The 55546-nt window shown below is 59.3% G+C and carries 59 protein-coding genes and 2 pseudogenes (2 of these 61 running past the window's edge); 25 read left to right on the forward strand and 36 right to left on the reverse strand.

From position 1 onward, the window contains the following. Positions 1 to 3131 carry the 5' portion of a YhdP family protein gene (locus tag ACR0NZ_RS05595; protein WP_480517430.1) on the reverse strand. Its footprint begins 253 nt before the window's first position, so 3131 of the gene's 3384 nt are visible here — the first part of the coding sequence; the start codon lies at positions 3129 to 3131; the stop codon falls past the left edge of the window. A gap of 68 nt (positions 3132 to 3199) precedes the next feature. Here ACR0NZ_RS05595 and ACR0NZ_RS05600 point away from each other — a divergent pair, with 68 nt between their 5' ends. The 7 genes from ACR0NZ_RS05600 (at position 3200) to ACR0NZ_RS05630 (ending at position 9237) form a co-directional block, all read left to right on the forward strand. After that, on the forward strand, positions 3200 to 3661 hold the full coding sequence (locus ACR0NZ_RS05600) for a peroxiredoxin (protein ID WP_480492993.1): 462 nt from the start codon (positions 3200 to 3202) through the stop codon (positions 3659 to 3661). A gap of 89 nt (positions 3662 to 3750) precedes the next feature. After that, positions 3751 to 4569 carry a ferritin-like domain-containing protein gene (locus ACR0NZ_RS05605; protein ID WP_480517766.1) on the forward strand — a complete coding sequence of 273 codons (819 nt, stop codon included), beginning with the start codon at positions 3751 to 3753 and terminating at the stop codon, positions 4567 to 4569. Between the two features lie 173 nt (positions 4570 to 4742). Next, positions 4743 to 6074 carry a DUF5930 domain-containing protein gene (locus ACR0NZ_RS05610; RefSeq protein WP_480517432.1) on the forward strand — a complete coding sequence of 444 codons (1332 nt, stop codon included), beginning with the start codon at positions 4743 to 4745 and terminating at the stop codon, positions 6072 to 6074. Next, the gene (locus ACR0NZ_RS05615; protein ID WP_209596778.1) at positions 6064 to 6564 is read left to right on the forward strand and encodes a bactofilin family protein; all 501 of its coding nucleotides are present in this window, start codon (positions 6064 to 6066) and stop codon (positions 6562 to 6564) included. Before ACR0NZ_RS05610 ends, ACR0NZ_RS05615 begins: the two co-directional genes overlap by 11 nt. A 118-nt stretch (positions 6565 to 6682) precedes the next feature. Beyond that, the gene (locus ACR0NZ_RS05620) at positions 6683 to 7504 is read left to right on the forward strand and encodes a M90 family metallopeptidase (protein ID WP_480492991.1); all 822 of its coding nucleotides are present in this window, start codon (positions 6683 to 6685) and stop codon (positions 7502 to 7504) included. A gap of 102 nt (positions 7505 to 7606) precedes the next feature. Continuing rightward, the gene (gene aqpZ, locus ACR0NZ_RS05625; protein WP_480473355.1) at positions 7607 to 8296 is read left to right on the forward strand and encodes an aquaporin Z; all 690 of its coding nucleotides are present in this window, start codon (positions 7607 to 7609) and stop codon (positions 8294 to 8296) included. A 98-nt stretch (positions 8297 to 8394) separates the two neighbouring features. Then, positions 8395 to 9237, forward strand: coding sequence for an alpha/beta fold hydrolase (locus tag ACR0NZ_RS05630; protein WP_480517434.1), 843 nt, complete (start codon positions 8395 to 8397; stop codon positions 9235 to 9237). A gap of 41 nt (positions 9238 to 9278) precedes the next feature. On the opposite strand, the gene ACR0NZ_RS05635 is transcribed toward ACR0NZ_RS05630, so the two are convergent. Beyond that, the gene (locus tag ACR0NZ_RS05635; RefSeq protein WP_480473357.1) at positions 9279 to 9836 is read right to left on the reverse strand and encodes a peptidylprolyl isomerase; all 558 of its coding nucleotides are present in this window, start codon (positions 9834 to 9836) and stop codon (positions 9279 to 9281) included. After that, entirely contained in the window at positions 9829 to 10335 is a 507-nt protein-coding gene (locus ACR0NZ_RS05640; RefSeq protein WP_209503601.1) for a peptidylprolyl isomerase, read from the reverse strand. The genes ACR0NZ_RS05635 and ACR0NZ_RS05640 overlap by 8 nt, the downstream gene beginning before the upstream one ends. Positions 10336 to 10468: 133 nt before the next feature. Here ACR0NZ_RS05640 and ACR0NZ_RS05645 point away from each other — a divergent pair, with 133 nt between their 5' ends. The 6 genes from ACR0NZ_RS05645 (at position 10469) to ACR0NZ_RS05670 (ending at position 16383) form a co-directional block, all read left to right on the forward strand. After that, entirely contained in the window at positions 10469 to 11659 is a 1191-nt protein-coding gene (locus ACR0NZ_RS05645) for a phosphoglycerate kinase (protein ID WP_480517436.1), read from the forward strand. 72 nt (positions 11660 to 11731) lie between these two features. Further along, entirely contained in the window at positions 11732 to 12076 is a 345-nt protein-coding gene (locus tag ACR0NZ_RS05650) for a lysozyme inhibitor LprI family protein (protein ID WP_480517438.1), read from the forward strand. 141 nt (positions 12077 to 12217) lie between these two features. After that, positions 12218 to 12517: an FtsB family cell division protein gene (locus ACR0NZ_RS05655; protein ID WP_209503595.1), complete on the forward strand. Its 300-nt coding sequence runs from the start codon at positions 12218 to 12220 to the stop codon at positions 12515 to 12517. A 159-nt stretch (positions 12518 to 12676) separates the two neighbouring features. Continuing rightward, the gene (pdhA, locus tag ACR0NZ_RS05660) at positions 12677 to 13666 is read left to right on the forward strand and encodes a pyruvate dehydrogenase (acetyl-transferring) E1 component subunit alpha (protein ID WP_209503593.1); all 990 of its coding nucleotides are present in this window, start codon (positions 12677 to 12679) and stop codon (positions 13664 to 13666) included. Between the two features lie 15 nt (positions 13667 to 13681). Then, positions 13682 to 15055, forward strand: coding sequence for a pyruvate dehydrogenase complex E1 component subunit beta (locus ACR0NZ_RS05665; RefSeq protein ID WP_480517440.1), 1374 nt, complete (start codon positions 13682 to 13684; stop codon positions 15053 to 15055). 14 nt (positions 15056 to 15069) lie between these two features. Continuing rightward, entirely contained in the window at positions 15070 to 16383 is a 1314-nt protein-coding gene (locus ACR0NZ_RS05670) for a pyruvate dehydrogenase complex dihydrolipoamide acetyltransferase (RefSeq protein WP_480517442.1), read from the forward strand. 71 nt (positions 16384 to 16454) lie between these two features. Here the strand turns inward: ACR0NZ_RS05670 and cysE are convergent, their stop codons facing one another. Then, a complete protein-coding gene (gene cysE / locus ACR0NZ_RS05675) occupies positions 16455 to 17264 on the reverse strand; it encodes a serine O-acetyltransferase (protein WP_480473363.1) in 810 nt (269 codons plus the stop codon). Positions 17265 to 17348: 84 nt separating this feature from the next. Here cysE and ACR0NZ_RS05680 point away from each other — a divergent pair, with 84 nt between their 5' ends. Further along, positions 17349 to 17687, forward strand: a complete 339-nt coding sequence (locus ACR0NZ_RS05680; RefSeq protein WP_480517444.1) for a TraR/DksA family transcriptional regulator — start codon at positions 17349 to 17351, stop codon at positions 17685 to 17687. Here ACR0NZ_RS05680 and ACR0NZ_RS05685 read toward each other — a convergent pair. The 20 genes and pseudogenes from ACR0NZ_RS05685 to ACR0NZ_RS05780 all read right to left on the reverse strand — a co-directional run bounded on the left by ACR0NZ_RS05685 (position 17668) and on the right by ACR0NZ_RS05780 (position 33054). Continuing rightward, on the reverse strand, positions 17668 to 17964 hold the full coding sequence (locus ACR0NZ_RS05685; RefSeq protein ID WP_480517446.1) for a DUF7742 family protein: 297 nt from the start codon (positions 17962 to 17964) through the stop codon (positions 17668 to 17670). The two genes, ACR0NZ_RS05680 and ACR0NZ_RS05685, sit on opposite strands and share 20 nt — an antisense overlap. 8 nt (positions 17965 to 17972) lie before the next feature. Then, positions 17973 to 20588: pseudogene (locus ACR0NZ_RS05690) on the reverse strand (baseplate multidomain protein megatron); the annotation flags it as partial. A gap of 162 nt (positions 20589 to 20750) precedes the next feature. Further along, positions 20751 to 22082 (reverse strand): annotated as a pseudogene (locus ACR0NZ_RS05695) (baseplate multidomain protein megatron); the annotation flags it as partial. Then, the gene (locus tag ACR0NZ_RS05700; RefSeq protein WP_480517448.1) at positions 22082 to 22528 is read right to left on the reverse strand and encodes a C40 family peptidase; all 447 of its coding nucleotides are present in this window, start codon (positions 22526 to 22528) and stop codon (positions 22082 to 22084) included. The gene ACR0NZ_RS05700 and the pseudogene ACR0NZ_RS05695, both read right to left, overlap by 1 nt. Next, positions 22525 to 23412, reverse strand: a complete 888-nt coding sequence (locus ACR0NZ_RS05705; protein WP_480517450.1) for a DUF2163 domain-containing protein — start codon at positions 23410 to 23412, stop codon at positions 22525 to 22527. Before ACR0NZ_RS05705 ends, ACR0NZ_RS05700 begins: the two co-directional genes overlap by 4 nt. Continuing rightward, positions 23412 to 24044, reverse strand: a complete 633-nt coding sequence (locus ACR0NZ_RS05710; RefSeq protein ID WP_267364987.1) for a DUF2460 domain-containing protein — start codon at positions 24042 to 24044, stop codon at positions 23412 to 23414. Before ACR0NZ_RS05710 ends, ACR0NZ_RS05705 begins: the two co-directional genes overlap by 1 nt. Before the next feature lie 15 nt (positions 24045 to 24059). Then, the gene (locus ACR0NZ_RS05715) at positions 24060 to 24722 is read right to left on the reverse strand and encodes a phage tail tape measure protein (RefSeq protein WP_480480413.1); all 663 of its coding nucleotides are present in this window, start codon (positions 24720 to 24722) and stop codon (positions 24060 to 24062) included. Beyond that, complete coding sequence (locus ACR0NZ_RS05720) at positions 24709 to 24918, reverse strand: rcc01693 family protein (RefSeq protein ID WP_480492981.1); 210 nt, start codon at positions 24916 to 24918, stop codon at positions 24709 to 24711. The genes ACR0NZ_RS05715 and ACR0NZ_RS05720 overlap by 14 nt, the downstream gene beginning before the upstream one ends. Beyond that, positions 24915 to 25235 (reverse strand): gene transfer agent family protein, encoded by a 321-nt coding sequence (locus ACR0NZ_RS05725; protein WP_480517452.1) that lies wholly within the window; start codon positions 25233 to 25235, stop codon positions 24915 to 24917. Before ACR0NZ_RS05725 ends, ACR0NZ_RS05720 begins: the two co-directional genes overlap by 4 nt. A 4-nt stretch (positions 25236 to 25239) precedes the next feature. Further along, positions 25240 to 25653, reverse strand: coding sequence for a phage major tail protein, TP901-1 family (locus ACR0NZ_RS05730; RefSeq protein WP_480517454.1), 414 nt, complete (start codon positions 25651 to 25653; stop codon positions 25240 to 25242). A 20-nt stretch (positions 25654 to 25673) separates the two neighbouring features. Then, on the reverse strand, positions 25674 to 26087 hold the full coding sequence (locus tag ACR0NZ_RS05735) for a DUF3168 domain-containing protein (RefSeq protein ID WP_480517456.1): 414 nt from the start codon (positions 26085 to 26087) through the stop codon (positions 25674 to 25676). Further along, positions 26084 to 26422, reverse strand: a complete 339-nt coding sequence (locus ACR0NZ_RS05740) for a phage head closure protein (protein WP_480485293.1) — start codon at positions 26420 to 26422, stop codon at positions 26084 to 26086. Before ACR0NZ_RS05740 ends, ACR0NZ_RS05735 begins: the two co-directional genes overlap by 4 nt. Continuing rightward, the gene (locus ACR0NZ_RS05745; RefSeq protein WP_480517458.1) at positions 26419 to 27018 is read right to left on the reverse strand and encodes a head-tail connector protein; all 600 of its coding nucleotides are present in this window, start codon (positions 27016 to 27018) and stop codon (positions 26419 to 26421) included. Before ACR0NZ_RS05745 ends, ACR0NZ_RS05740 begins: the two co-directional genes overlap by 4 nt. Positions 27019 to 27189: 171 nt before the next feature. After that, positions 27190 to 28368 (reverse strand): phage major capsid protein, encoded by a 1179-nt coding sequence (locus ACR0NZ_RS05750; protein WP_480517460.1) that lies wholly within the window; start codon positions 28366 to 28368, stop codon positions 27190 to 27192. A gap of 35 nt (positions 28369 to 28403) precedes the next feature. Next, positions 28404 to 28961 (reverse strand): HK97 family phage prohead protease, encoded by a 558-nt coding sequence (locus ACR0NZ_RS05755; RefSeq protein ID WP_480517462.1) that lies wholly within the window; start codon positions 28959 to 28961, stop codon positions 28404 to 28406. Positions 28962 to 28975: 14 nt separating this feature from the next. Beyond that, positions 28976 to 29194, reverse strand: a complete 219-nt coding sequence (locus ACR0NZ_RS05760) for a GTA head formation protein, RCAP_rcc01685 family (protein ID WP_267365006.1) — start codon at positions 29192 to 29194, stop codon at positions 28976 to 28978. Beyond that, positions 29187 to 30350 (reverse strand): phage portal protein, encoded by a 1164-nt coding sequence (locus tag ACR0NZ_RS05765; RefSeq protein WP_480517464.1) that lies wholly within the window; start codon positions 30348 to 30350, stop codon positions 29187 to 29189. The genes ACR0NZ_RS05760 and ACR0NZ_RS05765 overlap by 8 nt, the downstream gene beginning before the upstream one ends. 349 nt (positions 30351 to 30699) lie before the next feature. Continuing rightward, entirely contained in the window at positions 30700 to 31326 is a 627-nt protein-coding gene (locus ACR0NZ_RS05770; protein WP_480517466.1) for a hypothetical protein, read from the reverse strand. Between the two features lie 104 nt (positions 31327 to 31430). Continuing rightward, a complete protein-coding gene (locus ACR0NZ_RS05775) occupies positions 31431 to 32801 on the reverse strand; it encodes a DNA-packaging protein (protein WP_480517768.1) in 1371 nt (456 codons plus the stop codon). Beyond that, on the reverse strand, positions 32710 to 33054 hold the full coding sequence (locus ACR0NZ_RS05780; protein WP_480517468.1) for a hypothetical protein: 345 nt from the start codon (positions 33052 to 33054) through the stop codon (positions 32710 to 32712). The genes ACR0NZ_RS05775 and ACR0NZ_RS05780 overlap by 92 nt, the downstream gene beginning before the upstream one ends. Before the next feature lie 701 nt (positions 33055 to 33755). Here ACR0NZ_RS05780 and ACR0NZ_RS05785 point away from each other — a divergent pair. Continuing rightward, on the forward strand, positions 33756 to 35021 hold the full coding sequence (locus tag ACR0NZ_RS05785) for a DEAD/DEAH box helicase (protein WP_480517770.1): 1266 nt from the start codon (positions 33756 to 33758) through the stop codon (positions 35019 to 35021). Between the two features lie 90 nt (positions 35022 to 35111). On the opposite strand, the gene mltG is transcribed toward ACR0NZ_RS05785, so the two are convergent. The 7 genes from mltG to fabD all read right to left on the reverse strand — a co-directional run bounded on the left by mltG (position 35112) and on the right by fabD (position 41419). Continuing rightward, positions 35112 to 36269, reverse strand: a complete 1158-nt coding sequence (gene mltG, locus ACR0NZ_RS05790; RefSeq protein ID WP_480517470.1) for an endolytic transglycosylase MltG — start codon at positions 36267 to 36269, stop codon at positions 35112 to 35114. Continuing rightward, the gene (fabF, locus tag ACR0NZ_RS05795) at positions 36270 to 37535 is read right to left on the reverse strand and encodes a beta-ketoacyl-ACP synthase II (protein ID WP_480473383.1); all 1266 of its coding nucleotides are present in this window, start codon (positions 37533 to 37535) and stop codon (positions 36270 to 36272) included. 179 nt (positions 37536 to 37714) lie between these two features. Beyond that, positions 37715 to 38458 (reverse strand): 1-(5-phosphoribosyl)-5-[(5-phosphoribosylamino)methylideneamino]imidazole-4-carboxamide isomerase, encoded by a 744-nt coding sequence (locus ACR0NZ_RS05800; protein WP_480473384.1) that lies wholly within the window; start codon positions 38456 to 38458, stop codon positions 37715 to 37717. 123 nt (positions 38459 to 38581) lie between these two features. Beyond that, positions 38582 to 39121 (reverse strand): GNAT family N-acetyltransferase, encoded by a 540-nt coding sequence (locus ACR0NZ_RS05805; protein ID WP_480473385.1) that lies wholly within the window; start codon positions 39119 to 39121, stop codon positions 38582 to 38584. Between the two features lie 138 nt (positions 39122 to 39259). After that, entirely contained in the window at positions 39260 to 39493 is a 234-nt protein-coding gene (locus ACR0NZ_RS05810; protein ID WP_050602116.1) for an acyl carrier protein, read from the reverse strand. 207 nt (positions 39494 to 39700) lie between these two features. Continuing rightward, positions 39701 to 40438, reverse strand: a complete 738-nt coding sequence (gene fabG / locus ACR0NZ_RS05815) for a 3-oxoacyl-[acyl-carrier-protein] reductase (RefSeq protein WP_480473386.1) — start codon at positions 40436 to 40438, stop codon at positions 39701 to 39703. Positions 40439 to 40480: 42 nt separating this feature from the next. Continuing rightward, the gene (fabD, locus tag ACR0NZ_RS05820) at positions 40481 to 41419 is read right to left on the reverse strand and encodes an ACP S-malonyltransferase (protein ID WP_480517472.1); all 939 of its coding nucleotides are present in this window, start codon (positions 41417 to 41419) and stop codon (positions 40481 to 40483) included. A 174-nt stretch (positions 41420 to 41593) separates the two neighbouring features. Between fabD and ACR0NZ_RS05825 the strand changes: the two genes are divergently transcribed. After that, on the forward strand, positions 41594 to 42817 hold the full coding sequence (locus tag ACR0NZ_RS05825) for a cytochrome b/b6 domain-containing protein (RefSeq protein ID WP_480517474.1): 1224 nt from the start codon (positions 41594 to 41596) through the stop codon (positions 42815 to 42817). A gap of 57 nt (positions 42818 to 42874) precedes the next feature. Here ACR0NZ_RS05825 and ACR0NZ_RS05830 read toward each other — a convergent pair whose 3' ends face one another. Both ACR0NZ_RS05830 and ACR0NZ_RS05835 read right to left on the reverse strand, forming a co-directional pair. Further along, positions 42875 to 43447 carry a YceI family protein gene (locus tag ACR0NZ_RS05830; protein WP_480517476.1) on the reverse strand — a complete coding sequence of 191 codons (573 nt, stop codon included), beginning with the start codon at positions 43445 to 43447 and terminating at the stop codon, positions 42875 to 42877. A gap of 126 nt (positions 43448 to 43573) precedes the next feature. Continuing rightward, entirely contained in the window at positions 43574 to 44020 is a 447-nt protein-coding gene (locus ACR0NZ_RS05835; protein ID WP_480473389.1) for a hypothetical protein, read from the reverse strand. 353 nt (positions 44021 to 44373) lie between these two features. On the opposite strand from ACR0NZ_RS05835, the gene rpsF reads away from it, so the two are divergent. From rpsF to ACR0NZ_RS05865, 6 genes are all read left to right on the forward strand, one after another. Beyond that, a complete protein-coding gene (gene rpsF / locus ACR0NZ_RS05840; RefSeq protein WP_209503558.1) occupies positions 44374 to 44727 on the forward strand; it encodes a 30S ribosomal protein S6 in 354 nt (117 codons plus the stop codon). 28 nt (positions 44728 to 44755) lie between these two features. Beyond that, positions 44756 to 44983 carry a 30S ribosomal protein S18 gene (gene rpsR / locus ACR0NZ_RS05845; protein WP_005608650.1) on the forward strand — a complete coding sequence of 76 codons (228 nt, stop codon included), beginning with the start codon at positions 44756 to 44758 and terminating at the stop codon, positions 44981 to 44983. A 12-nt stretch (positions 44984 to 44995) separates the two neighbouring features. After that, positions 44996 to 45613, forward strand: a complete 618-nt coding sequence (rplI, locus tag ACR0NZ_RS05850; RefSeq protein WP_480517478.1) for a 50S ribosomal protein L9 — start codon at positions 44996 to 44998, stop codon at positions 45611 to 45613. A 166-nt stretch (positions 45614 to 45779) separates the two neighbouring features. After that, the gene (locus ACR0NZ_RS05855; RefSeq protein ID WP_480517480.1) at positions 45780 to 46265 is read left to right on the forward strand and encodes a transglycosylase SLT domain-containing protein; all 486 of its coding nucleotides are present in this window, start codon (positions 45780 to 45782) and stop codon (positions 46263 to 46265) included. Between the two features lie 235 nt (positions 46266 to 46500). Further along, entirely contained in the window at positions 46501 to 47202 is a 702-nt protein-coding gene (locus tag ACR0NZ_RS05860) for an autoinducer binding domain-containing protein (RefSeq protein WP_480473391.1), read from the forward strand. Between the two features lie 107 nt (positions 47203 to 47309). Further along, positions 47310 to 48164, forward strand: coding sequence for an acyl-homoserine-lactone synthase (locus ACR0NZ_RS05865; RefSeq protein WP_480517482.1), 855 nt, complete (start codon positions 47310 to 47312; stop codon positions 48162 to 48164). A gap of 100 nt (positions 48165 to 48264) precedes the next feature. Here the strand turns inward: ACR0NZ_RS05865 and tig are convergent, their stop codons facing one another. From tig to ACR0NZ_RS05880, 3 genes are all read right to left on the reverse strand, one after another. Further along, positions 48265 to 49596 (reverse strand): trigger factor, encoded by a 1332-nt coding sequence (gene tig / locus ACR0NZ_RS05870; protein ID WP_480476781.1) that lies wholly within the window; start codon positions 49594 to 49596, stop codon positions 48265 to 48267. 173 nt (positions 49597 to 49769) lie between these two features. Further along, complete coding sequence (locus ACR0NZ_RS05875; RefSeq protein WP_480517484.1) at positions 49770 to 50894, reverse strand: porin; 1125 nt, start codon at positions 50892 to 50894, stop codon at positions 49770 to 49772. A gap of 309 nt (positions 50895 to 51203) precedes the next feature. After that, entirely contained in the window at positions 51204 to 52907 is a 1704-nt protein-coding gene (locus tag ACR0NZ_RS05880; RefSeq protein WP_480517486.1) for an NAD(P)H-hydrate dehydratase, read from the reverse strand. A 169-nt stretch (positions 52908 to 53076) separates the two neighbouring features. Here ACR0NZ_RS05880 and ACR0NZ_RS05885 point away from each other — a divergent pair, with 169 nt between their 5' ends. The 3 genes from ACR0NZ_RS05885 to ACR0NZ_RS05895 form a co-directional block, all read left to right on the forward strand. After that, positions 53077 to 53415, forward strand: a complete 339-nt coding sequence (locus ACR0NZ_RS05885) for a P-II family nitrogen regulator (protein WP_209503542.1) — start codon at positions 53077 to 53079, stop codon at positions 53413 to 53415. A gap of 33 nt (positions 53416 to 53448) precedes the next feature. Further along, a complete protein-coding gene (glnA, locus tag ACR0NZ_RS05890; RefSeq protein WP_480473395.1) occupies positions 53449 to 54855 on the forward strand; it encodes a type I glutamate--ammonia ligase in 1407 nt (468 codons plus the stop codon). Positions 54856 to 55142: 287 nt separating this feature from the next. Next, positions 55143 to 55546, forward strand: the 5' portion of a protein-coding gene (locus ACR0NZ_RS05895; RefSeq protein ID WP_480473396.1) for a lytic murein transglycosylase. 385 nt of this gene lie beyond the right edge of the window; 404 of the gene's 789 nt are visible here — the first part of the coding sequence; it begins with the start codon at positions 55143 to 55145; its stop codon lies off the right edge, out of view.

Below are 55546 nucleotides of genomic sequence, written 5' to 3' on the forward strand. Positions count from 1 at the left end.
GGTGAAATCGCCCCCCGCAGGTTCAGCAGGCTGTTCACGGTGTCGATTGTTCCATCAAACGAAAGCCCCATTGACGGGCCAACAGCGCTGCCACTCAGCACTTTGATGTCGGTGGGCGATATCCTCATGCGGCTGTCAATCGCCGAAAAGAAGATCCCCTGCCCGGCCATCTCGTCCAGCAGGCCAACAAGGCTGATCGCGTTCAGGATCGCGGCCATGGCCGGGGCATCGGTGATCCGGGTATTGACGATTTTCAGGATGACGTCGTAACTGCCGGGCTCAGCCACCGGTTCAAGCTTGAGGTCCAGATCACCGCCACGCGCCTGTGTCAGAACCCCGGCCGATCGCAAAACGGCCCCCGCGTCTTTCGACGTCAGGTCAACGGCACTTCGATTTCCCCGTGGGGTCACTTGACCGGCAACAGCCGCACCGCCGTTCACCCGCGCTGTGAAGGTGCCATTTACGCCGCCGGTTGTCTGGAACGCCCCCCGGAAACCTGTCAGTGCAACAGTTTCGGTAACCTGAAGACGGTCCAGTGCCACGTCCAGTTTCGGCCCCGGGGCACCGCCGCCGCCCGATCCGCCGTTTTCGCCGAAGTTTGCAGACCCCATGTTCAGCACACCGCCAAGGACGCGGATATCCGGGACAGCAGACCCCCGCCCGATCAGTTCCGCCGGAACCGCAAGCCAGTCCCCCAGATCGAACGAGCTGAACTGGACACGGTCATATTCACCGTTTTCGTGAAAGGAAATGGATGCGGTTGTGCGCAGTCCCGCTGCATTGATCCGCAGGTCGTCCACTTTCAGCTGCGCGCCCAACGTCGCGTCCGCAGTCAGTGATCCTGTGGTGTTTGCCTCTTTGCGCCAGCCGAGTTCAGGGATGGAAAGCGCCACGCCCTGAAGGTCCGAAACAACAGACAGTTTCGGAGGCGCCCCAGCGCCCAGACCCAGCGTAATATCAGCAACCCCTTTGCCCGTCAGCATCCCCGGCGGCAGGCCAGCCTTGATCTCATCCATCAGACGCGGGGACAGTTCGATCTGGCCGGTGAAGGTGCTGCGCTGTTCGGTTTCACCGTCAATGGGCTGCTGCCAAAGCGCCTCAAGCGGAACATCGCCGAACTGACCCAGTCCCTGAATCTGAACACCCGACTGATTGCCGGAAATATCCAGCATCGGGGCACTTATGGAAAATCCCGGCACCAGACGGTCACTGGAAAGATTGGCCAGCGTTCCGTTGAAGTGAAATTCGGTATCCTGAAACTTCAGCTCTTTTATCAACGGCAAGGACAGCGTTCCGGTCAATGCAACCGTGCCTTTGGCAACGTCAACGGGCAACCCCGCCTTGCTCAGCAATTCCAGCGGCGGCCGGTCCAGCAGCGACAACGCAGAAGTCACGCTGCCCTTTGCCTGAATACGGGCGATGCCGGGTGCGGATTTCTTGATATCCGTGTCAGGTATGATGAAGGACGTCCCCGCGGCATCCACACTCCCCCCGTCATCGGCGAACACCAGCCCCTGCTGCGCGGTGACCGTAAACCGGCTGTCGATCAGACTGGCCTGACCCTGTGCATCTTCGATCGGCGGCAGCGTCTTGGCAAAGCGGACCTTGGCCTGTTCGAACCCAAAATCAAGATACAGGTCCGGTTTGGAACCGGGCTCCAGACGCAGGGCAAAATCCATGTCCGACAGAACCCCCTGATAGAGGTTTTCCGTCACCCATTCCCGTGGCTTGGGTGCCAGACGCTCCGGCCAGTAGCTCAGAACATTGTCCGAGCTCATCTGATCCAGATGGGCATCCAGCACCACAGCCCAGCCATCTGGACGTCCGTGCAAAACACCGAAGGCGCGCACGGTGTGGCCCGGATCCTCGATGGTCATCTGGCCAAGGCGCAACTGGAACGGGTTGAAGGCCATCTTGAAATCCAGGCTGGCGCGCGACAGCTGAATCGGCTCCGGGAACAGGTTCGCCGGGTTCACATTGATCCCGGACAAGCGCAACTGTGTCTCCAGACTGTCCAGCACACCATCCTCAGCCCCTTGCAGAAACGCCTTTCCATCGGCCTGAACTGTGCCCCAGGCCGACACCACCGACACCTCATTGAAGTCCAGCATCTGGGCTTTCGGGTCATAGGTGAAATATGTGCGGGCAGATTCAAACGGGACAGGGCGTGTTTCCGGGTTGGGCTGCACCGCCCCGACCCCTAGATTAAGGGTTGCGAACACGGTTCCTGTTGCCCCGTTTTCATCGACACTGCCCCGCAAAGCCCCTGAAATCGGTGCGCGCAGAACCTGCAACCAGGCAAGGGCCGGGCTTTGGCCTGCTATATCCTCGGCCGGAAGATCGGTGACCGAGATGCCAAAGCTGGCGGCAGGCGTGCCCAGTACGCTGGTATAGTTGGCCTCGATACTGCTGACATAGTCACGCCCCGACAGAACCGAAAACCCGGTTGCAAGCCGCACTTCGTTATCACTGCGGTTCGCCTGAATATGCCCACCGTCCAGAACCCACGACCGCCCCTGCCGCAGGTCGCGGTAATCCAGCGTAATCGCATCAAGTTCGACCGAGGTCAGCGCCGACAGGATCGGAGATTGAAATACCTCGTCCGAGGTCTCGATCAGCTGTGCAAGGTCCGGCGCTTCCTGAACCGGCGCGCTGCCCGATCCCACGGTCAGGGTCAGCGCCCCGTCCTGATCGCGGGTCATGGTGATCTGCGCGCCACTCAGAATGATGCGCTTGGGCCGGACCCGACCGCGCAGCAAGGGGCGCATGGCTAGGCTGGCGCGCATGTCGGAAACCTGCGCAATCTGCTGGCCTGCCGCGTCACTGATGGCAACATCGGTCAGCCGCAAACGGGGGCGCCAGCCTTCGTGGATGATGAAACTGACGTCTCCAAACCGGATTTGCAGCCCGCCCAGCGCCCGTTCCAGCCGGGCTTCGACCCGATCGCGCAGCCAGACCGGCGCGTGCATTCTCTGTCCCACGACCATGAAACCGGTAAACATCGCCAGAAGCACCAGCACGATGGCCCCACGCATGGCCCACAGACCAGCGGTGCGGCGGCGCGACCGACGGCGCACAGGCTTGCCCGGCTTTGCTTCGTCGTCTTCGTGCTGCTTCAATTTGCTATCCACGCCTTCCAACCCGCACGCGTTGCCCTATGATGACGGGCAGCCTTTAAAAACCTTTAGCGGAGTTTCCAATGCCCGACGTTTCAGACATCGCCCCCGACTTCACTTTGCCGCGCGACGGCGGTGGCGAGGTGACGCTTTCGGCGTTGCGCGGTGGCACCGTGGTTTTGTTCTTCTATCCCCGTGATGATACGCCGGGCTGCACCAAGGAATCCATCGGTTTCTCAGAGCAGCTTCAGGCGTTTACCGAGGCAGGGGCTCACGTTTTCGGCATTTCGCGGGACAGCGTCGCCAAGCATGACAAGTTTGTCGCCAAACACGGGCTGACCACTCCGCTCTTGTCGGACGAAGGCTCGACCGTCTGCGAGGACTATGGCGTATGGGTTGAAAAGAACATGTATGGCCGGAAATCGATGGGGATCGAGCGATCGACCTTTGTCATTGATAGCGAGGGACGCATTGCCAAGGTCTGGCGCAAGGTCAAGGTGCCCGACCATGTGGATGAGGTGCTGGAAGCGGTGAAGGCGCTCTAAGCCCCCCTCGACCTGCCGCGCCATCCGGTCTATCACCCGCGCTGACATGCCAAAGGCGGAGCAACCCGGTGCCCAAAACACTGACACAGATGGCGACAGAGGTTCTGACAACAGCGGACGGGCGGGCCAAAACCGCCCTGTCCAAAGCCCATGCCGCCGCGTGGTTTACCTCCCGCACGGCCGAGGGTGAGCCGATCGAGATCGGCACCGCATCACCGCCCCTATCCCCCGCGCGCCCGGACAAGCCCGAGCTGTTGTCCCCGCGTGAGGTACCCAAACGGAAACCGGGTACCGAAGCCGGGCGCATTGCCCTGCTGCACGCGGTTGCCCATATCGAGCTGAACGCCGTCGATCTGCACTGGGACATCATCGCGCGTTTTGGCCATGTACCCATGCCCATCGGGTTCTACGATGACTGGGTGAAATGCGCCGAAGAGGAATCGCGCCATTTCGAGATGGTTTGCGATTGTCTGGAACAGATGGGCAGCCACTACGGCGCCCTGCCCGCCCATGCTGGCATGTGGCGCGCTGCCGAGGATACTGCCGAAGATCTGATGGGGCGGCTGGCCGTTGTACCCATGGTGCTTGAGGCGCGCGGGCTGGACGTGACGCCCGGCATGATCGAGATATTCCGCAAGGCCAAGGCCGAACAGGCCATCGCCGCGCTCGAAGTGATCTATGCCGAAGAGGTCGGCCACGTCGCTTACGGCTCAAAATGGTTCCACTTCCTGTGTGGCCGGGAAAACGCCGACCCCAAGGATGTGTTTCACGCGCTGGTCCGGCGGTACTTCCACGGTGTTCTCAAGCCCCCCTTCAACGAAGAAAAACGGGCCGAGGCCGGGTTGCCCCCCGATTTCTACTGGCCCCTGACCGAAGACCTGCCTGCGCCCGGAGACCTCTCGAACTGACACTTTTGCGTTATTTTCGGCAAAATCTCGCCGATCTTTGCGGGATTTCAGCGCCATTTGCACCTGATTGGTCAACAAACTTGCCCGAACGCCGCTGCCGCTTTATGCAATCGGCCCAAGGGACGGCAGGCACTCACGACCGGTTCCGATCTTGGGGATGAAAGGTGGGACGCGTGCGAACACGTCTGGCAATAAAACTGCACTCACTGCTTGAGAGACATTTCCCGGAACGCCGGGTCTTTCTGAAATCCGACACAGACACAAAATTTATCCGGCTCAGTTCGGAAACTCAGGTCGTCGCAGTGGCCGGCGTTGCCGTCATGGTCGGGTGGACAGCGGTTGCGACAGCCATACTGCTGATGGACAGCATCGGGGCCGGGAATTTCCGGGAACAGGCAAAGCGCGATCAGGCCATCTATCAGGAACGCCTGAACACTTTGTCGGCAGAACGCGATGCCCGTGCGCATGAGGCGCTGGCAGCTCAGGACCGGTTCAATGCCGCGCTGGACCAGATTTCCGCGATGCAGTCGGAACTGCTGGCCTCGGAAAACCGTCGCCGCGAGCTTGAGACAGGTATCGATGTCATTCAGACGACATTGCGCACCACGATGAAACAGCGCGAAGAGGCGCGCTCAGAGCTGGCCCAATTGAAACAGGACACCAGCGGCTCCGATATGTATGCCGCGGTTTCCAGCGCCCCGGTACAGATGGCCTTTATGACCGACGCTTTGGCGCGGACCGCCAAAGAGCGCGACCTGATCGCCACCAACGCCCTGGACGCGCTGGAACAGCGGGACGATCTGGAACTGGAAATCCGTCTGATGCAGGAACGCAGCGACGAGATTTTCCGCCAGCTGGAAGAGGCGATGGTCATTTCGGTCGAACCTCTGGACAAGATGTTCCGAGAGGCCGGAATGCCGACAGATCGCATCATCGAAGAGGTCCGGCGCGGATATAGCGGTATGGGCGGTCCGCTGACCCCTTTATCCCTTAGCACACGCGGCGAAGAAGAAGAGCTTTCGCCCGAAGAAGTGCGCGCGAACACGTTGCTGCGCCAGATGGATCAGCTGAACCTGTACCGAATTGCAGCGGAAAAGGCCCCCTTCGCCAGCCCGGTCAAAAGCGCGTTTCGCTTTACCAGCGGATATGGTCGCCGCCGCGACCCAAAAACCGGCGGTAGCCGGATGCACAACGGCACGGATTTTGCCGCAGCAACGGGCACCGATATCTTTGCGACCGCTGATGGCGTGGTCACGCATGCCGGTTGGCAATCAGGCTTCGGACGCCTTGTGAAAATCAAGCACGCGTTCGGAATTGAGACACTTTATGCTCATAACACCAAGATCAACGTAAAGGTCGGCCAAAGGGTCTCGCGCGGGGATCATATTGCTGATATGGGTAACACCGGACGGTCCACCGGCACGCATCTGCACTACGAGGTGCGCGTGAACGGAAATCCCGTAAACCCAATGACTTACATCAAGGCTGCGAAAAATGTTTTCTAAAAGCAAAATCAACGAGCCCGCACCCAAAGCACCTGAGGCGGCCAAACCTGCCGCTCCGGCGACCCCAGCGGCTCCTGCTCCGGCTGACGCGAAACCTGCAATGGCACCCAAACCCAAGCCGCCGGCCTCGGTTCTGTCCTCGGATCTGCACATCACCGGCAACATCAAGACCAGCGGTGACATTCAGGTGGAAGGCACTGTCGAAGGCGACATCCGCGCCCATTTGCTGACCATTGGTGAATCGGCAACGATCAAGGGCGAAGTCACCGCAGATGACGTTGTGATCAACGGTCGCATCGTTGGCCGCGTACGTGGCCTCAAGGTTCGCCTGACCTCGACCGCCCGTGTCGAAGGCGACATCATCCACAAGACCATCGCCATTGAAAGCGGCGCGCATTTCGAAGGCTCGGTTCAGCGTCAGGACGATCCCCTGAACCCCGGCCGCAGCGCCAAAGCCGGATCGAACCCGGCGGCAGAAGTCAAACAGTAAGCAGACTGCACTTCATGTCAGGGCGCCGTGGGGAAACCCGTGGCGTCATTTCTTTTGAGTGTCCGGATGATCCGGGATTCCCGTTTTCGTCCCTTTCTGATCGCGCTACAGTCGATCCATGTTGCTTTTTCTGACGGTTGTCGCGCTGATCGCTGGCGCTGCGGCCTTTCACTTCTGGTCGAAACGACAAACCCGCCTGACCTTGCTGGCCAAGTCGCTGTCCCAGCACCAGCGCGATATTGTGAACGCTCAGGTGCCGATTATCCAGAAGCTGCCCAAAGACTTGCGCGGGGCGCTGGAAGGAAAGATCAACCTGTTTCTTGATCAGGTCGATTTCGTCGGCTGCGACGGGCTGGACGTCACCGAAGATATGCAGGTGTCGATTGCCGCGCAAGCCTGTCTGCTCGTGGTGAATACAGACCAGTGGTATGACAACCTGACGACCATTCTGGTCTACCCCGGTGCCTTCAAATCAAAACAGCGCCGCCACAGTGGCTATGTCGTCACCGAACAGGAAATCATCCGCAGCGGGGAAAGCTGGAACCGCGGCCCCGTGATCCTGTCCTGGGCCCATAGCCAGCGCGGTGCCCTGAATGATCACGATGGTCGGAACGTCGTCTTTCACGAGTTCGCGCACCAGCTTGATGACCTCTCGGGCGCAACCAATGGTGTTCCCGTGCTCAGCAATGACCAAAGCTTTGGCGAGTGGGAAACCGCCTTTCTGAACGGTTACAAGACACATGTTCACGCCGTGGAAACCGGGAAACCCACAGTGATCGATCCCTACGGCGCGGAAGGGCACGAAGAATTCTTTGCCGTTTCGGTCGAGGTGTTCTTTGAACGACCACATGCGCTGAGATCCTCTGACCCGGCAATCTATGAACAGCTGTCAAAGCTTTTTCATCTTGATCCCGCTCAATGGCACAGCGGTCCGTTCTGACCCGATTGAGGAAGCTTCGAAAAAAATTCCCCGTTCGCAACAATTTAACATAAGCTAATTCTTGAATTACGGTTAACCTCATTATTGGGCGGAGGATTTTCTATGTCATCGAAACTACTTGCCGAGTTCTTCGGCACGTTCTGGTTGGTTCTGGGGGGCTGCGGCAGTGCCGTTCTGGCGGCAGGCGTAGCTGATGTGGGCATCGGTTGGCTTGGTGTTTCCTTTGCCTTTGGCCTTACCGTTTTGACGATGGCTTACACAGTTGGCCCAATCTCGGGCGGGCATTTCAACCCGGCCGTCAGTTTGGGGCTGATGATTGGCGGACGGTTTCCGGCCAAAGACCTTCTGCCCTACTGGGTCGCACAGGTCGTTGGCGCAATCGCTGCCGCAGTGGTTCTGTATCTGATTGTCAGCGGGGCACCCGATTTCGCAGGTGTCGGAGGGTTCGCGTCAAACGGGTATGGTGAGGCCTCGCCGCAGGGATATTCGTTGATGTCGGCTTTGATCATCGAAATCGTGATGACCGCTTTCTTCATTCTGATCATTCTGGGCGCGACGTCTGAAAAGGCACCCGCCGGGTTCGCTCCGATTGCCATCGGTCTGGCGCTGACCCTGATCCACCTGATCTCAATCCCGGTGACGAATACCTCCGTCAACCCGGCGCGCTCAACCGGCGTTGCCCTGTTTGCCGACGGCCCGGCTCTGGCTCAGCTCTGGCTGTTCTGGGTGGCCCCCCTGATTGGCGGCGCAATCGGCGCTTTGATATGGAAAGCAATGTCCTCGGATGACTGATCCGCGCGGGAAAGGTAGTTATCCCGTTTTCTGAAAAACACGGTATCCTTCCGCCCAACCTGGCTTGGTCACAGCCTTTAATTCAACGGGAGGATACCATGAAGACATTTGCCACAGCACTTTTCCTAAGCTGCGCCGCAACGGCAGGCTGGGCCGAAGACAAATGGCTGAGCATTCCGCAAGCCCCCCAGATGCCCGCCGCCACCGAAGCGGGCATGGCAGAGATCAACGGCATCGACATGTATTACGCCACGTATGGCGATGCGGGTGGCACCCCGGTTCTGATGATCCACGGCGGGCTTGCCCATGCCGATGTCTGGGCTGCGCAGGTTGCCGACCTGTCGCAGGACCACAGGGTGATTGTGGCGGATACGCGCGGGCATGGACGATCCACAAACGATGGCAGCCCTTATTCTTACGCGTTGTTGTCGCAGGATTATCTGGCGCTTCTGGATCATCTGGGGGTCGATCAGGTGCATCTGGTCGGCTGGTCCGATGGGGCAAATATCGGGTATTCAATCTCGACCACCAACCCGGATCGGCTGGCCAGTCACTTTGCCCATGCAGGCAATGTCACGCTGGACGGGATCGATCCTTCGGTGGAAACCAACGAGGTGTTTGGCACTTACGTGGGCATGATGGCCCAAGATTATGCGGCCATGTCCCCCACTCCTGACGGGTTCGAGGCATTTCTTGGTGGGGTTGCCGCCATGTGGGGCACCGAAAAACCCGGTGGGCTCGGGGCGCTGTCATCGATCACCGTCCCGACACTCGTGGTTCAAAGCGCACATGACGAGGCCATTCTGATGGCGCATTCACAAGCAATTGCTGACGCGATCCCCGAAGCCAAATTGCTTGTTCTGGAAGATGTCAGTCACTTCGCATCTTTTCAGGATCCAGTTGACTATACCCGTGCCATCCGTGATTTCATCGACCAATAGGCCAAAGAAAAAGCCCGGCGCTTGAGCCGGGCTAAATCATCTTATTCGGTAACGGTGACTTTTTTCATCATATCCGGTGCACCGATGATCGCACCATTCTGACCTTCGCCCCGCTTGATCGCGTCGACTACATCCATACCGTCGGTCACCTGACCAACCACGGTATACTGGCCGTCCAGAAACGGGCCGGGGGCGAACATGATGAAGAACTGCGAGTTGGCCGAATCCGGATCGCTGGACCGGGCCATGCCGACCACACCCCTGTCAAAACTCACGTCCGAGAACTCGGCCGGCAGGTCCGCGCGATCAGACCCGCCGCGCCCGGCATAACGCATGTCGAAGCCGTCCGCGCCCGAGTTGCCGTATTGCACGTCGCCGGTCTGCGCCATGAAGCCATCGATCACGCGGTGAAACACGACGCCATCGTACTGACCTTCAGCAGCCAGAGCGGTGATCTGTTCCACATGCTGGGGCGCGACATCTTCGAACAGGTCGATCGAGATTGTGCCATTGGCCCCTTCCCCTTCGACCTCGATCTGCAAACCGCTGGCCAGCGCCGGGCTTGCCAGCAAGGCAAAAGCCGCAGCCAGTTTATGCATCTGCGGCCACCTTGACGCTGATCATGCGGTCCGGGCTCGCAGGCGGCTCGCCGCGTACGATGGCGTCCACATGCTCCATCCCGTCGATGACCCTGCCATAGACCGTGTACTGACCATTCAGGAAGTGATTGTCCTTGAAGTTGATGAAGAACTGCGAGTTGGCCGAATCCGGGTTCTGAGAGCGCGCCGCACCCAGCGTGCCGCGATCATGGGGAAGCTTGGAAAACTCTGCCGGAACATTCGGCAGCGACGAACCGCCGGTGCCCGCCATGCGCAGGTTGAACCCGTCTTCCATATCGCCATGCTGCACGTCGCCGGTTTGCGCCATGAAACCGTCGATCACACGGTGAAACGCCACGTTGTCATATTCACCGCCACGGGCCAGTTCCTTCATCCGCGCACTGTGCAGAGGCGCTACATCCGGCAGCAGCTCGATGACGACATTGCCGCCTTTCAGCTCGATGATGATTGTGTTTTCGGGGTCTTTGATCTCGGCCATGAGGCCCTCCTGTCGTTTATCTTGCGCAAATACCTATGACGCACGCGTGCGAATGCCAAGTGACGCATTGACCTGAGGGCAAAATGCAGGAAAAGAACCGCCTAAATCGGTTGCCAATGACAAGGATCGCACAATGGGCTGGAAAACACTGGACGATATGGACCTGAACGGCAAACGCGTGCTGGTGCGTGTGGATATCAACGTGCCCGTGGTTGACGGTGTTGTGACCGACGCCACCCGTATCCAAAGGATCGTCCCTTCGGTGCGCGATATTCTGGCCGCTGGCGGCAAACCGATCCTTCTGGCCCATTTTGGCCGTCCCGGTGGCGAACGGCGTGAAAGCCTGTCACTGAAACAACTGGTCCCGACTTTGGAAAGCGCTTTTGGCGCAAAGGTTCTGTTTGCTGCCGATTGCGTCGGGGCCGAGGCGGAACTGGCCGCCAGTGCCTTGCAACCCGGCCAGGTCCTGTTGCTCGAAAACACGCGCTTTCACGCAGCCGAAACCAAGAATGACGCCGATCTGGCCGCTGGGATGGCCAAGCTGGGCGATGTCTATTGCAACGATGCGTTTTCAGCCGCGCACCGCGCCCACAGCTCGACCGAGGCCATCGCACGTCTGCTGCCGGCCTGTGCGGGCCGTCTGATGCAGGCCGAGTTGCAGGCGCTGGAAAGCGCGCTGGGTGCACCCAAGCGCCCGGTAACGGCGGTTGTCGGCGGCGCCAAGGTCTCGACCAAGTTGGAACTGCTGGGCAATCTGATCGACAAGGTCGATTATCTGGTGATCGGTGGTGGTATGGCGAACACATTCCTTGTCGCCCAAGGCATCAGCGTTGGCAAATCTCTGGCTGAAACCGCAATGAAGGACACCGCCGCCGAAATTCTGGCCAAGGCCGAAAGCTCGGGCTGCCAGATCGTCCTGCCGCTTGATGTTGTGGTGGCTGAAAAATTCGAGGCCAACGCACCCCACAAAGTTCTGCCCGCCGATCAATGCCCTGCGGATGGCATGATCCTGGACGCGGGCCCTGAAAGCATCGCCGCGATTACCGCGATTTTCGACAAAAGCCAAACCCTGATCTGGAACGGCCCGCTGGGCGCGTTCGAGCTGGAGCCGTTCGACGCGGCCACCAATGCCGCGGCCCTGAAAGCCGCAGCCCTCAGCCGTTCGGGTCAGCTGATTTCGGTCGCGGGTGGCGGTGACACGGTTGCGGCGCTGAACGCGTCGGGTGCGGCCAAGGATTTCACCTATATCTCGACCGCAGGTGGTGCGTTCCTTGAATGGATGGAAGGCAAAACCCTGCCGGGTGTCGCTGCGCTGGAACACTAAGCGACACTCACCGCATTTGGCCGCTTGTCACGGTTCATGGTATTATCCCCTATTTGAATGGGGGATAATACCATGAGGTCATTATACCTGCTCGTCCTTCTCGCGATGCCGTGGCCTGCAACGGCACAATCCAGCTGCGGTGGCCAGACACAGCTTGACGCAAATTTCTGTGCGAAAGAACAATGGGAAGCCGTTGACCGCGACCTCAACCGGTTGTGGAAACAAATTAAGCCGGTCGCTGATGCACGTGGCAACGGCGATGCCCTTCTGACGGAACAACGTGCGTGGCTAAAGACACGGGACGCCACTTGCGACAAGGAACTGTCCGGCGGCGGCAGCGCTGCGCCCATGTTCTACTGGACCTGTATGAAAGAGCAGACGCTTGCAAGAAATCAGCAGCTTCAGTCCTGGCGCTGAGCTTTAACCGGGACGCACACGAAATACTGATGAAAAAACCGAATCAGGGGATTCACAACCCGAATCGCCTGTGACATAGTGCGATCAGAGGCTCGGAAAGAGCCCATTATTGAGGCAAGTTTTCATACGGCGGTAAACAGAGTGTCCCGTTCCCATCGGCCCGGTTTGGGTGCAGTTCTCTTCTTCTCGGTGGCTTTCATGCTGGGTGTGTATTTCACCTTCGCCGCCGTTCAGGGAGATTACGGCCTGTTCCGGCGGGTCGAAATTGCGGCGGAACGGGACGCTCTGTCACGCAGTCTGGAAAAACTGAATGTCGAAATCGCCGAGATGGAAAACCTGACACGGCGTCTGTCCGACACCTATCTGGATCTGGACCTGCTGGATCAGCAGGCGCGCTCGGTTCTGGGCATGATCCGGTCGGACGAAATTGTGATCCGCTGATCAACGACCCTTTTCAGAAAAGGCAACTCAGGCCCGGCGTTTCGGCCAGGATGCGCCGTGCCGAACGCTGCGTCACATTTCCCCTCGCCAGAAAGCCCCAAATGCTTTATGAGATAGTTTAACGCTAAACTATCTGTCCGAAAGGGGGAGATCGCCACGATGGCTGCGCGAAAAACCACAAAGAAACCAAATGTTTCTGCGGAAGAACTCCAGACATACTACCGCGAGATGCTGCTGATCCGCCGATTCGAGGAAAAGGCCGGTCAGCTTTATGGCATGGGCCTGATCGGCGGGTTCTGCCACCTTTATATCGGACAAGAGGCCGTTGTTGTCGGGCTTGAGGCCGCTGCAGAGGAAGGCGACAAGCGCATCACCTCGTATCGCGACCACGGTCACATGCTGGCCTGTGGCATGGATCCGGGCGGCGTGATGGCCGAACTGACCGGGCGCATCGGTGGCCTGTCCAAGGGCAAGGGCGGCTCGATGCACATGTTCTCGAAAGAAAAGCATTTCTACGGCGGGCATGGTATCGTCGGCGCGCAGGTTCCGCTGGGCGCGGGGCTGGCTTTTGCTGACAAGTACAAGGAAAACGGCCGCGTTACCTTCACCTATTTCGGGGACGGTGCCGCGAACCAAGGTCAGGTGTATGAGACCTTCAACATGGCGGCCATCTGGGGCTTGCCGGTGATTTTCGTGATCGAGAACAACCAATACGCCATGGGCACCGCTCAGTCCCGTTCGACCTCGACCAAGGACATCTTCCATCGCGGCGAAGCGTTCGGCATTCCGGGCGAGATCGTCAACGGCATGGATGTGCTGGCGGTCAAGGAAGCAGGCGAAAAGGCTGTCGCGCACTGCCGCGCGGGCAAAGGCCCCTATATCCTGGAAATCAAGACCTACCGCTATCGCGGCCACTCGATGTCCGACCCGGCCAAGTACCGGACCCGCGAAGAGGTTCAGAAGGTCCGCGAACAAAGCGACCCGATCGAACATGTGCGCGAGTTGCTGCTGACCGGCAAGCACGCGACCGAGGATGACCTGAAAGCGATCGACAAGGAAATCAAGGAGATCGTCAATCAGGCCGCCGAATTCTCGAAAGAAAGCCCCGAGCCTTCGGTCGAAGAGCTCTGGACTGATATTTACGCCTGAGAGGACGAATAAGACATGCCAACCGAAATTCTCATGCCCGCCCTTTCCCCCACGATGGAAGAGGGCACGCTGGCCAAATGGCTGGTCAAGGAAGGCGACACCGTATCCTCGGGCGATATCCTGGCCGAGATTGAAACCGACAAGGCAACAATGGAATTCGAGGCCGTCGATGAAGGCATCGTTGGCAAGATCCTGATCACTGAGGGCACCGAAGGGGTCAAGGTGAACACCCCCATCGCGGTGCTGGTCGAAGAAGGCGAAGACGCCTCAGCCCTGCCCGCAGCAGCCCCCGCAGCCGCAGCGGCGCCCGAGGCCACCCCCACAGCAACCGCGGCCCCGGCTCCTGCCGCAGCAGCCCCCGCTGCTCCGGCGGTGGACCTGTCACCCGACTGGCCCGCGGATGCTGAGATGAAGTCCGAAACCGTGCGCGAAGCCTTGCGCGATGCAATGGCCGAGGAAATGCGCGGCGATGAAAACGTCTATCTGATGGGCGAGGAAGTCGCCGAATATCAGGGGGCCTATAAAATCTCGCAGGGCCTGCTGGATGAATTTGGCTCCAAACGCGTGATCGACACCCCGATCACCGAACACGGGTTTGCCGGTATCGCGGTGGGTTCGGCCTTCGGCGGTCTGAAACCGATTGTCGAATTCATGACCTTCAACTTCGCCATGCAGGCGATTGACCAGATCATCAACTCTGCGGCCAAAACGCTCTATATGTCCGGTGGTCAGATGGGTTGCCCCATCGTGTTCCGGGGCCCCAACGGAGCCGCCGCCCGCGTGGCCGCACAGCACAGCCAGGACTACGCCGCATGGTACATGCAGATCCCCGGTCTGAAGGTCGTCATGCCCTATTCGGCTGCTGATGCCAAAGGTCTGCTGAAATCGGCCATCCGCGACCCCAACCCGGTTGTGTTCCTGGAAAACGAAATCCTCTACGGTCGCTCTTTCGAGGTGCCGCAGGTGGATGACCTGACCATTCCGCTGGGCAAGGCCCGCATCTGGCGCGAGGGCTCGGACGTGACCATCGTCAGCTTTGGCATCGGCATGCAATACGCGCTGGAAGCCGCCGACAAGCTAGCCGAAGATGGTATCAGCGCCGAAGTGATCGACCTGCGCACCGTCCGCCCGATGGACACTGGCGCCATCGTCAACTCGGTGATGAAGACCAACCGTCTGGTGACAGTGGAAGAAGGCTGGCCGCAGGGGTCCGTCGGCAGCTACATCAGCTCGGTCGTGATGCAGGAGGCGTTTGATTACCTCGACGCACCGGTCATCAACTGCACCGGCAAGGACGTTCCGATGCCCTATGCCGCCAATCTCGAAAAGTTGGCCCTGATCACCACCGATGAGGTGATCGCCGCCGTCAAACAAGTGACCTACCGGTAAGGAGCGACAGACAGATGCCTACAGAAATTCTGATGCCCGCCCTGTCCCCGACGATGGAGGAAGGCACGCTCGCCAAATGGCTGGTCAAGGAAGGCGACACCGTCTCCTCCGGTGACCTGCTGGCCGAGATCGAAACCGACAAGGCCACGATGGAGTTCGAGGCCGTTGACGAAGGCACCATCGGCAAGATCCTGATCCCCGAGGGGACCGAAGGGGTCAAGGTCAACACCGCCATCGCGGTTCTGCTGGAAGATGGCGAAAGCGCCGATGACATTGGCACAGCCCCGGCTGCAGCCACGGCGGCTGCCCCCGCAGCCGTCGCGGGCAACGAGGCTGCCGCGCCAGCGGCACCCGAGGCGGCCGCCCCTGCCCCGGCCGCTCCGGCCAAGGCTGATGGTGGTCGGATTTTTGCCTCGCCTCTGGCCCGCCGGATTGCTGCGCAAAAAGGTCTCGACCTGACGCAGATTGCCGGTTCCGGCCCGTATGGTCGCATCGTCAAGGTTGATGTTGAAGGCGCAACTGCCACCGCTCCGGCAGCAGCTCCTGCCACTGCTCCCACCGCCGCCGCGCCCGCAGCTGCCCCAGTAGCTCCGTCTGGTCCATCGGCGGATATGGTCGCGCGGATGTACGAAGGCCGCCCTTACGAGGAAATCAAGCTCGACGGTATGCGCAAAACCATCGCCGCACGTCTGGGCGAGGCCAAACAGACCATCCCGCATTTCTACCTGCGCCGCGATATCAAGCTCGATGCGCTGCTGAAATTCCGTGGTCAGTTGAACAAGCAGTTGGAAGGCCGCGGCGTCAAGCTTAGCGTCAATGACTTCATCATCAAGGCTGTCGCCAACGCGTTGCAGCAGGTTCCGGCTTGTAATGCCGTCTGGGCAGGTGACCGGGTGCTGCAACTGAAACCGTCAGATGTGGCTGTTGCTGTCGCAATCGAAGGCGGGTTGTTCACGCCGGTCCTGCAAGACGCTGACATGAAATCCCTGTCAGCCCTTTCGACCGAGATGAAAGACCTTGCCGCCCGCGCACGCGAACGCAAGCTGGCTCCGCATGAATATCAGGGCGGCACCTTTGCCATCTCGAACCTGGGCATGTTCGGCATCGACAATTTCGACGCCATCGTGAACCCGCCCCATGCCGGTATTCTGGCCGTCGGCACCGGCGTCAAGAAACCGGTTGTCGGGGATGATGGCGAGCTGACCGTGGCAACCGTGATGTCTGTCACCATGTCGGTTGACCACCGGGTCATCGACGGCGCGCTTGGCGCGCAGCTACTGCAAGCCATCGTCGACAATCTGGAAAACCCGATGGTCATGCTGGCGTAAGCCATACCGACCTCGCGAAAAAAAGGCCGCCTCGAATATCGAGGCGGCCTTTTTTGTTAGTTCAATTCGACCTACTGATCTTTGCCCAGCATGTGATCCATCGAGATCGACGGCTGATCGCATCCGGCCTCGCCCACAATCTTGGCCGGGATACCGGCAACGGTCTTGCACGGCGGAACGTCCTGCAACACCACCGAACCGGCGGCGATACGGCTGCAATGGCCGACCTTGATGTTACCCAGAACCTTTGCCCCGGCCCCGATCAGAACACCATCTCCGATTTTGGGATGGCGGTCTTCCTCCTCCTTGCCGGTTCCGCCCAGCGTCACTGAATGCAGCATCGAAACGTTGTCTCCGACCACGGCGGTTTCACCGATGACGATGGAATGGGCGTGGTCGATCATGATCCCTTTGCCGATCCTCGCGGCCGGGTGAATATCGATGCCGAATATCTCCGACGATCGCATCTGGAAGAAATAGGCCAGATCAAAACGTCCTTTGCGCCACAGCCAGTGCGCCACGCGATAGGCCTGCATGGCCTGATAGCCCTTGAAATACAGGATCGGCTGCAACAACCGATGGCAGGCCGGATCACGCTCATAAACCGCCATCAGATCGGCGCGGGCGGCTTCCAGCAATCCAGGATCGTTTGCATAGGCCTCGTCCACGATCTCACGCAGAACCATCATCGACATTTCGTTCGAACACAGCTTGGCCGCGATCCGATAGGACAGTGCACGCTCAAGGCTGCGGTGATGCAGGATACAGGCGTGTACAAGCCCGCCCATAAGCGGCTCCGTCTCGACGGCTGCTTGGGCCTCGGATGTGATACGGTTCCAGACCGGATCGACCGGTGTCACAGGGCTGCGTTTTTCAAACATAGCTTTTGATCCTTTGCTGCGCCTAGAATGCCATTTAGTGGCAAAAAGGCCAAACGCAAACCCGTGATCCGCGATACAACGAAAATGAATGAGTCCGAGCGCACATATTTTGAAACACGAATTCGCGAGCGTCTGGCCGAACTGAATCAATTGTCCGCATCAGGCCAACAGGCTCAGGCCGTTGTTGAACTGGATCAGCAGGCGGTTGGTCGGCTCAGCCGCATGGATGCGTTGCAAAACCAGGCGATGGCAAAGGCGCAACAGGTGAATCGCAATGTCGAAACCCGCCGCCTTCAGGCCGCGTTAAAGCGTCTGGACGAGGGGGAATACGGATATTGCGAAGATTGCGGCGACCGTATTCCCGATGGGCGATTGTCTCTGGATCTGACCGCCAGCAAATGCGTCAGCTGTGCGACCGGGTGATCAGAAACTCGGCAAGATGGTGCAAAACCAGCGAGAAACACTGACAATATTGCAAATCGTCAAACCCCGGCTCATCGGCCAGCACCCTGTTGCGCGCAACCGCCATCAGCGATCCGTTGCCGTAAACCGGATGCAGCTGACCCGTGCGCGCCCGGTGTATGTCGGCCAGTTCCGCTTCATGGATCATCCGGACGCATAAGCGGGTCCGCTCTGGCGGCGGCGCCGCCAACAAGGCGCGCGCCGCGGCACTTACATCACCGTGCAATAGCGGTCGCATCGGGCCGCTTACCCGACAACCAGTCGCGCCATCGCACCGGGGCCGTAAATGGCCGACACCTGCGCAATCCCGACCTCATATGACCCGGTCAGACCATCTGCCGCCTTCAATGCCGCCGAATAGGACCACCCTGGCAGGGATGTCATCTCTTCACGAACAAGGGTTCCCCCAGCAAAGACACGCACAAGATAGGATTCGCTTTCCTCGCCCAGTGGAACCTCCAGCCCTGACCAGTCATCCCCATCCAACCGGGTGCGCCGCACCCAGGTCAGGTGATCGCCGGTTGCGTCGGATCGCACCCGGAGGTGAACCGGGGAAAACGGGCGCAAACCATTGCCGTCGAATGAGGCGATCAGATGCTGGTAAGCCGGATCATCGTAACCACGGGTCGCCGGGCCGATGCGATAGTGTTTGGCCAAACCCCGCTCGTTGCGCAACAGGTTGATCTGCTGCACCTGATCGTTCAGCAACACGAATATGGACCCGTCTGGCCAGACATCCGGTATCAGGGCATCCGACCCCAACTGGCCTCTCAACCGCCCGCACAACGCGTAAACGCCGGGGGACTCAAGCGTGGCATCCGAGAACTGGAACACCTCCCAGTTGCCGGGTGTTCCGTCGCCGATGGCCGCCAGATTGACACCGTTCAGAACCGCGCCACGCGGACGCGATTCCAACTGACCGGCCAACAGCCGCACCTTCACGGCCGCGCCTTCGTCCCAGACGCCGATACTGGCGCGCCTCAGCGGTGTTTCGGTCACGCCCACAATGGCCTGACCGGGGATCACATCACTCAGGCTGTACCCCTCATCGGTTGAGGAGGAATAAACCGTCGCGGCCCCCGGCCAGGGATCAGCGGTCACCGCAAGATAAGGTGCATGCGGGACCTCTGCCCCGGTGATCAGCGGCAGGTCCAGAAACACCGGCAACACGGGAACGGGCGCGGCATAGGGTCTGACAACCGCCGGGTCGTCGCGCAATTGCGATGCCTTATACACGCCCTGTTCAACCCGAACCGCCTCGACCAGTTGCAGATCGGCCGATTCCAGTCGGTCAATCCGGTAAAGCGGGCTGTTTTCGGTTTCTGACAACCGCACCAGATCACCTGCGCCCAGATGCAGCAGCGATGGCGGCAAGGCAAACCGCACCGTATCGCGGGAAACACGGGCCTCGCTCAACCAGCGCTCAGCCGTTTGCCGGCCTTCGGTGCGTGTCATGGATAACGGCATCTCGTTGACCGAGACCGAATGCGTGCTGTCCTCGGGCAGAACCGCCTCTTCCGCAACCAGATCGTGATCCGCATCCGACTGGACAAAGCGCAGGCGCACGCGGCCCGTCATCTCGGCCTCGGCTTCACGCCGGTGTTCAACCGTGCCATCCAGATCACCGCTGATCGCCAGATGATCGGGATTCACGCCAATCGCGCCATAGCCATCCCGCATCTGAAAGCGCAAGATGCCGTTCCGTTCGATCGCGTCGAACCCATAGCGCAGCATCAGCGGCTGCAAAGCCGACCGCGCATTTGTCACATCTTCGATGACATATCCCCGAACCACGCCATAAAGCCCGGTAACATCGATATCCGTCACCCCTGCCGCGTGGCATATCTCAGTCACGACCGAGGCCAGCGTGCGCGAGCCGGACCGGCCGTTCAGCCAATGCCCCCGGTCATAGTTTGCCCCATCATCCCACTGGCTTCGCAGATTTGGAAAGGTCGGAAACGGGCGGGTATCCCACGCCCAGACATAGGCATTCGCCAGGTCCAGCATTGGTCCGCCATAGACTTGCGACACCGGGTTGACGTTCGGGTCGCTCCAATATCCAAGGGTCGCCGCAAGGTACTGGACCTGAATGAAATCGTCACGCAGTCCGTTTGAATATGCAGGCAACAGCGATTCAGACGATTTCGGATCCAGAAACTTGTTCGGCTGGTTCGTGCCCTTGTCGATTGCCGCACATCCCAACTCGGTAAACCAGATCGGCTTTGATCCGGGCACCCAGTCGGTCGGATTGGGCTGACGAACGCCACCGATCCGCTCGTGATGCAGATTTGACCACCAGCCGCGCAGGTCCTTGTAGCGCCAGACCCATGGCTCATCATGCTCCTGATCTTCGATGGGCGTTCTGATCTGTGCATCGGCCTCTTCCGGCGCGGCATAATACCAGTCATACCCCTCGCCCCCCTCGATATTGTCGCGCAGATACCCAAGGTCGTAGACCGACGGCGCACCACCCTCGGCGTCCACGTGGTTTTCTCCATCACGCCAGTCGGACAAAGGCATGTAGTTGTCGATGCCAATGAAATCGATATTGTCATCCGCCCATAACGGGTCGAGGTGAAAATACCTGTCACCGCTTCCATCCGGCTGGTATCCGAAATACTCGCTCCAATCCGCCGCATAGCCGATCTTGGTGTCCGGGCCCAGAATCTGGCGCACCTCTGCCGCCAGCGCACGCAGTTGCGCAACGGCGGGAAACCCCGAGGCCCCGCGGATCTGGGTCAGGCCACGCATCTCGGACGAGATACAGAAGGACGACACCCCACCAGCCGCCTTGCACAACATGGCATAGTGCAGAATGAACCGGCGCAGGCCCCATTCCTGCGGGCCGGAGTATTTGACGATTTTCGTGGCCGGAACGGGACCATTACCAAGCAAGCCGCCAAACGTGCCGCCACCGTTTACCCATTGCAAATCGCCAGGCCCGCGATCATCCGGCCGCCCGCCAAGCACCGGGCCCGAGCCGCTGGTGCCGCTGCCGCCGCCCGTGTCCACCGGGGCGTCAAATCCTTCGTTGATCGTAAAATCCGCAGCACTTGCCGTCCCAAAGAACGCGGCCACCTGCGCGTCCGCCGCCGCGGTCTGATCAGCAGACCCTGCGCGCCCCGGCGCCACATCCAGCGTGATCCGTCCCCGCCAAGGCAGGTGGGGCTGACTTGTGGCCTCCGACCAGGGATCGGGCAGCCCGTTTCCCTGCAATTGCTCCATCAGGATGAACGGATAGAACATGACCCGCTTTCCCGACTGGTTGAGGTGTCGGATCGCCTCGACCACCGCCGGGTCTGCGGGTGTTCCGCCATAGACCGGGCGGCCGTCCTGCCGGGTGACCTGACCCGCCGTGCTTCGAACCTGATCCGACACGATCCATGGCATGTTGCGGCTGTCCGTGCCACTCTGTTCGACCTTGGGCCGGATCGTGCATGTGCCGCATCTCAGATCGTCACCGAACCACGAAACCACCAACGAGGCCGCATCGCAATTTGGCAGCTCGGTCTCCAGCGCACGGGTCGAGCTCACAAGATCCGATACACCGGACGCAGAATGCGCATTGGCCGCCCAGCTTGTCCCGGATTGCGTATAATTCACCTGCGAACGGGCCAGCGCATACTCGCCCGTGCCCGGTATCATCGCCACCCCGCGCACGATTTGCGGCAGGGCGCTTGGGTAATCAGGCAAGTCGCGCTGCGCGGGGCGCACCACCTCGAACGAGAACTGCGGCACCCGGTTGCCAAAACTCGCAAGCTGGAAATCCTCGATCACCACATAGGCTGTACCGCGATAGGCCGGCACCGTGCCCGCCCCTTCGATTGCTTCGATCAGGGGATCGGGCAACTGATCCTGCGTGCCGTGATAGATGCGCATGTTCAGCCCGGATCGGTCCTGTTCTTCCCCGTCTGCCCAGATGCGCCCGACATCGGCGATTTCACCCGCACCAACGGCAATGGCCAGCGAAATCGAATAGCTGTAGCTGACGGTGGTCACTTCGGGGGCCTTGGGTTTGCCTTTGCCCCCGCCTCCGCCGCCCTGCGTTTCCCGGGTCTCGGTCTCAAGAAAGTCCGACGCCCAGATGACCTGACCGCCAACGCGCATACGCCCAAAGACAGTGGTCACCGGCGCGCCCTCGCCGGTTTCCGTCAGCCTGAACCGGTCCATGCGGCCTGTTTCGACGACTTCGCTGCCACTGCCCATAACGGACTGGCTGAAGAACCTCTGATCGATAACCCGCCCGACCGTCGCGCCAATGGCCCGGCCGATGATCGCGGTGGACAGGCCCGCGACGGTGCCACCAATTGACCCGCCCAGCGCGGCCCCGGCTGCGGAAAGAAGAATAGTAGCCATCAGAGCACCTCCAACGGGAATTCGAAACAGGAAACGACCCTGCGATGCCATGGGCCGCTCAGCGCGTTCTCGACGACGCCATGACCGGAATAGGCGTGAATGAACCTCGGCTCAGAGCCTGCGACGCTGACGATGCCAAGATGTTTGGCCACGCTGCCATCGCGCATCCGGAACAGCAGCACATCTGCGACCGCGAAATCGGCGGCCGGTTTTTCGACCAGATGCCGCCGCGCCGCCGCCCACATGCGTTCCTCGCCCTGCGGCTCGGACCAGTCCAGACTGTAAACCGGAACCGCCTCGGGCTCCTGCCCGATCACGGCGCGCCAGACGCCGCGCAGCAGGCCCAGACAATCCGTACCCGCCCCCTTGGTCGAGGCCTGATGCACATAAGGCGTCCCCAACCAGCTGCGCGCTTCTGCGACAATATCCTGCCTGTGTATCGTCACCTCAGGCTCCCTCCGCTGTTGGCTTTGCTCTGTTTGGGAACGGCCATCACCCAGTCTTCGCCCGGAAGATCTGGAAAGCCCTGAAAGTTCAGCAGGTTGTTGAACTTCAGGCGGCAGGTCTCCATGCGTTTGTCGCACCCCGCCCGCAGCCTGACCATGTCACCCGGCACCAGGCTTTCCCCGAAACCGGACCAGAGCGTGATTTGCCGCCCTTCCGCTACCTGCCCGTCATGCTTGATTGAAGACCAAAGCCCCTTCGCCGCTCCCGACACTACGTCGACCCTGCCGCGCTCGAACCACCCGTCATCGATGGTTCCCCCGCCTGCCACAAGCAGAACGGTTCCGCCATCGAAACCGGTGACGGCGCCCTCGATCCAATAGCCGGGCGTATCCATGTCGAACCGACAAGTCCGATCCCCCAATACGGCAGTACAAGGCTTCTGATACACGCGCCCCAACGGGCGGTTCAGCAAATCGGTCAGGCCACGCAGCTCGGCGTGGAATGCGCCGCCTGCGCGCCGTAATTCCCCGATCGAACCCCGGAACTGAAGGATACGCTGATCCGGGTCGGCCCAGTTGACCAGCCACGCGCGCACCTCGGCCCCGTCGAACCGCCCCGCCTCGATATCCTCTTCGCGAATGGCCGCATCCGACAGCGCGCCCATGGCTTCGGTGTTGTCAATGGACAGGCCGGTGGCCTGTTCGATGGCCGCCGCCGTCAATCCGGTGCTGGCCCTGAACGTCAATCCGTCAAAGCCAAGTTCCAGATCATGATCGGTGAACCCGTATTCCTGACCATCCCGGCGTCTGATCGCCCAACACCGGCACACAGTGGTCATTCCGCTTTGCAGATGCGCGTGCAGGCCCTGTTCATCCACAGCCATCAGACACGCACCTCGACCACGGGAACGTTCGGCGCCTCTCCGGCCTGAAAACTGGCGACGCTGGTATGGATCTTGTCGGTGTCAAACCGTACTGGTACATCGAATTCGAACCCGGCGGTGATATCCACCTCTTCCGGTGGCGGGTCGGCAAAGGTGATCCGGCCGGTTGCCAGATCGACCTCGAATTCCACACCCTCCCGGATCTCATCCTGATCCAGCCCCAGACGCACCGTCCCCAGCACCGGCTTGACGATGGGGCGGGCATAGCTGACCCCGCCCGAGCTATAGGTCTTGATCAGCTGAAACTCAGTCCGCACACCGTCGCCGCGTGCGATAACCTGATCTCCGACATCGACATCCAGCGTGGCCTTGCCGGATTTGAAATCCGACCAGTCCTTCCAGCGAAACCCATACATCTGGCCCTGCCGCGCCTCGAAGAACGAAATCAGCGTCTCGATATCGTCCAGCGAGCGCATCCCCAGCCCCGCATCATACCTGCGCCGGGAATGGGCCCAGGGCGTGTTGCGTTCTTCGAACCCGTTGGCCAGCGTCACGATATCCGTGCGTCGCTCGGGCCCCCCGACCGAGCCAAAGCTCAGGCTGGCGGGAAATCTCACCTCGTGGAAAGTCATCACCTGCTCCTTGATTTACCTGTTGCGATTGCCGCGCCCCAACGCACGGCTCATCTGTGCTGCAATCTGCCCCTGCGAGCGGCGGAACCCCTGCACATCCGGGGTCGTGATGTTCATCACCACATTCACCGAACGCCCGCCGCCCTGCGTGCGCACGCCCAGCTTGCCGTCCGCGCCGCGCGCCAGCGGCATGATCGCCTCGGGGCCGGCCTCGCCCATCAGCCCGGTGCCGCCCCGCATTGGAAACATCGTCGGGCTGCTGACCACGCCGCCATTGGCAAACGGCATCACCCGGCCCTGGCTGAAACTGCCGCCATCGGCAAAGGGCAGAAGACCCTGCACCAACCCGCCGACCGAGTTTGCCAGCAATCCGCCAAAATGATCCGTCACCGGCTTGATCGCTGCTGCATAAGCCGTTTGGATCAACGAGTTCTTCAGCACATCCAGCGCGCCTGACAGGCTCATCCCGTCCAGAACCACACCATCAAAGGCCTTGCGCAAACCGCTGGACATGCCCCGCTCCAGCGTGGCGACATCCTTGCCGGTTTCCTCGAACGCGGCGCTGATCCGCTTCATCTGGCTGTCAAACGCCGCGGCCATCGTCGCAGCATCACCCAGGGCATCGCCCAGCGCTGCGCCCCGTTCCTGCAAGTCGTCAAACCCGTCACGATCCGTCATCACGCTCTCCTTGTTGCTTGTCCGGGAAGGCGGCCAGCAGCGCGTCAAGGCCTGCCCGGTTCATCGCGGGCATCCCGGCGCCCTGCCCCAGCATCAGCCGCAGTTCCGCCGGGGTCAGACGCCAGAACTGCTCCGGCGTCAGCCGCAGCCCCAGAAACCCGGCCCGCATCAGGGCGGGCCAGTCGAACCCGCTCATGTCGTTTCCGGCACCATGAAGGCACGGGCCAGCAGTTCGGCCGCCGCTTTGGCCGCAGCCATCGGGCCGCCCTCGATCTCGGCATGAAACAGGTCGGCGCGGGTGGCATTCCGGCCTCCGCCCCGCAATCCGGCAACGATCAGCGCCAGCACGTCACCGCTGGAATACGCGCCACCCTCAAACCGCTGCACCAGCTCAACCATGGATCCGGTGTTCAGCTCCTGCTCCAGTTCCGCCAAAGCGCCCAGCGTCAGCTTGAGCACCCGCCGCTCTCCATCGATGGTCAGTGCCACCTCGCCCGTCCACGGATTGGCCATGCGATTACAGCGCCGTAAAGCTCAGCGCACCGGCGCTTGCCATGCTCATCTCATAGGTCGCCTCACCGTTGTGTGAGCCCGCATACTCGATGCCCGTCACCTGAAACGCCCCCTCGACAATGCCGAAATCTGGGATGACAACCTGAAACGCCGGGGTCTCGCCGTCAAAAAACAGCTGCCGCGCACGTTCGTCCGTACCAGCATCCTTGAACACGCCCGAACCCGAGATCGAGGCCGATTTGACCCCCGCCCCCGACAACAGCTCGCGCCAACCCCCCTGACTTTCCAGACTGGTGACGTCCACGCTTTCGGCGTTGAAACTGATCCGCGTGGCCCGCAGGCCCGCAATGGTCTGGAACAGGCCCGTGCCGTTCATATCCACTTTGACCAAAAGGTCTTTTCCGTTCTGGGCAGCCATGTGCTCTCTCCGTTGATTGCTTAGTCGTCTTCCACGCGGGCGCGGAATCTCAGGTCGATCTGGCGGATGCTGCCGCCTGTCCCGGTTCGCAGGGCCGAGGCGCGCTCGAACCACAGCCCGACCAGATGCCCGCGACTCAGAACCAGCGGCGCATTGTCCAGCGCGTCACACACCGCCCCGGCCAGCGTCTTTGCCGCGCCAAACCCGGCGGCTTCGGACACCACCGAAACCGTAAAGCGGTGGATCGCACCCGCGCCCGACCGGTCCGAGGCGTCGCGGACCTCTTCCGGGCCCAATGTCACATAGGTCTGCGGAACCGTTCCCGCGGGCACCGCGTCATAGATCGCGCCGCCGGACTGGCCGCTGACATCCGCATCCGCGGTCAGGTGCTGAAACACCGCCGCCTGCAGGGCGGCTGATACGCCATAGCTCATGCCGCCACCTCTTCATCCGCGAAACAGGTCAGGTACTGGCCGCGCGCGTCACGCTCTGCCACGGCGCGGATGACGAAACGGCGATTGCCCTCGCGAAACCGCTGATCCGGCGCCGGGCGCATGGTCGACCCTTCGGGGGCGCCCCGCACCACGATGCGATACCCCACGCGCGAGACGGAAACGCCAGCGATCTGCCGTTCCGCACCACTGCGCGCCGTGACCTCGGCCCACAGCGTTCCCAGCGCGGCCCAAGCCTCGGTATATCCCCCGGACCCGTCAGCGCTGCGCATCGGGGCCTCAAGCACCAGCTTGCGGTTCAGACGCGGCGTGTTCATTGCACCAACCCCGCACCAAAGCGCACCATCCGATAGCGCTGGATCAGGCTGGTGACGCCAAACGGCATACACCCCGCACCCAGCGCGGTCTCGTCTCGGTATTCGTAATAATGCGCCGCCAGCAGCAGAACCGCCTGGCCCAGATCGGCAGGCAAACCGGCCCAATCCGTGGCCATCCCGGCCGTGAAGGCGATCTTCACCGCACCGCCCGTTGCAATCGCAGGCAGGACCGACCCGACCGGACGCAACCGCGGGCGCTGGCCATGGCGTTCCAGCCGATACACCGCCGCATCCGCAACGGTTTCAGAACCTGCCGCATCGGTCAGCGTCACGGCCAGCACCGATGTCACCGGAGCAACCGGCAAAACCTCGCCCGACGGATCGCGCCAACCGCTCAGGCTCCATGAAAAGTCGCGCTCGATCAGAACCTTGCCGGTGCGCGCCTCAATCGCGGCCATGGCCGCCCGCAGGAACCCCTTCAGCACCTCGTTCTGAACGTCATCCTCGGCAAAGCCCCTGCCCAGCCGCAGATGCGCCTTGAACTGATCCACCGGCAGCGCCGCATCCGCGATGGCGGTTTCTTCGATCAACATCATCCATTCACTCCGCAATCTCGGACCCCACCGGGGGCCTCAGTCAGGAAAATGACGGGCACGCGCCGCCCCACGTTGCTCGGACGGAGGGGAGCAGCTAGACAACGCGGGGGATCTCACCCCGGCCCGTGCCCGCCGCCCGAGGGGCTGATGGCCCCCCGGATTCGCCACCGCCTAGGCGATGCCGAATTTCACCAGCTTGATGGCTGCAAAGTCGCTCACATCACCGCCCACGCGCTTGGTCGCGTAGAACAGGACATGCGGCTTGGCGCTGAACGGATCGCGCAGCACGCGCAGATCGGGGCGTTCGGCGATGGTGTAACCGGATTTGAAGTCGCCAAACGCGATCGAGAAGCTGTCCGAGGCCGCATCCGGCATGTCCTCGGCAATCAGTACCGGATAGCCCATCAGGCGCGCGGGCTCACCAGCGGCCAGACCGTCCGACCACAGGAAACGGCCATCGCTGTCCTTCAGCTTGCGGATCACACCCGCCGTTTTCGAGTTCATGACGAATGTGCCATTGACCCGGTATTGCGCGCCCAGCGCATAAACCACATCGACAATCGCATCCGCGTCGACACCGCCATCGATGCCGGTGGCAACATACCCCAGGCTGCCCCAGGACCAGGTGTCGTCGGATACCGCGCGGTGGATCATCAGACCTTTGGGTTTGTCCACACCGTCACCCGCGATAAAGGCCGCCGCCTCGGCACGGGCGAACTTGTCGGCAATCCGACCGGCCAGCCAGCCCTCGACATCGAACGCGCTGTCATCCAGCAAACGTTGCGAGGCTTTGGGCAGCGCGCTCAACTCGTGCAGTGGGATCGAGATGCGGTCGATCGACGGGGTTCCGGTTTCGGAAGTGGACGAATTCTCATCGGCCCAGCCGGCACCGACATCGGTATGGTCGATCAGCACATCGAACGAATTCGCCTCGACATTCACCACCGACGCAATCGAGCGGATCGACGCGGTTGCGTTCAGAACCGACTTGATCGTCTCGGCGGTCTGCGGATCGACCAGATACCCGCCATCGCTGTTGACGGCGGTGGACAGCGATTTGCTCTCCATCTCCAGCCCGCGCAGCCCGTCATCCTCGCCCGAGCGTACATAGGCGTCGAACGCCTTCTGGTGCGGTGCACCGTCCAGGGTCGAGGCCGCAAGATGCGGGCGCGCCGCGATGGTTGATTTACGATCCAGCATGGTCAGTCGCTCTTCTGTCTGTTGCAGTTTTGTTTTAACTTCAGCCTTCAGGCCCTTGAATTCATTCACGAAGCCAGCCATCGCCTGCTTCACCTCCTGAACCAGGGGCGCACCCTCTCCGGTCAAGGCCGGGATCTCGGTCTTGCTCATCAGCATGTCCTGTTTTTGGGTGGGTTTGAGGCGCGCTAGGTCCGCGCCAGCTCCTGCCGGGCGTCGTTGAACACCTCGGCAATACTGCGCCAGGTATTCTCGGCATCGGGGTCGCTCCCCTTTGCCGCCACCCGCGCACTGGGCAGCATCGGGAAGGTCACCAGCGACACCTCCCAAAGCTCCAGTTCCGTCAGGACCCGCTGGCCCTTGTCATTCTTCACGGCCCGTTTGGTGCGATAGCCGATCGACAGGCCATCCATCGCACCCGCGCGGATCAGCTCGGCCGCTTCGCGGCCTTTCTGGGTGCTTTCCAGCAGACGTCCCTTGACCCACAGGCCCTTGTCGTCCTCGCGTACCTCGTCCCAGACGCCTATGGGTTGCGCCGGGTCGTGCTGCCACAGCATCTTGACCCGCTGACCCGCCTTGGCGAGCCCCTCAAGCGAGGCGCGATAGGCCCCGCGCTGCACCATGTCACTGCCATGATCGACTTGCCCGAACAGGCTGGCATAGCCTTCGATCATCGCATCCTCGGTCACCGACAGGATGTCACCGAACCCTGCGAACTTATGCTCCAAATCCATGAACTTCTCCATGTAACCCACTGAACTTATGGCGTTACCACCAGGAATGACTGAAACGCCTGCGCCAGGATCACTGCGGCCACACCATAGACCGTCAGCCACAGCCGTTTCTCCAGCCGCTCCATCATCTCTTCGATCTGATCCAGCCGCCTGCACAGATGCGCGTGCTGGATCTCGGCCACCCGCTCATGCGCGGCCAGACGCAACCCCGGCGCGCATTCGAACGGCGGATACCCCTCAGCCATCGGCACGCTCCGGCAGCCCCAGCAACCTGCGTTTTTCCACATCGCTCAGGAATTCCGCCCGATTGACCCGCGCCCATTGCGCATCCCGCTCTGCGGACAGGGCCGTTACTTGATCCAGATCGGGCTTCAGCATCAGATCCTCGCCGGTAAAGCCCGTCAGCCACTCCGACACCGCTGCCGCCACCCGCGTCACCAGAGGCAGCACGGTCAGGCGGTAAAACGCCCGGTTGGCCTCCTGATAGTTCGAATAGGTCGCGTCGCCCTGTATCCCCAGCAGCATCGGCGGGACCCCAAAGGCCAGCGCGATCTCGCGGGCGGCGGCTTCCTTGGTCTTCTGAAACTCCATATCCGAGGGGGAAAAGCCCATCGGCTTCCAATCCAGCCCCCCCTCCAGAACCATCGGACGGCCGGCATTGCGCGCCCCGCGATAGTTCTGCTCGATCTCGTCGGACAGGCGGCGGAACTGCTCCTCGGCCATCATTCCGTGACCATCACCGCCCTTCCACACCAGCGCCCCCGAGGGCCGCGCGGCATTGTCCAGCAGCGATTTCGACCACCGCGAGGCGCTGTTATGCACATCAATCGCCGTCGCCGCCGCCTGCATCGGCGAGAACCCGTAATGATCATCCTGCGGGTGGAACGTCTTGATATGGCAGATGGCCTCGGCCGAGAACCGGTGCGTCTTGCCGCCGACGCTGTAATCATAGGCCTTGGGCCACCCATCCGCCCCCGGCATAACGCTCATCCGGTCCGAGCGCAGAACATGAAGCTCAACCGGCAGCCCGTCCTCGGCCTGCACCGCCTCGACATAAGCATTGCCCGACAGCAGCAGCTGCCCGAACAGGGCCTCCAGCATCTCTGCCCGCCCCTGCGCCGCATTCGGGCGCCGCAACAGGGCCAGGATCGGATGCGCATCGAAACGCTGCCCCTGACCCTGCAAAATCAAGGGCAGAGCCGCCGCCGATTCAGCAATCAGCTTGACCGACCGAAACCCCACCGGATTGCCCGAAAACCCCGTCCGCGTCAGCGACACCGTGTCCCGCGGGCTCCACGCCACGCGCCCGCCGGTCTGCCACGCCACCACAGGCCCGGTCGCGCTCGCCTTCGCCTCGGGCGCGCTCCCAGCCGATCCACGACGCAAGAAATCGAATACCATCTGTGCTCCTTTCTGCCGCCGCTCTGCCCGGCTTGTTGAAAGGAGTTATGACGCAGAGAAGTTTAGGGCTTGGGAATGGGGCGTACGGGGGGTGGGCAACGGGGGGTGGGCAACGGGTCAATCACGCGGATCGTTTCGGTTCGCAAACCTGCTTTCGATCACGCTGAACATCAGTATCAAGTATATCCAAGGGAGGGCTAGTACGTAGTAGAGGAACGATCGTTGTTCTGAAATCGACGCAAACAGCAAGATTGCAACGAAGATCAGTCTGACAAATAACCCTTGCTTCAGAACAGGCAACTCAGCTGCAGATGGGAACTTCAGTACTTTTCCGATGAAGTCCATGGTCCTACCTGTCAAGGCAACACGACCGAATAGTCGCAACTAGATGCTCGGCATCCGGAATATAGTCTAGCAAAATGGGATAATGCGTCCTGCCAAAGAGAATTGGATGACCTGGGTGAGAAAGCCCGAGTCCGAATGGCTGTACTTGCTGTTTGGAAAGAAGAATACCAACCTCAAGTGACGGGTAAGGGCACGTATCGACAACAGTGTACGGAAACGTTTCTGAATGCTCACACGATATGACATAGAGCCGTACACCAAGTCTCCAATTTCTACCGCGCCTACAAACAATCACGCGCCTATCTGTGACAAAGTAGGCTAGGTTGTTCAGCACATACTGACGTTGGCTCGCCATGCCTGTTGAAAACAAGAAAAAGGCGATTGTCGTGGCCCCATAAATCCAAAGCGCATCACCGGGACCAAACTGGGCGTCGGCATTGATGAAAGGCAGCGTCGCCCACATGACAACACAAGCAATTAAGTTAAAGAAATGGAGCTTACGCTCGTCACCTACAACTTGAAAGTACTTGGTTCCGTAACCCGGTCCACCTGACCAAAGTAACTTTTCGTCGGGGTCAAGAATATCTTTTAAATCAAATCTGTTAGTATTGGTTACTGTGACCTTTTGCATAGCTTGGCCTATACACTGCCAAATCTCCAGAAACCAGCCGCAAACAGTTGATAGCAAAGCTTGGTTAAAGCTTTGTTGTCGTCATTCCTTCGCCATCGTAAGGCTCACAAACTCCGCACCCTAGGTCGCCGATACACCCCCGCAGGCCCCACAACCAACTCATGCAGCGCCCAGACCAGCGCATCGACGCGGTCGGGCGAGCCCTGCCCTTCAAACCCGCGCGCGGTCATCTGGCACATCTGCTCCTCCAACGCGTCCAACCCGGCCACATGGCGCACCCGCCCCTGTTCGTACAGCGCCGCCACAGGCTCGGCCCGCGCGACCTTGCCGCGTGACGCCCGCACCGCGCGATATGGGACCAGAGGGTCTACCTGCCGCACGACCTCTTCCACCAGTTGCCCGCCCTGATTGACCTCGGCCACCAGCCGTTCGGCCCCGAACTCATCCATCGCGTCAATCGCCGCCTGCGCCCAGCCCGCCGGGCCAACGCCCTGCGCCGTCCGGTCAGCCAGCACGAACGCCCGCCACGCCTCAGGCGGGCCTTGCACTTGCGCCCCAACCACCACGATCCCGCAGGCATCCGCGCCTGACCCGGATGTCACCGCCGGGTCCAGCGCCACCACGATGCGATCCAATTCGGGCACCTGCGCACAGCGCGCCGCCTCCAGCATCGAACCCGTCCACAGCGCTCCTTCCGCGTCTGACAGCAGCACCCCGTCCAGCTCCTGCCGCCCCAGCCGCGTACCCGCATAGCGCGCGCGCACTTCTTCCAGAAACGACGCCGCCAGATTGGCCCGGTTCGCTTCGGTCGGCGCATGGGTCTGCACGGTGGATGGCGACGCCAGCAACTCCTTCAAAACCTTCACATTGCGCGGCGTTGTGGTCACGCAAACCCGAGGCCGCTCGCCCAAGCGCAGCGCAAATTGCAGCATGTCCCAGGTCTCACCCGCCTTCTTCCACTTGGCCAGCTCATCCACCCAGGCCGCATCAAATTGCGGCCCGCGCAACCCTTCGGGATCATGTGCTGAAAACGCCTGTGCCTCGGCCCCGTTGGGCCAGATCAGCTTGCGTTCCGATCCCTTCCACGTGGGCCGACGATCCGGGGGCGAGCATTGCAATATCCCGCTGTCGCCAAAGATCATGACATCGCGCACCTGATCGAATGTTTCACCCACCAGCGCCACGCGGCACGCCTCGCCCTTGTCCAGCGGCTTCGGCCCCTCGACCATCGATCTGACCCATTCGGCCCCTGCCCGCGTTTTGCCCGCCCCGCGCCCGCCCATGATCACCCAGGACCGCCAGTCGCCCTCGGGCGGCAATTGATGCGGCAGCGCCCAAAACTCAAACAGGAAAGGGAGGGCACACAGCCCCCCCTCCCCGATCTCACTCAGAAATCTCTCCCGCACCGCAGCATCGGCGGAGGCGAGCCAGCCTGCACCCGATCTCAAATCGGGCCCGCTCAAGGTCGAGCGCATAGCCCCCTTGGGCAATTCCGGCTTGTCTGTAATGTTGTTCGACAAAGCTTGTCTCCACTTTCTGGCAACTTCGGATCAGCCCCTCCAGCTGACCGAGATGCTTGGCTGAACCAGCAAGATCTGCATCCTCCCCGGCACCGATCTGTTTGCGCAGGTCTTCTGCCGCTTGCCGCAGATCGCGAATGGACCTTTCCATGGACTGCAACAGTTCAGCCGTCTGGGAAATCCGCTCTTCCGGGGTAATCAAAGTCATGTTTGCCTGTGACCTCATGCGTGAGTGTTCTCCGCACGAGAGAAACGAAAAAACGGCCACCGGGTCGCCCCGAGGCCGTTCGCCCACTTCTTCTAGCATGACACAACCAATACGGGATAAAGCGCGTAAAGTCAAGGATTTACGCAACAGGCGCGCAACAGGGATCGTACGGTGCGGGTTAACGGACAGTGAATTTCCGGCCATGGTAACCCTCGGCCAAAACGCCGCCCCGCCCTTTAGCCTTCCAAGCTCTGACCGCCTCACCGACCAGAGGGATTAACACAGGGTTACCCCCGTGCCGCTTTCAGCGTGTACAAATTGCACACTCCCCACCTTGACGCGTGTACAAACCTGACATTTTCCGAAATCGCGCTCAAAATCGCCCGCATCACCCGATTTCGACGCGTCAAGGTCCTGCGCGCAACCTGCCCGCGGCAAAACCAGTCCTTGACATTCCCTCCCGAAACCCTCATGTGCCCTTAATCACGGCGCCACCGCGTGAGCATCGTCGGGCTTCAGGCCCCACAGCGCCAGCACATTACTCCCGGTTCCCCTTCACGCAGGGTTCTTTACGCGATGGCCGGATGGCGCTGGATTCGCTCGCGCATCCCGAGGTCTCGCACAACCCTGCCGGTCACATGAACGTGGCCAGTCACCACCTGCTCGTGGGGTTTAACCTGCGGGCCGTAAAGGATAATTTTTTGTTCGACTTCGATATGCTCGGCCTCGCGCCGACACTGAACGACGCGTTGAAACGCGCCAATTTCACTCAACCCACCCCGATTCAGAACCAGGCCATTCCGCTGGCCCTGAACGGGCATGACATCCTCGGGCTGGCCCAAACCGGCACTGGCAAAACACTGGCCTTTGGCCTGCCCCTGATCGACCACCTGCTGGCGCAGCCCGGCAAGCCCGATCCCAAAACAGCCAAATCACTGATCCTCGCCCCCACCCGCGAGCTGGTGAACCAGATCGCCGACAGTTTGCGCACCCTCACCAAAGGAACAAAGCTGCGGGTCGCTACAGTTGTTGGTGGCCAGTCGATCAACAAACAAGTGATGTTCCTCGCACGCGGCACCGATATTCTGGTCGCCACCCCGGGCCGCCTGATTGACCTGATGGAACGGGGCGCTGTTGACCTTGGTTCGGTGCGCCATCTGGTATTGGACGAAGCAGATCAGATGCTTGACCTGGGCTTCATTCACGCTCTGCGTCGCATCGCGCCTGCACTGGGCACGCCCCGCCAGACCATGCTGTTCTCGGCCACAATGCCGAAACAGATGGAGGAGCTCAGCCGTGCCTATCTGAACAATCCGCAGCGGGTGCAGGTTTCGCCCCCGGGCAAGGCCGCTGACAAGATCACCCAGTCCCTTCACTTTGTTTCGAAACCCGGAAAACCGTCTAAGTTGCGCGAAATCCTGTCGCAGGACGCGGATGCGCTGACACTGGTCTTCACCCGCACAAAACACGGCGCTGAACGGCTGATGAAAGGGCTGGTGGACGACGGCTTTAACGCGGCGTCCATTCACGGGAACAAAAGCCAGGGCCAGCGTGACCGGGCCATCAATGCCTTCCGCGCTGGTGAGGTGAACATACTGGTGGCCACCGACGTTGCCGCGCGTGGCATCGACATCCCCGGCGTCGCCTATGTCATCAACTTCGACCTACCCGACGTGCCCGACAATTACGTCCACCGTATCGGGCGCACCGCCCGTGCCGGGCGCGAAGGGGAAGCGATCGCGTTCTGTGCACCGGAAGAAGTCGACCTGTTGCGTCAGATCCAGAAGCTGATGAAAATTGAAATCCCCGTCACAAGCGGCACCATGCCGGAAGGGGTCGAGGTTCAGCAACCTGCACGTCGTCAAAACAACCGCCGTCGCGGGTTCAAGCCCAAGCCGGCCAACGGCGATGGGAAACCTTCCAGCTCCAGACGGCGCCGTCCCAACAAAAGACGCTCAGCCGCCTAAGGACTGAAGAGGCTGCCAAAGAAAACGCCGACGCCAGTTTTTATACCGGCGTCGGCGTATTTTGTTTACAAAACCAGCAATCCGCCCGGCTTAATTCCCCGAGCTCTGCTGTTCTTCAATTTCGCGCCATTTGGCAACGTTGCGATTGTGCTCCTGCAGGGTTTCTGCAAACGCATGCCCGCCCGAGCCGTCAGCGACGAAGAACACATAGTTGGTGTCATCCGGCGCAACCGCTGCTTCCAGGCTCGCCAGACCTGGATTTGCAATCGGCGTCGGAGGCAGCCCGTCGATCTGATAGGTGTTCCACGGTGTTGGACGGTTCAATTCGCTGCGCCGCAACCCGCGACCCAATGTGCCCTGCCCCTTTGTCACGCCATAGATGACAGTCGGATCGGTTTGCAACCGCATCCCCTGTTTCAGGCGGTTCACGAACACACTGGCAACCTGGCCGCGTTCCTCCGGAACACCGGTTTCCTTTTCGATGATAGACGCAAGGATCAGCATCTCTTCAGGAGTGTCCAGCGGCAACCCGCCTTGACGGCTTTCCCAAACCGCGTTGATCCGCAGTTGTTGCTTGTCCTGCATGGCTTGCAAAATCGCATTGCGATCCTGTCCGGCCACAACATCGTAACTGTCCGGGGCCAACATGCCCTCAGCCGGGATCTCGGTCACCTCACCCGACAGCGCTTCGAATGATTTCAGAGCTTCAACCACCTGCCATGAGGTCACACCTTCGGCAAGCGACACGCGATATCGCGTATCAGCCTCGTTGCGTTTCTCGGTATAGGCTTCAGGCGTTTGTTCCTCTGCCGCATCAAATGAAGCAATCTCGACAAAATCCAGTGTTGCCGGATCCAGTTCACGCACGCGGGTTTGGGTGCGTGTCACACCGATACGGTATTCGATTTCCGACCCGCAAGTGCTGGCGCCGCTACTGGTGATTTCTTCGATGATCTGCGCCATCGACGCACCTTCGCGCACCAGAAAGCTGCCCGCTTTCAACCGCTGCGCCTGATCGGTATAGTCAGCGGCCATTCGAAACAGAATTGAACTGCGAATGGCACCCTGATCTTCCAGATCGCGACTGACACGTGTCATGTTCGAACCGCTTTTGACCTGAAGGCAAATCGCGGTCTCAAGCGGGCCTTCGGCCTTGTACTGCGACTGTCCCCACAGGATCAGACCGCCCACAAGAAACAGGCCGACCACCAGGATGGTCAGCGCATTCGAAGCGATGGCCCGCCACATTTAATTGACCTTTCCGAAGATCACGCTGGCATTGGTTCCACCAAACCCGAACGAGTTCGACAGCGCCACATTGATTTCACGCTCGCGCTTGGCGTTGGGGGCAAGATCAATCGGAGTTTCAACAGCCGGGTTATCCAGGTTGATTGTTGGCGGTGCGACCTGATCGCGGATTGCCAGGATTGAGAATATTGCCTCAATCGCACCCGCAGCACCCAGCAAGTGACCGGTTGCCGACTTGGTCGAACTCATCGTCGCATTCCCGGCATGCTCGCCCAACAGGCGCTCGACAGCACCCAGTTCGATCGTGTCCGCCATGGTCGAGGTGCCATGCGCGTTGATGTAATCCAGGTCCTTCGGCTCCAGCCCGGCGCTGCGCAACGCCGCTCTCATAGAACGTTCGGCCCCGTCGCCATCCTCGGACGGGGCGGTGATGTGATAGGCGTCGCCCGACATACCATAGCCCAGAACCTCGGCGTAGATCTTGGCTCCGCGCGCTTTGGCGTGTTCGTAATCTTCCAGAACCACGATGCCGGCGCCCTCGCCCATCACGAAACCGTCACGGTCCACGTCATAGGGTCGGCTGGCAGCCTTTGGATTATCTGCGTATTTGGTCGACAGCGCCTTACATGCGTTGAACCCGGCAATACCGATCTCGCAGATGCAGCCCTCGCCGCCACCTGCCACCATGACATCCGCGTCACCCGCCCGGATGATGCGGCTGGCGTCGCCGATTGCGTGCGCACCGGTTGAACATGCGGTCACGACCGAGTGGTTCGGCCCTTTGAACCCATGGCGAATTGATACCTGACCCGAGGCCAGGTTGATCAGTGCGCCCGGAATAAAGAACGGAGATACCCGACGCGGACCCTTGTCGCGGATCAGGTTCGCGGTATTGGCAATCGATCCCAGACCACCAATGCCCGAGCCGATCAGAACACCCGTACGCAGGCGCGATTCTTCGTCTTCCGGCAGCCAGCCTGCATCCTTACAGGCCATTTCGGCGGCCGCGATGGAATACAGGATAAAGTCTTCGATCTTGCGCTGCTCTTTCAGCGGCATCCAGTCATCGGGATTGAAGGTCCCGTTGGTTCCGTCGCCGCGCGGCACCTCGCAGGCGTAGGTCGTTGCGACCCCGCTTGCCTCTGCATCGAAATGCGTGATTGGGCCTGCACCGGACTCTCCGTCCAGCAACCGCGACCAGGTTTCCTCGACCCCGCTGGCCAAAGGAGTGACCAATCCAAGACCGGTTACAACGACTCTGCGCATGAAGTGCCTCTTGCCTGCTTCCTCTTATGAGAACCGCTCATACCCCGGCCCGGGGTGCGGGGGCAAGAGCAACGGTTCTTTCCGTCCCGGCGTCCTGTCGCCGAATGCCCAAGGAAACCAGAAATTCGGCACTTGTCAAAACCGCCCTTTCGCGCGTTCAGCCGAAAGGGCGGAGTTGCTTACTGAAACTGCGCGACCGGCTCGTGGGCCGATTTGGCAGTTTCAAGCGCTTTGGCCAAGTCCAGTGTCTTGCGGAACAACGCACGCCCGACAATCGCGCCCGAGATGTTGGGGATGTATGCCAGCCGAGAGATATCGTCTGCTGTGCGCACGACACCGCTGGCAATCACCGGGGTACGCGAATGGTTTGCCAGCCGCGAGATCAGACCAAGCTTTGCCTCGACATCTTCGATGTCGCTGTCGATATCGGTTACCACGATGGCGGCAAAGGGCGTATCGCCGAATGCGTCGATAAAGGCTTCGGGCGTGAACGCACTTTGGCTGCGCCAGCCGTCAGTCATAACAAGGCCTTGCCAGACATCCACTGACAGCACGATCTGGTCAGGGTGCAGCTTGGCCAGATCCTTGACCAGGTTTGGTTCACGCGCAGCAAGCGTGCCAACCACGATGCGGCCCGCGCCCTTGTCGATCCAGCGCTCAATCTGCTCGCGCGAGCGCATGCCACCCGCCAACTGCACCGGAATCTCGGCCTTGCGAAGGATATCCTCGACCAGCTGCGCGTTGGTATCCTTACCCTCGATCGCGTCGAAATCCGTCAGGTGCATCCATTCGGCACCCGCCTCTGCCCAGCTCCGTGCGGTTTCTACCGGATTCACGTGCCAGATCATCGCTTCTTCCAGACGACCCTTGTCCAGCGAGACACACCGGCCGTTCTGCAGTTCCATCGTGGGGTAAATCCTCATGAGCTTGGTCCTCCGCTCAATCGCTCTGAAAATCCCCGGCAGCATACATCCAGAACGCCCGCCCGAAATCACCGGGATCGGCACAGCTTGGCCATTTTGCGGCATACTGTTTAAGTGGCGAATCTATGCGCGAGCTGGCGGTCCGTTGCGTCGTAACAAATGCACCGGGGTTTCATTATACACCCCTTCCCGCATCAGAACATAGCCTAGCTTCTTGGCGAGTTTCTGCGAAGACATGTTCGTCGCGTTTATCATCGCGACCAACGGTCCGGGAATCACCCGATCAAACCAGTCATGCGCAGCCTTGGCTGCCTCGTATCCCAATCCCTGCCCCTGTGCTTCGGGGACCAGCACCCACCCCGCCTCGGGGAAGCCGTCGAAATCGTCGCCCATGCATCGGTTGCTATAGAAGAATCCGGCCTGCCCGATCAGCTTGCGATTCGATTGTTGCATCACGCCCCACTGGCCAAAACCGGCCATCTGCCAATGCCCGGCATTACGCAGGAACGAATCCCACGCTTCGCCACGCGACCGGGGAGAGCCGCCGATATGCCGGACGACACAAGGGTCACGCCAAATTTCCGCAAACCGGTCAAAGTCTTCCGGGCGCATGGCGCACAGCGTCAAACGCGCGGTATTTATCATCGGAGTGGATCTTATCATGCCCTGTCCACTTTGAGTTTTGCCTCAGTGGAAACAGTGCGCAGGCCACAATAGCCACGCAAGTCCGAAATTCGGGCAGGCATAAAAAAACGGCGCCCCCGTTGCCCGGAAGCGCCGATTTTGATCAGAAAGAAACGCTTAGGACGCTTCGCTGATGAACTTGACGGCGTCGCCAAAGGTCTGGATGGTCTCGGCTGCGTCATCGGGGATCTCGATGCCGAACTCTTCTTCGAAGGCCATGACCAGCTCAACAGTGTCCAGGCTATCTGCGCCCAGATCGTCGATGAAGGACGCGTTTTCCACGACTTTATCTTCTTCAACACCCAGGTGCTCAACAACGATCTTCTTAACGCGATCTGCGACGTCGCTCATGTCAATTCCTCATTCCTTTACAGGGCGGTCCGCCCGATTCTGCCCTTGCCCGCACGGGTTGGCTTTGGTTTGCCCGTTTTGGGCGGTTTCGGTCCCGGCGAACCGGGAAATAGAAGGCCGACCTGAACGACCGGCCCCGCATAGATGCGCCGCCTATAGCATAGTCGACGCAAGAGGCAAACGCTTTCGCACTCGCCCCTGTCGCGCTCACAACATGGCCATACCACCGTTCACATGCAAGGTGCTTCCGGTAACATAGCCCGCTTCGGGGCTGGAAAGATACAGAACGGCAGCTGCAATTTCCTCGGGATCGCCCATGCGACCGGCCGGAACCTTGAGCAACAGACCCTTTTTCTGTTCCTCGGTCAGTTTCTCGGTCATTGCAGTTGTGATAAATCCAGGTGCCACGGAATTCACAGTAATTCCGCGTGTCGCAACTTCGTGGGCCAAAGCCTTGGAAAACCCGATCATACCGGCCTTGGACGCGGCATAGTTCGCCTGCCCCGGATTGCCGATTGCGGCCACCACGGACGAGATATTGACGATACGGCCCCAGCGCGCCTTCATCATGCCCCGGATCACCCCTTTGCACAGTTTCATGGTCGAGGTCATGTTCACGTCAATGACGCTTTGCCATTCTTCGTCGGACATGCGCATGAACAGGTTGTCGCGCGTGATTCCGGCGTTGTTTACAAGAATGTCCACCGATCCCATCGCCTCGGCCGCTTGCTTAGGCAACGCTTCAACGGCTTCCGGGTCACTTAAGTTGCAGGGCAGAACATGCGCGCGTTCGCCCAGTTCGTCGGCCAGAGCCTGAAGCGGTTCAACGCGTGTACCGGACAAACCAACCGTTGCACCTGCGCCATGCAACGCACGTGCGATGTCACCTCCGATACCGCCCGAAGCACCGGTGATCAGCGCATTCTTACCTGTTAAATCAAACATTCGGTTTCCCTCTTGCTGCGTCGCTTACAACGCGGATTGAGCTTACGATTCGACCTGAATGGTCTTCTGAACGTCTTCCGGTGTGCCCACGGCCTTGCCCGCGATTTCGCGATCGATCTTGCGGATCATACCGGACAGCGCCTTGCCAGCGCCGATTTCCCATGTTTCAGTCACGCCTCGAGCCGCCATATATTGCACGCTTTCCCGCCAGCGAACCGAACCGGTCACCTGCTCGACCAGCAATTGACGGATCAGATCCGGATCGCTGACAGCCTCGGCGCGAACATTGGCCACCAAAGGTACGGCTGGTGCCTTAATTTCGACGGCAGCAAGCGCTTCTGCCATTACATCTGCAGCAGGTTTCATCAGCGAACAGTGAAATGGAGCACTTACCGGCAACATAACGGCACGTTTTGCACCTTTTTCCTTGGCTATCTCGGCTGCGCGCTCGACAGCGGCTTTTGAACCCGACACGACGACCTGCGTGGGATCGTTGTCATTTGCGGCCTGACAGACCTCGCCCTGTGCGGCTTCTTCCGCCACGGCGCGTACGGCCTCCAGATCCAGCCCCAGAATGGCGGCCATGGCCCCCTCGCCCACGGGTACCGCGCTTTGCATAGCCTGACCACGGGTGCGCAGCAAACGCGCTGTATCTGCAACAGACAAGGCCCCCGCCGCGGCCAGAGCCGAGTATTCACCCAGTGAATGCCCCGCCACAAAAGCCGCCATGCTGACGGATACGCCCTCGGCTTCCAAAGCACGCATGGCTGCCATCGATGTCGCCATCAACGCGGGTTGAGCATTCTGGGTCAGTGTCAGGTCAGCAATATCACCGTCCCAAATCAGACTGCTCAACTTCTCGCCCAACGCGTCGTCCACCTCATCGAAAATGGCCTGAGCCGCCGGATAGGACTCTGCCAGAGCTTTGCCCATACCTATGGTCTGGGCGCCTTGTCCCGGAAAAACGAACGCGAGTGTCATTGCAACCTCATGGATGGTGTCAGGTTGCGGCGGGGTGTAAACTGACTGATCGTCTGGCACAAGCATTGCCTGCTTTCTACATTCTGGCACCTTTTGTGTGCACCCGCGCTCACTTGTGTCTGTTTCATCCGGCTTTACCTTGGGCACAACCCAGAATCCCGGAGCGTCCGACACATGCAATCGACCAATTCCTTTTCAAGCTACGGCAGCATCGCAAAGACGTTTCATTGGCTAACCGCGTTGCTGATCTTCACGGCTTTGCCCCTCGGCTGGGTCGCGGACAATCTGGCACATGCGGTACTGCACTCGGCAACGGCCCCGACCGAGTTGGAAATTGCCCGTGCAGCGCGCGTGTTCTCATTGCATAAAACCGTGGGGGTTACCGTGTTCTTCGTGGCATTGGCCCGCATTCTTTGGGCGTTCACGCAAACCAAGCCCGGCCTTCTGAATGCTGACAACAAACCCGAAGCCTTCGCCGCTGAAACCGTCCACTGGCTGCTTTACGGTTCGCTGGTCCTTGTGCCCCTGACCGGTTGGATTCACCACGCCGCGACCGAGGGCTTTGCCCCAATCCTTTGGCCCTTCGGCCAAAACCTGCCTTTTGTACCGAAATCCACCGCCGTGGCCGAGGTTACAGGAGTTCTGCACTGGCTCTTCATGTGGGTTCTGGTTGTTTCCCTTGTCCTGCACATTGCAGGTGCGCTGAAACATCACGTCATCGACAAGGACGGCACATTGCGTCGGATGTTACCGGGTCTGTCAGATGCGCCGGAACCACCACATCAAACCCATTCACTGATTCCAGCCGTTGCCGCACTGGCGGTCTGGGGTGTCGTCGTCACCGGAGGCTGGGCAACCGGGAAGCTGGCCCCTAACATAGGGGAAGCCCCGGATGTCCAATTGGCTGAGGTTCAATCGGAATGGCAAGTCCAGAGCGGCACGCTGTCGATTACAATTTCGCAATTGAACAGCCCCGTGACAGGTTCGTTTTCTGACTGGACTGCCGCAATTACCTTTGACGAGCCCACAGACCCGGGCCCGGCGGGATCTGTCGATGTCACGATAGCCATTGGCTCGCTTCGTCTTGGAACCGTATCCGATCAGGCCATGGGGCCGGATTTCTTCGACAACGCCCGGTTCCCCACTGCTCAGTTCAAGGCCGATCTTTATAAAACCGAAAGTGGTTTTGAGGCGCGCGGCCCGCTTACTATTCGCGACAAGTCGATCGATGTCGTTTTGCCCTTCTCGCTGGACCTGCAGGGCGACACGGCCACCATGGCGGGCACAATCGAGCTTAACCGGTTGGAGTTTGATGTAGGCACATCGCAGCCTACCGAAGACTCGCTGGGCTTTACCGTCGCAGTATCCGTAGAACTCACTGCGATACGCGGTCAGTAAGGCAAAAAAAACGCCGGTGATTTAATCACCGGCGTTTTTCTGTTCGTGATTCTGCGATTACTCGGCTTTTTGTGCCTCGACCGAAATCTGGATTTGCACTTCGTCGCTGACAAACGGTGCAAACTGACCCAGGTCGAATTCACTGCGGACCAGCGTTGTCGTGGCATTGAAACCAGCCCAGGGCTGGTTCGCCATCGGGTGGGTGTCAGCCTTGTTGAGCTTTGCGTCCAGAACAACTGATTTGGTCACACCGTTCATCGTCAGATCGCCAGTGATGTTCGCGGTGTTGTCACCGGTCACTTCGATTCCTGTCGATGTAAAGGTGATCAGATCCCCTTCGGCCGCGCCAAAGAAATCCTCGGTCATGAAGTGATCTTCACGGGGTTTCCAGCCGGTAAACATCTCCAATACGGGCATCGACACGCTCACGCTCGAAGCGGCAGGGTTTTCCTGATCAAACATGATCTCGCCTTCAAAGCCGGAAAACATGCCAGTCGTGGTTGAGAACCCAAGATGGTCATAGCTGAAAATGACCTGGCTGTGGCTGGGGTCCAACACGTATTTCTCGGCGCTGGCGAATGCCGTAGTCGCTGACACGGCCAATGCAGCAGCAAGAAAGGTGGATTTCATATCAATCTCCGCGGTTTTTGTGATTGCAATCCGTCAGGATTGCTTGAACGCAAAATGTGCTGCCCAGGGGCAGCACACAACCATTTTTGGTTCACAACTTCTGTTCGTTTTTGAACAGAATAAAACTCAGCCGAAAATTGTTACGCTCTTGCTTAGTTGACCTTTCAGCGCCCGGCTGACATCCGCAGATTCAAGTGGCAGCTTCATCAAAAGGCTGCCGTCCACGTCAAACAGATGAACTTCGTTTTCTTCGAAACGCGCCCCACCCAGCGAGTCATAGCTGCGGCGCAGAACAGTCTGAGGGCGCCCGTCTTCGTTCTTCTGCAACACCCGGACTTCGCGACGGATCGGGTCGAAATAGGCGTCAGGACGCGGGTCAAGAACCTCGATCGTCAGCAGGGCGACGCCAACGACCAGAAACAGCATGGACGCCGCCATCTTGATCGGCCAAACATCTGCGCCAACGACCGATCCGGGCATCAACCACATGGAGAACGCAGAAACGATCAGGAACGCCCCGACCATCCGCGCCAGGATCAGGCGGGCCTTCCAGTTCGGTGCAAACGTGATCATTACCGGCACTGAATTTTCAAATCGCGAGCCGGCAACGCTTTCCTGATATGCGTTTGTGTTAGTAGCGGTCATAACACGTCACCCTTTTAAGGTTACTTTCGAAATTCTGTTGATCCGGTTGATGTCCGGTATGCAAAACAACTTTGAGCCGAAAAGCGTCAGCAATTGGGCGGCCTAAAGGAATTTGGGCGGCGTCTCAGAGGCATATGTGGCAGGGCTTGCCCTTGCGGCTCAGACGTGTATACGGGGCCATCCTTCGCAGTCGTATGAATCGCGCAGCCTCTCGTGGCAGGGTCGCGAAGGAACGTTTGGCCCCGCCTATGAAATGCGCCTTGATATAAACAGGAGTGCACATGCCACTGTATGAGCATGTAATGATCGCGCGTCAGGATCTGTCCAACGCGCAGGCGGAAAGCCTCGTCGAACATTTCGGCACCGTTCTGGCTGACAACGGCGGCAAGCTGGTTGATAGCGAGTACTGGGGCGTCAAGACGATGGCCTACAAGATCAACAAAAACCGCAAGGGCCACTATGCCTTTCTGAAAACCGATGCCCCCTCGGGCGCGGTGCAGGAAATGGAACGCCTGATGCGTCTGCATGAAGATGTCATGCGCGTTCTGACCATCAAGGTCGACGGCCACGAAGATGGTCCGTCGGTTCAGATGCAGAAGCGTGACGAACGTGGCGAACGCCGCGAGCGCCGTTGATCAACGCCTGAGAAAAGGACTCTAAACCATGGCCGCAAAACCATTTTTCCGCCGCCGCAAGGTCTGCCCGTTCTCGGGTGAGAACGCGCCGAAGATCGACTACAAAGACACCCGTCTGCTGCAGCGCTACATCTCTGAGCGTGGCAAGATCGTTCCTTCGCGCATCACCGCCGTTTCGGCGAAGAAGCAGCGTGAACTGGCCCGTGCTATCAAGCGCGCCCGCTTCCTCGCCCTGCTGCCCTACGCTGTGAAGTAAGGAGAGACTGACATGCAAGTTATCCTGCTGGAACGCGTTGCGAAACTGGGTCAGATGGGCGACGTCGTTGACGTCAAGCCCGGCTACGCCCGCAACTTCCTGCTGCCCCAAGGCAAAGCCCTGAGCGCGTCCGACGCCAACATCGCGTCGTTCGAAGCCCAGAAAGCGCAGCTTGAGGCCCGCAACCTGGAAACCAAGAAAGAAGCTGAAGCACTGGCTGAAAAGCTGGACGGTCAGCAGTTCATCGTGATTCGCTCGGCATCGGATGCCGGCGCTCTGTACGGTTCGGTCACCCCGCGTGACGCCGCTGACGCCGCAACCGACGCAGGTTTCACCGTCGACAAGAAACAGATTGTCCTGATCGCCCCGATCAAGGAACTGGGTCTGCACACTGTCGCAGTCAAACTGCACCCCGAGGTTGAAGTCGAAATCAAAATGAACGTGGCCCGTTCGGCAGAAGAAGCCGAACTGCAGGCTTCGGGCAAATCGATTCAGGAACTGGCTGCTGAAGAAGAAGCCGCTGCTGAATTCGAGATCGCCGAACTGTTCGACGACATCGGCTCGGCCGCTTCGGACGACGACATGGTTGCCGACGCAGCACCGGTTGAAGAAGACGAAGCCAAAGCCTGATCCGGCTGCTTGTGAGCATTCCAAAGGCCGCGCCAAAGCGCGGCCTTTTCTTTTTTCCCTATGTGTTCACAAGTCGTACCGGCAAGTTTCAGCCCATTTTCCTGGGTGAGCTTGAAGGCTTATTGTCGATCCGTATCATTGCCGCCGAAATCCAGAGGACCGAAAAATGCTTGTTTATCTGCGCCAAAGTTTCCTGGCACTGTTTCTATTTGTGTCGTTGGTTGCCTGCGGGGCAGACCAGGTCTCCAAGGCGGGTACGCCACGTTTTGACCCGCCGCTTCACCCAAATGAAACGCCCGAGCTGAGAGCTTCGATCAACAGATGGGCGGATCATTATCAGGTTCCGCGAGAGCTGGTTCACAAGCTGGCCATACGTGAAAGCACGCACCGACCATGGGCCGTCAACCAGCCCTATTACGGCCTTCTACAGGTTCTACCCGCCACTGCGCGCTCGATGGGTTACACCGGTAAAGCCGAAGGTTTGCTGGACGCAGACACCAACCTTGAGTTTGCGGGAAAGTACCTGCGAGGTGCCTGGCTGCTGTCCGACGGGGATCAACGCAGGGCGATTTTCCTGTACGCCAAAGGTTACTATCCAGAGGCAAAAGCCAAGGGGATGCTGGTCGAAACCGGGTTGAGACCGGCGCCCTGACGTCCATTGGCGTCAGAAATTGGCCGGATTTGGCACTTGAAACTGAATAGTGACAAAAATGTTCTATTGGTTGTCGCAATATGCGGTATTGCACAGACAATTAAGACCTCTCCTTGTCATGTTTAGAAAAGTATGATGTTCTGACGTGGTGAGGTAAACGGGTTCCACTCTGTGTAATACGCATGCTCGACGACACCATCGGGCGGCAAGATGGGCCACAGCTGGTAGGCGCCACATGGAAATTGTCGATCTGAGCACTCTGCCGGATTCTGAAGTTCGATATACCGAGTTTCTAAGGCAAATCTGTGAGAAGCATGACATGGATCATGCGGCCTACGCTGGTATGAATCCCGCGGCAGGAACAGTGGCTGGCTTTGTCACCTATGACGACGCCTGGACCGAGCACTACCAGAAACAGGGTCTGATCATGATCGACCCGACCATCCACATGGCCCGCCGCAGTATTGCGCCGGTGGATTGGAGCCGTCTTGAACGGAGTCCGGATTTTCAGCGTGTGTTCCGGGATGCTCATGATTTTGGCCTGCCCAGTCAGGGAGTTACGATCCCGGTACGTGGCCCTTACGGCGATATTGGCCTGCTGAGCGCAACCCGAAATTGCAGCAAGGAAGAGTGGCGTAAGCTCTATACAAACTTTATCGGCGATTTGCAGGCCATGGCCGTACACATCCACGACAATGTCGTGTCGTCGGATCAGCTGACCAACGCACTATATCATCCGACATTGTCCTCTCGCGAAGCGGAAATCCTGCAATGGGTCGCCGCAGGTAAGTCGCAGCAGGATATCGGCGATATTTTGTCTATTTCGCACCGAACCGTAGAAGTACACTTGCGTTCGAGCCGGGAAAAGCTTAGTGCGCTGACCACCCCTCAGGCTGTAGGGCGGGCGATAGCGATCGGGCTTATTACCCCGGGATAAACAAAAAAATCCCCAAATTTCGTCAAAATACGGGAATCCCCCAATAGAAAAATCTTTCGAGAGCGGTAACGTCAGTATTACCGAACAACCACTCGAAGGGGGAAGAAATGATCATCGTGGTAGATGGCCTGAACAGACATATGTTCAGCGAAGTTCTTGACGAAATGTTCGAGTTGAGAGCACGTGTTTTTGGCGGACGTCTTGGATGGGACGTAAAGATCGAAGACGGCAAGGAAATTGATGAATTCGATCATCTGGACCCGGCATATGTAATCGGACTCGACGACGGGGGGAATGTCGTCGCAGCCGTGCGTGCCCTACAGACCACAGGACCTCATATGTTGTCGGATGTGTTTTCGGCAATCCTTTGCGGGGAAGCACCACTTCGCAGCGCAACAATGTGGGAATCGACACGCTTCTGCGTGGACACGCAGCGCCTAACGCGTGGCAAGGAAAAGAATTCTGTCTCTTATGCTACCTGCGAGCTGATGATTGGTTCTCTGGAATATGCCAAGAACTCAGGCATTCAGGATATCATCACCGTAATCGATCCGGTCATGGACCGGGTTCTGAAACGGTCGAACTGCGCGCCATATGACTATGTCGGCGAAACGGTTCCCATGGGGAAAGTCTCGGCACTGGCCGCCCTGTTGGATTGTACCGATGAACGCATCTCGGGCCTGCGCGAATTTGCAGGCATCCATGAGAACGTCTTTATGGACGACGAAGAGGCACTGGCACTGTTTGCAGCCAAGAAGGCCGCAACCCAGAACCCGGCCAATCAGGATCACAAGCCACTGACTGATCTTGAGAAGTATTTTGTGGAACAGATGAGCGCCGCGAGGAACGAAGCTGAACGTCAGGACGTTCTGAAGCTGATCGAAGCGCTCTCGGATACGTTCACACCAGAGCAGAAGATCGCTTTGTTAGAAACCCCCCGTGCTTTTGCTCATGAGGCCTGACCCCCTCACCTCATAGATACAAAAGCCACCCATGCGGAGCCGTCTGTTTACAGGCGGCTCCGTTTTTTCCCCTCTCTGAACAAAGAGGGAAGGAAGAGGATTATTCCTCTTCCAATGCCTCAATGGCTTTTTGCAGGTCGTCCTTGCTGACTTCCTTGTCGCTGACCTGGGCCAGCTCGAACACATAGTCGACAACCTTGTCTTCGAAGATCGGCGCGCGCAGTTGCTGCTGCATCTGAGCGTTCTGCTGTACGAACTCGAAGAACTGGCGTTCCTGGCCCGGGTACTGACGGGCCTGATTCATGATCGCCTGGGTCATCTCGGCGTCGGTGACTTCCACCTCTGCCTTTTGGCCCAGTTCAGCCAGCAACAGACCCAGACGCACGCGGCGTTCGGCCAGCTTGTTGTGCTCATCGGTGGGTTCGATCTCACCGTGGTCATGGCCGGTTACCTCGGGGTTTTCCTCGTGCCACAGCTGATGTGCAATCTGCTTGGCTTCGGCTTCAACCAGCGACGGCGGCAGGTCGAACGACACTTTCTCATCCAGCGCGTCCAGCAGGGCCCGCTTCATGACAGCGCGCGATGCACCTGCGTATTCTGCTTCCAGACGTTCCGAAATCTGAGTTTTCAGGGCGGCCAGATCCTCGGCGCCAAACTTCATCGCCAACTCATCGTTGATCTCCGCTGCAACCGGCTCTTTCACTTCCTTGATCGTGCAGGTGAAGACCGCGTCTTTTCCGGCCAGGTGTTCGGCACCATATTCTTCCGGGAAAGTCACGTTGACGTCTTTTTCTTCCTCGGCCTTCACACCGACCAGCTGGTCTTCAAAACCGGGGATGAAGCTGTTCGAGCCCAGAACCAGCGGGTAATCTTCCGCCGATCCACCTTCGAATTCTTCACCATCAACCTTGCCGACGAAATCGAACACGATCTGGTCGCCTTCCTTGGCTTTCGAACCCTTGCGGCGGGCTTTGAAGTCCTGAGCGGTTTCAGCCAGGTTGTTCAGCGCTTCCTCGACGGCGGCGTCATCCGCCTTGACGATCAGCTTGTCCAGCGCGACCGATTTCAGATCGACCTCAGGGATCGCGGGCAGCGCTTCGTAGGACATCGCGACCTCGATATCATCGCCTTCTTTCCAGTCCTCGTTGGTCATCTTGACTTCGGGCTGCAGCGCGGGGCGGTCGCCGCTGTCCTCAAAATGCTTGTTCATCGCACCGTCGATGGATTCCTGCATCGCCTCGCCCAGCAGGCGCTGGCCAAACTGCTTTTTCAGCAGCGCCATCGGCACCTTGCCTTTGCGGAAGCCTTTCATTTCGATTTCCGGCTGTGCTTCGGTCAGCTTTTCATTGACCTTGTCGTCCAGTTCGGCTGCGGTCACAACGATGTTGTAGCCGCGTTTCAGACCTTCGTTCAGCGTCTCGGTAACCTGCATTTTGGTAGTCCCCATAGGATTCGGGGCGCGCAAAACGGGCGCGCCGGGCAAATTTGACGCCTTCTATTTGCCCTGCCGCCAACGTGCAAGGGGCAAAGGCTGAATCAACCTGGTTTTGGCAAAAAAGAACGCCCCGGTTTTCGGGGCGTTCGTGTTGGGTCGCTGGAAGGCAATTAAAACTTCCAGCGCGCGCCCAGAACCCATGCTTCGTTGTTGTCAAAGGATGAACCATCATCGAAGTCGTGGTTGCGATACTTCAGGTATACATCGGTATTGATCGCTTCGACCTTCTGCACGACAGCGATACCCCATGCCTTGGTGTCGGACCCGTTGGTCTCGAAATCCGCGCCGTCATAATAGTCGATGCCGACACCTGTCTTACCCCAGGAAACCCAGTTCCCTTCGTACGAGACCTTGCCGTACCAGTAATTCGGGTCCGTCTGGCCAGCCCGGTCATCGTCACGCGTGCCGCCGGCAATCGTGAAACCCAGACCGCTGGGCAACAACACCGAGGCCGAACTGATGGTATCTTTGCGATCCCCTGAATTGTCATCCCGGTCCCGCACCGAATACGCGACAGCTGCCGCAAACTCTACTCCGCCTGCAAAGGTGTTTTCATAGAACACACCGACGTCATAGTAGTCATCATCGTCACTGCTGGACAGGATGTTCTGACCATATGCAAATGCGGCCGAGAACCCGTTAACCGTTGGTGTGTCATACCGCACACGCCCGCGACGTGAGCCGTCAAAGTTGCTGGAACTGTCACCAACCGTAATACCGCTCAACACACCGTTTGTGCCACGATAGAAAAAGCCCGAGTTTTCATCGTTTGTGAACGAATACAGCGCGGTGCCGACATAGGACAGGTCCACCTCGGCAGCACCATCTGCCACCATGCTGCCCTGACCAGCCGAGAATTTGCCGTAGCTGCCCTTCAAGGCAAAATCCACAAATCGGATATCGTCGCGAGTCCAGCCGCTGAAATTTGTACCGTTCTGGTTCCATTCAGTCGAGTTCGGCAAGCCCAACGCCGTTTCCAAGCGAAAGGTAAACTCGTTCTGGCCAAATGGCTGCATCAGGCGCAGGCCAACCCGGCTGTTCGACAGATCGTTGTCGAGGACCCGGGTCTCGGTATCTTGCCCGTCATCAACAGAAATCAAGGCTGGGTTAAACTGCCCGTACAATAGCACATAGCCGCCACTGTTATTTTCGTATTTCAGCTCTGCGGCTGCCGGAACAGCGACCGTGGCAGTCAGAAAGGCAGCAACCGATATCTTTTTGATATTTGGGGTCATTTCACTCACCATAATTGGTTCGGGGTTCAGATACTGCCCATTTGTTTACTGAATCCGAGCGTTCCAGTGGTCTGCCCCTTGTCTTACGCAAGAATTGTATTTTAGCAACAGAACACACAAAGAATTCTACCATTTTACATTATTTTTCATCAGCTTACAAGATACGACTCCAGCCCCCACTGGCAGTTTGCAAATGAATAGTGATGCCTACCTATGCACCTGACAAATATGCGGTATGCATCCGCGCACATCTTGACAGCGAAAACATGCGATTCAGACAGAGCCTGAACTGCTTTCTGCCCAAAACAACTAGACATTCAGCTGTTTGAAAACACCGGGCAATTGCTCAGGCAGATCCTCGGCGATCAATCCCGGCCCGAAACGCCGTGCGCATTCCACGTGCAGCCACGCTGCTGTCTCAGCCGCCGTCATCGGATCGACCCCCCGCGCCAATAGCCCGGCGATGTAACCGGCCAACGCATCGCCTGACCCGGCGGTTGCAAGCCAAGGGGCGGCGCGATCATAGCACGCGGCATTGATCGAACATCGCCCGTCCGGGGCCGCAATGACAGTATCCGGCCCTTTGAACAACACGACACATCCCGCACGTGCCGCTGCCTCTCGCGTTGCGTCCACCTTGGAATAGGCGGGGCCTCTGACCGGCGTTTCGCTCAGCTTTTCCGCCAGATCGGGGAACAGCCGCGCAAACTCTCCGCCATGTGGGGTCAGAACGCAGCGGTCATGCAGCATTTCGAACAGGTTTCCGGGATCACCAGCAAAAGCTGTCAGCGCATCCGCATCCAGAACCGTCGCACGTTTCGCAATCAGGGCGACCGGCACCAGGTCCCGCGCGCGCTCCAACCCCAAACCGGGGCCCAGACAAAGGGCGTTCATCCGCACGTCCTGCAACACGTCTGACAGCATTAGAGAACCATCAACGCACTGTAGCATGAGGGCAGTGATCCGGCTCGCCACCTCTGCCAACGCCAAGGATGGCACCCCCAGCGTCACCAACCCTGCCCCAATCCGCAAGGCCCCCCGCGCGGCCAGACGCGCCGCACCGGATTTGCCGGGGCCACCCGAAAGGATCAGGGCATGGCCATGGGTGTATTTGTGCGCAACGACTGAAGGTAAATCGCTTTGCTTTGTCAAAAGCGTTCTTGCACGCCGCCCGCTATCGAGCTTTTGGTCGTCCAGAGTGACGCTGCGGACTGGACCCCGGCCTGCTCTTTCTCCTTGCAAAATAACCTGCCCCCAGTGCCGCTCCGACGTTTCATTCAGACCAATTTCGACGACGCTCACTTTCCGGCAATAGGCCGGACCGTCGCTCAACACATGCCCAAGTTTTCTTCGTTCGAAGGTTACTGTCAGATCCGCAGAAAGGGGTCTGGCATCGGTCAATATTTCTGCTCGGGCACCAAGCACCTTTCCGCTGTCCATGCACAGCCCCGAAGGAGAATCGACTGCCACAAAGCGAACGCGTGATGACAAGCTGCAAAAATACTCCAACAATTGCCCAAGCACAGGATCAATCGGACGTGTCAACCCCGTGCCGAAAATCGCGTCCACCAAAACGTTAGGTATTCCAAAATTGGCCAGGCGGTCATTCTTCAAGCCTTCTTTTGAAAGCGCGTTGATAACACCCAACTCACCCCATCGCTGATAATTCACCCGCGCGTCCGGCGGCAGCCTGTCAGGATCGCCATACAGGAATACCTCAACCTTCCAGCCCAGTTCCCGCAAAAGACGCGCCACGACAAACCCGTCACCGCCGTTGTTTCCGGGCCCGCACAGCACGACCGCGCGCAACGGATTATCTTCATCTTTTTCCAAATACTCCGGGGAGCGCGAGGGGTTGGCCCCTCGCCTGTCCAGATCTGGCCATTCCTCGAAGATCGCCTCGACAACGCCTTGCCCTGCCCGCTCCATCAGCTCCAGGCCCGTGACCTCACCGGACTCAATGGCCGCGTGCTCGATGGCTCTCATCTGCGCCGCTGTCAGCAATTCGGACATGTCACACCCTCGCGCGATTCAGTTTCGATTACTTTTTGTGCAAACCGCCCAAAAATTAGCACAGAGCCTGATTTCAACGGATACCGACCCGACCGATACCGCAATCACGTTGCTGCCCGATCTTAGACGTGATCACTGCGCCTGAGACAACCATTCAAGGTGAGCCGGAATGAAAAAGATCGAAGCGATCATCAAGCCGTTCAAACTGGACGAAGTGAAAGAGGCGTTGCAGGACGTAGGTGTTCAGGGTCTCAGCGTCGTCGAAGTCAAAGGTTTCGGCCGTCAGAAAGGCCATACCGAGCTGTATCGTGGCGCAGAATACGTTGTCGACTTTTTGCCCAAGGTAAAGGTCGAGGTCGTATTGGACGATGACCAGGTCGATGCGGCCATCGAGGCCATCGTGTCGGCAGCCAAGACCGACAAGATCGGCGACGGTAAGATCTTTGTCTCTCCGGTTGAACAAGCCATTCGCATCCGTACCGGCGAGACCGGCTCGGACGCGCTCTAACATACCAATCTTCAAGTCAGAGGAATCAAGAGAATGAGCAAGGACGCAGTTCTTCAGCTGATCAAGGAAGAGGGCGCCGAATATGTCGACGTCCGTTTCACCGACCCCCGCGGCAAGCTGCAGCACGTGACCCTGATGGCCGATCAGGTCGACGAAGACTTCCTGGACGAAGGCTTCATGTTCGATGGCTCGTCCATCGCAGGCTGGAAGTCGATCGAAGCATCGGACATGAAGCTGATGATCGACACCGAAAGCGCATATGTTGATCCGTTCTACGCTGAGAAAACCATTTGCGTACACTGCACGGTCGTCGAGCCCGATACAGGCGAAGCCTATGAGCGTGACCCGCGCGGCACAGCGCAGAAAGCCGAAGCCTACCTGAAGGCATCGGGGATCGGCGATGTTGCATACATGGGCCCCGAAGCCGAGTTTTTCCTGTTTGACGATGTCCGGTATTCGAACACGATCAACAAGGTATCCTACGAAGTTGATGCAACTGACGCATCATGGAACACCGACACCGAATACGAAATGGGCAATACGGGCCACCGTCCGGGCGTCAAGGGTGGCTACTTCCCGGTGAACCCGATCGACGAAGCGCAGGACCTGCGGTCGGAAATGCTGTCCACCATGAAGCGTCTGGGCATGAAGGTCGACAAGCACCATCACGAAGTTGCTTCATGCCAGCACGAACTGGGCCTGATCTTCGACAGCCTGACCAAGCAGGCGGATGAACTGCAAAAGTACAAATACGTCATCCACAACGTGGCTCATGCGTACGGCAAATCGGCAACCTTCATGCCGAAGCCTATCGCAGGTGACAACGGCACCGGCATGCACGTGAACATGTCGATCTGGAAAGACGGCAAGCCACTGTTCGCGGGTGACAAATACGCTGATCTTTCGGACGAAGCGCTGTACTTCATCGGTGGTATCCTGAAGCACGCCAAGACACTGAACGCCTTCACCAACCCGGCAACCAACAGCTACAAGCGCCTGATCCCCGGTTTCGAAGCCCCAGTTCTGCGCGCCTACTCGGCCCGCAACCGATCAGGTTGTGTCCGTATTCCGTGGACCGAGAGCCCTAAAGCAAAACGTGTCGAGGCTCGATTCCCCGATCCGGCAGCTAACCCCTACCTGGCGTTTGCCGCTCTGTTGATGGCTGGCCTGGACGGCATCAAAAACAAGATCGATCCGGGCGAAGCCATGGACAAGAACCTGTACGATCTACCTGCCGAGGAACTGGCCGGTATCCCGACTGTCTGCGGCAGCTTACGTGAAGCTCTGGAAGCGCTGGCTTCCGATCACGACTTCCTGCTGCAAGGTGACGTGTTCACCAAAGACCAGATCGACGGCTACATCGCCCTGAAGATGGAAGAGGTCGAAACCTACGAGCACACACCACACCCGGTTGAGTACGGCATGTATTACAGCTGCTAAGCAACACGGCATGGATTTACAGGGGCGCCCAAACGGGCGCCCCTGTTTCATTTGCGCCGGTCTGTAGCTGTTCAGCCTTTTCGAGCGCCATGACGCAGAATACACACTTTTTACCTTCGCCCTTGCTATCTGCCCGATGCTGAGGATCTGAAACCCTTCAAAGGCGCTCTGCAGACCAGTCAACAAGCTTTTGCAGGAGCGGTTGGTGCTACTCCAACGAACTGCTTTGCCCAATTCAAAGCTCAAGGTAGGCTGGCCTCAGATTTTAACACAACCGGATTACCTGCATGTTTCGCCTTTACGTATTATTCGCCCTGCTTGTGTCCTCGCCCCTTCTGGCCGCGCCTTGTGGGAATACCAGCGCGGGGTTCGAGGCCTGGAAGGCCGATTTCGCCCAGCAGGCCCGCAAGGCTGGTGTGAAAAAAAAGGGCCTTCAGGCGCTTGCCCAAGCTCAATACGCCACGGGCACAATTGCGGCAGACCGCAATCAGAAAAGCTTCAAATACACACTGGACAAGTTCATGCGTGTCAGAGGCGCTGATGCAATCGTCGCGCAGGGGCGCAAACGCAAGGCTGCAAATCCCGATTTCTATGCTGCGCTTGAACGGCAATACGGTGTTCCGCCGGGCATTCTGATAGCCATTCACGGCATGGAAACCGGCTTTGGCAATTTTATGGGAGACAGTCAGGT

It is taken from the genome of Ruegeria sp. AE3 (assembly GCF_056542225.1).

Coding starts and splice junctions, on each gene's coding strand:
- cysE (WP_480473363.1), bottom strand. CDS start 17,264: ATGTTTGAAAAACGCAGCCCTGTGACACCGGTCGATCCGGTCTGGAAC.
- ACR0NZ_RS05710 (WP_267364987.1), bottom strand. CDS start 24,044: ATGACTTTCCACGAGGTGAGATTTCCCGCCAGCCTGAGCTTTGGCTCG.
- ACR0NZ_RS05880 (WP_480517486.1), bottom strand. CDS start 52,907: ATGTCCGAATTGCTGACAGCGGCGCAGATGAGAGCCATCGAGCACGCG.
- ACR0NZ_RS05885 (WP_209503542.1), top strand. CDS start 53,077: ATGAAAAAGATCGAAGCGATCATCAAGCCGTTCAAACTGGACGAAGTG.
- ACR0NZ_RS05745 (WP_480517458.1), bottom strand. CDS start 27,018: ATGATGTTGATCGAAGAAACCGCCATCGCGGATGCGGCGCTGCCGGTG.
- ACR0NZ_RS05730 (WP_480517454.1), bottom strand. CDS start 25,653: ATGGCTGCCCAGAACGGAAAAGACCTTTTGGTCAAAGTGGATATGAAC.
- rpsF (WP_209503558.1), top strand. CDS start 44,374: ATGCCACTGTATGAGCATGTAATGATCGCGCGTCAGGATCTGTCCAAC.
- ACR0NZ_RS05755 (WP_480517462.1), bottom strand. CDS start 28,961: ATGGAGAAGTTCATGGATTTGGAGCATAAGTTCGCAGGGTTCGGTGAC.
- ACR0NZ_RS05830 (WP_480517476.1), bottom strand. CDS start 43,447: ATGAAATCCACCTTTCTTGCTGCTGCATTGGCCGTGTCAGCGACTACG.
- ACR0NZ_RS05760 (WP_267365006.1), bottom strand. CDS start 29,194: ATGGCTGAGGGGTATCCGCCGTTCGAATGCGCGCCGGGGTTGCGTCTG.
- ACR0NZ_RS05835 (WP_480473389.1), bottom strand. CDS start 44,020: ATGATCACGTTTGCACCGAACTGGAAGGCCCGCCTGATCCTGGCGCGG.
- ACR0NZ_RS05725 (WP_480517452.1), bottom strand. CDS start 25,235: ATGGCCAATCCGTGGACGGGCGAGGTGGCACTGACCATCGATGGAGAG.
- ACR0NZ_RS05800 (WP_480473384.1), bottom strand. CDS start 38,458: ATGAGGATTTACCCCACGATGGAACTGCAGAACGGCCGGTGTGTCTCG.
- ACR0NZ_RS05645 (WP_480517436.1), top strand. CDS start 10,469: ATGGGCTGGAAAACACTGGACGATATGGACCTGAACGGCAAACGCGTG.
- ACR0NZ_RS05765 (WP_480517464.1), bottom strand. CDS start 30,350: ATGGTATTCGATTTCTTGCGTCGTGGATCGGCTGGGAGCGCGCCCGAG.
- ACR0NZ_RS05770 (WP_480517466.1), bottom strand. CDS start 31,326: ATGCAAAAGGTCACAGTAACCAATACTAACAGATTTGATTTAAAAGAT.
- tig (WP_480476781.1), bottom strand. CDS start 49,596: ATGCAGGTTACCGAGACGCTGAACGAAGGTCTGAAACGCGGCTACAAC.
- ACR0NZ_RS05640 (WP_209503601.1), bottom strand. CDS start 10,335: ATGGCCGAGATCAAAGACCCCGAAAACACAATCATCATCGAGCTGAAA.
- ACR0NZ_RS05630 (WP_480517434.1), top strand. CDS start 8,395: ATGAAGACATTTGCCACAGCACTTTTCCTAAGCTGCGCCGCAACGGCA.
- ACR0NZ_RS05650 (WP_480517438.1), top strand. CDS start 11,732: ATGAGGTCATTATACCTGCTCGTCCTTCTCGCGATGCCGTGGCCTGCA.
- ACR0NZ_RS05875 (WP_480517484.1), bottom strand. CDS start 50,894: ATGACCCCAAATATCAAAAAGATATCGGTTGCTGCCTTTCTGACTGCC.
- ACR0NZ_RS05605 (WP_480517766.1), top strand. CDS start 3,751: ATGGCGACAGAGGTTCTGACAACAGCGGACGGGCGGGCCAAAACCGCC.
- aqpZ (WP_480473355.1), top strand. CDS start 7,607: ATGTCATCGAAACTACTTGCCGAGTTCTTCGGCACGTTCTGGTTGGTT.
- ACR0NZ_RS05810 (WP_050602116.1), bottom strand. CDS start 39,493: ATGAGCGACGTCGCAGATCGCGTTAAGAAGATCGTTGTTGAGCACCTG.
- ACR0NZ_RS05825 (WP_480517474.1), top strand. CDS start 41,594: ATGCAATCGACCAATTCCTTTTCAAGCTACGGCAGCATCGCAAAGACG.
- glnA (WP_480473395.1), top strand. CDS start 53,449: ATGAGCAAGGACGCAGTTCTTCAGCTGATCAAGGAAGAGGGCGCCGAA.
- fabF (WP_480473383.1), bottom strand. CDS start 37,535: ATGCGCAGAGTCGTTGTAACCGGTCTTGGATTGGTCACTCCTTTGGCC.
- ACR0NZ_RS05635 (WP_480473357.1), bottom strand. CDS start 9,836: ATGCATAAACTGGCTGCGGCTTTTGCCTTGCTGGCAAGCCCGGCGCTG.
- ACR0NZ_RS05685 (WP_480517446.1), bottom strand. CDS start 17,964: ATGCGACCGCTATTGCACGGTGATGTAAGTGCCGCGGCGCGCGCCTTG.
- ACR0NZ_RS05855 (WP_480517480.1), top strand. CDS start 45,780: ATGCTTGTTTATCTGCGCCAAAGTTTCCTGGCACTGTTTCTATTTGTG.
- pdhA (WP_209503593.1), top strand. CDS start 12,677: ATGGCTGCGCGAAAAACCACAAAGAAACCAAATGTTTCTGCGGAAGAA.
- ACR0NZ_RS05670 (WP_480517442.1), top strand. CDS start 15,070: ATGCCTACAGAAATTCTGATGCCCGCCCTGTCCCCGACGATGGAGGAA.
- ACR0NZ_RS05865 (WP_480517482.1), top strand. CDS start 47,310: ATGATCATCGTGGTAGATGGCCTGAACAGACATATGTTCAGCGAAGTT.
- ACR0NZ_RS05750 (WP_480517460.1), bottom strand. CDS start 28,368: ATGAGCAAGACCGAGATCCCGGCCTTGACCGGAGAGGGTGCGCCCCTG.
- ACR0NZ_RS05600 (WP_480492993.1), top strand. CDS start 3,200: ATGCCCGACGTTTCAGACATCGCCCCCGACTTCACTTTGCCGCGCGAC.
- ACR0NZ_RS05665 (WP_480517440.1), top strand. CDS start 13,682: ATGCCAACCGAAATTCTCATGCCCGCCCTTTCCCCCACGATGGAAGAG.
- ACR0NZ_RS05705 (WP_480517450.1), bottom strand. CDS start 23,412: ATGGCTGTGGATGAACAGGGCCTGCACGCGCATCTGCAAAGCGGAATG.
- fabD (WP_480517472.1), bottom strand. CDS start 41,419: ATGACACTCGCGTTCGTTTTTCCGGGACAAGGCGCCCAGACCATAGGT.
- rpsR (WP_005608650.1), top strand. CDS start 44,756: ATGGCCGCAAAACCATTTTTCCGCCGCCGCAAGGTCTGCCCGTTCTCG.
- rplI (WP_480517478.1), top strand. CDS start 44,996: ATGCAAGTTATCCTGCTGGAACGCGTTGCGAAACTGGGTCAGATGGGC.
- ACR0NZ_RS05740 (WP_480485293.1), bottom strand. CDS start 26,422: ATGAACACGCCGCGTCTGAACCGCAAGCTGGTGCTTGAGGCCCCGATG.
- ACR0NZ_RS05735 (WP_480517456.1), bottom strand. CDS start 26,087: ATGAGCTATGGCGTATCAGCCGCCCTGCAGGCGGCGGTGTTTCAGCAC.
- ACR0NZ_RS05615 (WP_209596778.1), top strand. CDS start 6,064: ATGTTTTCTAAAAGCAAAATCAACGAGCCCGCACCCAAAGCACCTGAG.
- ACR0NZ_RS05775 (WP_480517768.1), bottom strand. CDS start 32,801: ATGCGCTCGACCTTGAGCGGGCCCGATTTGAGATCGGGTGCAGGCTGG.
- ACR0NZ_RS05860 (WP_480473391.1), top strand. CDS start 46,501: ATGGAAATTGTCGATCTGAGCACTCTGCCGGATTCTGAAGTTCGATAT.
- ACR0NZ_RS05805 (WP_480473385.1), bottom strand. CDS start 39,121: ATGATAAGATCCACTCCGATGATAAATACCGCGCGTTTGACGCTGTGC.
- ACR0NZ_RS05720 (WP_480492981.1), bottom strand. CDS start 24,918: ATGAGCGGGTTCGACTGGCCCGCCCTGATGCGGGCCGGGTTTCTGGGG.
- ACR0NZ_RS05780 (WP_480517468.1), bottom strand. CDS start 33,054: ATGACTTTGATTACCCCGGAAGAGCGGATTTCCCAGACGGCTGAACTG.
- ACR0NZ_RS05715 (WP_480480413.1), bottom strand. CDS start 24,722: ATGACGGATCGTGACGGGTTTGACGACTTGCAGGAACGGGGCGCAGCG.
- mltG (WP_480517470.1), bottom strand. CDS start 36,269: ATGTGGCGGGCCATCGCTTCGAATGCGCTGACCATCCTGGTGGTCGGC.
- ACR0NZ_RS05680 (WP_480517444.1), top strand. CDS start 17,349: ATGAATGAGTCCGAGCGCACATATTTTGAAACACGAATTCGCGAGCGT.
- ACR0NZ_RS05620 (WP_480492991.1), top strand. CDS start 6,683: ATGTTGCTTTTTCTGACGGTTGTCGCGCTGATCGCTGGCGCTGCGGCC.
- fabG (WP_480473386.1), bottom strand. CDS start 40,438: ATGTTTGATTTAACAGGTAAGAATGCGCTGATCACCGGTGCTTCGGGC.